Below are 56409 nucleotides of genomic sequence, written 5' to 3' on the forward strand. Positions count from 1 at the left end.
CGTCGGCGGACCTGCGCCCCATGCCGGTGGCGCAGCGGCTGCGGGCGTGGGCGGATGCCGGCGGCGTCGCCCGGCTCGACCGCTTCCACATTACCTCGCCGAAGGTGGCCATGTCGGCCACCGGGATCGTGGCGCTCGACCCCCAGGGCCGGCTCAACGGCAAGCTGGACCTCGGCTTCGCCGGGCTCAACGACGTGGTGCAGGGCCTCGACCGGGCCGGCGCGATCCCGCGCGAGGTCGCGCCCATCGTGGGCGCGCTCGCCATGGTGGGCAAGCCGGGACAGGTGGAGGGCCGCAAGGGCGCGCTGTTCGCGCTGTCCTTCGATGCCGGCACGCTCAAGCTCGCCGGCTTCCCGGTGGGGATCGTGCCGCCGCTGTTCTAGAGAGCGATTCGATCAAGTTGAGACAACTTGATCGGTGGATGGCCCTCACACTCAAGAAAGAGCGGCGCGTCAGAAGACGCGCTCGCCTTCCACCAGCACCTGCCGCACCACCGGCGTGCCCTCGAAGATGCGGAAGCGCACCACGTCTGCCCGCAGACCGGCGTCGAGCCGGCCGCGATCTTCGAGGCCCGCCATCCGCGCGGGGTTGCGGGTCACGAGGGCCATGGCCTCCGGCAGCGGCATGCCGTCCACCGTGTGAAGGCGCGTTGCCGCCTGCAGCAGGCTCGCGGGCACGTAATCCGAGGCGAGGGCGTCGATCAGCCCCTCCTGCGCCAGAGCGCCCATGGCGACCCCACCGGAATGGGAGCCGCCGCGCACCACGTTCGGCGCGCCGCCGATGGTGGCGAGATCAGCCGCGCGGGCCGCCGCAGCCGCCCCGCGAGTGGTGGGAAACTCGCTCACCGTGCAGCCGGCGGCCCGCGCCTCGGCCACATGGTCTTCGGTGGTGTCGTCGTGGCTCGCCAAAACGAGGCCAGTCGCCGCCAGCATCTCCACCAGCGGGGGCAGGTTGCGCGCCACATTGGCCCGGCCGCGGGCGGTGCGCTCGCCGATCTCGCGGTCGGCCTCGACGGCATCCTTGCCGATGCCCAGCAGGAAGTTGCGCAGCACCTCCACGTTGCGCCACTGCCGGGCGCCGGGGGTGTGGTCCATCAGCGAGGCGAAGGCGAGGCCCGGGCGCGCCAGTGTCGGCTCGACGAGCTCGAGCAGATCCGGGTCGGTCATCTCGCAGCGCAGGTGGACCTTGTGGTCCGCCCGGAACAGGGGCGCGCCCTGCTCCACCGCATCGAGCATGACGCCGAACAGGTCGCGCCGCTCTGCCTTCGCCTGGTCGAAGCCACCCGCGCAGATGGCATCGAACACGGTCGTGATGCCGCTCGCCACGGTCTGCCCGTCATGAGCCAAAGCCGCCGCCCGTGCGTCCGGCCAGAACACCCTGGGCCGCGGGACGAAATGGCCCTCCAGCGCATCCGTGTGCAGGTCGATGAGGCCGGGGGCGATGAAATCGCCGTCGCAATCGACGGCGCCCGGCGCGGTGGCGCGCCCTTCGTCGATGGCGAGGATGCGCCCATCCCGCAGCGTGATGGTTCCCGCGACGACGGCATCGTCGAGGACGAGGCGGGCGTTGGTGAGAACGGTATCCATCGGGGCTCCGGAGCAGGGTCGTCAAAAAAGATGCGCGGGCCGGCCTTCCGGCCGGGCCCGCGGATGTTCTGCGTTGCACCCTATCGTGACACCCGGGTGACGTCGCCCGGGTTGAGCGAAACCGTTCAGGAGCGCGGGGCGGGCGGTGCCGGCGGGCGCGGCACCACCTCGTAGAGCTGGAAGCGTTCTCCCTCGGCGACCAGCTTGAGGTGGTCGCTGTCGGGGTTGCGCGCGCCGCGCTCGGTGAACAGCAGATACACATAGTCGAACTTCGACGGCCACAGGTCCCAGTAGCGCGGGCCATCGGGCGTCGGGTCTTCCTCGGTGATCAGCAGCTGCTCGATCTGGGGCGGGGTCCCGTCCTCGGTGTCCACCTGCGCGTTGAACGGCTTGCGGGCACGCAGGATCTGCTTGCCCTCCACCGTGAAGGCGGTGGTGACGAGGGACGACTTCTCGATCATGGCGAGGCAGGCGGCGTGCATCAGGCCGAGATCGGTCGGATCGTTGCCGCCCTGGATGTCGGCGTAGGCGACGAGTACCCGGGAGCCCGGACGGATCTGAGCGACCGATTCGCGAAATGCCACCGTCCATTGCGAGAGGCGGTCCCAGACCACCTGGACCTCGCCCACACGCACCGCCAGCATCAGGACCAGAACCACCGCGAAACCGCGACGGGCGAGGCGGTGGCGCAGGTCGACCCGCATGGCGGCGAGCACCATGAAGGCGATGGCCACGGGCAGGCGCTGGTCCGCCATGTAGGTGGCGAACACCACGCGCGGCATGGCGAGATAGACGAGCCCCGCCACCAGCAGCAGCGGCAGCATGATGGAGTGGACGTGGAGCAGCCGATGCCGCGCCGCCCAGACGCCGGCCAGGATGAAGATCGCCGCCACGGCGACCGCCACATGGTCGACGTAGACGTTGAAGATCATCTCGATGCCGTCGATCTTCCCCTGCGGCTCCCAGTAATTCTGTCCGCTGAGGCCCCAGGTGGGGCTCGCCACCAGCAGCGGGAGTATGGGCAGGAAGGGCAGGCCTCCGCTGACGAACACGCCGATCCGCGGCCAGATCGGCCCGCGGCCGAGGCGCAGGCGGTCGAGTTCGTAGGCGAGGATGCCGATGCCGTAGATGCCCGCCGTGAACAGGTGGCAGAAGAAGAGCGCCACCACGAACGCCGCCGACACGAGGTAGCGCCACGGCCACCATCTGTCCCTGAGCGCGACCCAGGCCGTGAGCGCGAACAGCGCCAGACCGATGCCGAAATAATAGTTCATCACCCCGATGAGGAAGATGCCGTTGTAGAGCAGCGGGAACGCCAGGAGCGGCAGCGCCGACCACACCCCGAACAGCGCGCGGTTCAGCGTCATGACGCCCCCGGCGATCAGCGCGAAGCACATCAGGGTGTAGATCTCGCCGGCGGTGTAGATGTCGACCACCCTGTCGATGAGCGGGACCAGGAGGTCCATCATCAGGTTGGGCAGGATCGACCATTTCAGCGTGTAGAAGCGCGCCAGGTCCTGATCCTGTGGGATCGAGGCGATCACGTGCATCCGCGCCAGATGGTTCACATAGTCCGACAGCGGCGGGAGCGGATGGGTCAGGATGGGGATGGACACGAGCCCGAGACAGGCCACGAACAGGAGCAGGATCTGCGTGGCGCGCAAATCGTGCGGCCGGCGCTCCGGCGGGTGATGGGCGTGCGCAGCGGCGCTCGTGGAATGCGTGGCAGGCAGAATCGGGGGCGTCATGAAGGCCGGGTCTCTCTGGCGACGGCTGGAGCAGCGGCGGGTGAGGGCTGTGGCGGGCGAACGGGTGACCGGCGTTGACGCCGCCATTGTGTCGGCCGGGTCCGCTTATCATCACCTTTTCGCGAGCGAAGAAAGGCTGCCCGGAAGATTTCCGCCGCGCCGGCCGTGGCCCTCGGACGGGCGGGCCTTTCACCGCTCAAGGGAAACCGCTAGAAGGGCGCCGCCCGGTGGTCCCGCCGCCGGCCCCCGCGAGCACCACCTGCGAGCCCCCCATGACCGAGCCCCGTTCCCAGTCCGTGTCGGAAGCCCAGCACGAGGCCGAAGTGCTGGCGCGGGCGCTGCCGCACATGCAGCGCTACGACGATGCGATCGTGGTGGTGAAATACGGCGGCCACGCCATGGGCAGCGAGGACGTGGCGCGCACGTTCGCCTCCGACATCGTGCTCATGGAGCAGTCGGGCATCAATCCGGTGGTGGTGCATGGCGGCGGCCCGCAGATCGGCGCCATGCTCGCCAAGCTCGGCATCAAGTCGGAATTCGCGGCCGGCCTGCGCATCACCGATAAGGCTACCGTCGAGATCGTCGAGATGGTGCTGGCCGGTTCGATCAACAAGCAGATCGTCGGCTTCATCAACGAGGCGGGCGGCAAGGCCATCGGCCTGTGCGGCAAGGACGGCAACATGGTGCGCGCCCGCAAGGCGAGCCGTGTCGTGGTCTCTTCCGGTGACGATGCCCAGGAGGTGGACCTCGGCTTCGTCGGCGAGCCCGACACCGTGGACACCACCGTGCTCGACCAGATCCTCGGCCGGGAGCTTATTCCCGTGCTCGCCCCGGTGGCGGCGGCGGTGGACGGCGGCACCTACAACGTCAATGCCGACACCTTCGCCGGTGCCATCGCCGGTGCGCTGGGCGCCAAGCGCTTCCTGCTGCTCACCGACGTGCCGGGCGTGCTCGACAAGAACAAGCAGCTGATCCCCCGGCTCACCATCGCCGAGGCTCATGCGCTGATCGCGGACGGCACCATCTCGGGCGGCATGATCCCCAAGGTGGAGACCTGCATCTACGCGCTGGAGAAGGGCGTGGAGGGCGTCGTGATTCTCGACGGCAAGGTGCCCCACGCCGTGCTGCTGGAGCTGCTCACCGACCACGGCGCCGGCACGCTCATCACTCGCTGACCTCAGCCCTTGAGGAGGTCGGCGTCCGCGGGAATGGTGCTCGCGCCCTCGCCGAGGGCGCGCTGCATCAGGACCGTATCGATCCACCGGCCGAACTTGAGGCCGGTGGCCGGCAGGGTGCCGATGGAGCCGAAGCCGCAGGCGCGATGCAGCGCGATGGAGCCGGCATTGCCGCTGTCGCCGATCACCGCCACCATCTGGCGGAAGCCCAGCGCCTCGCATTCGGCGATCAGCGCTTCGAGCAGCCGCCGGCCGACCTTCTTTCCTCGGGCCGCCTCGTCCACGTAGATGGAATTCTCCACCGTGTAGCGATAGGCGACGCGCGGACGGAAGGCGCTGGCATAGGCATAGCCCAGTACCTTCCCATTTTCTTCCAGCACCAGATAGGGATAGCCGCCCTCGATCAGGGCGGCCTGCCGGCGCGCCATCTCCTCGGGACCCGGCGGTTCCAGCTCGAAGGAGGCGGTGCCATTGCGGACCGCCTCGTCATAGATGGCGGTGATGGCGGGAATGTCGGCGGGGGTGGTAGGACGGATCGGCATACCCTCTTTTAAGACGCCGCCGCGCGTCCGCCAAGCTTGCCGAAAGGTCAGGCCCGCGTGATCGCACCCGGTGCGACGGTGAAGCGCGCCGCCGTCTCCAGCGCGGCGAAGGCGGAGGGGTCGGCCCCGGTCATCCAGACCTGAGCCCCGAGGCGGGCCAGCGCCTCGAACAGGCCGGTGCGGCGCGCGGCATCGAGATAGGCCACCACGTCGTCGAGCAGCAGCACGGGGGAGAAGCCCTGCATGCTGCCCACCAGCCGGGCGTGGGACAAGGTGAGGCCGATCAGCAGGGATTTCTGTTCGCCGGTGGAGCAGCGCGCGGCGGGCAGGCGCTTCTCGCCGTGACTTACCGAGAGATCGGTGAGGTGCGGACCTTCAAGGGTGCGGCCGGCCGCACGGTCGCGCGGGCGGTTGTCGCGCAGCAGCGCGCGATAGCGGTCCTCCACCTCCAGCGCCGGATGCTGCGCGATGAGCCGCTCCACGGCGCCGTCGAGGAAGATCTCTGCGAAGGGAAAGGGCGAGGCCTCGTCGCGATGGGCGGCGATCTCGGCCGAGAGGCGCGCCACCGTCTCCAGCCGCGCGGCGGCCACCGCCACCGCCAGCTCGGCCACCTCGTGCTCCATCGCGTCGAGGAAGCGGGCGGAGCCGTTCTCCTCCAGCAGGCGGTTGCGGGAGCGCAGAGCGCGTTCCAGCCCGTTGACCCGTGTGCCGTGGGAGGCATCCACCGCCAGCACCAGCCGGTCGAGATAGCGGCGGCGGTCGCCGGGCGGGCCGAGGAACAGGCCGTCCATCTCCGGGGTCAGCCAGAGCACCTTGAGATGATCGAGGAAGGCGTTGGCCGAGGGCACGGCCTCGCCGTCGATGCGGCAGCGCCGCTGCCCGCCTTCCTGCGCCGGATCATAGCCGGTGCCGAGGCGCACCTCGCCCAGCGCACCCTCGATGAAGGCCGAGACTGCCCAGGGCGCGCCGTCCGCGTCCGGCGCGTGGGCACCAAGCGGGCGGTGGCCCACGTCGGCGAGCTGCGCCCGGCGCAGGCCGCGGCCGGGGGAGAGGAAGGAGAGGGCTTCGAGGATGTTGGTCTTGCCGGCGCCGTTCGGCCCGGTGAGCACGATGGCGCGCGCCTCCACCGCGACCTGAGCCGCCGGATAGGAGCGGAAACCGGTGAGCGACAGCTTCAGGATGCCGGCGTGGAGCATGGTGTCACGATCGCCGCGGCGTCAGGCACGCCCGGCCGGCTGCCGGACAGGCCCTTGTGCGCCCCACACCCGCAGTCTCAAACGCGCATGGGCATGAGGACGTAGAGCGCATCCGTCTTGGTGGAATCGCGCACCAGCGTGGGCGAGCCGGGATCGGCGAGCTTCAGCTCGGCCGTGTCGCCTTCGAGCTGGGAGGTGATGTCCAGCAAATAGCGGGAGTTGAAGCCGATATCGAGAGGCTCGGCGGTGTAGTCCACCTCCAGCTCCTCGGTGGCGCTGCCCGAATCGGGATTGGTGACGGACAGCACCATCTTGCCGTCGCCCAGCGACAGCTTCACCGCGCGGCCGCGCTCGCTGGACACGGTGGACACGCGGTCCACGGCGGCGGCGAACTCGTCCTTGTCGACGATGAGGGTCTTGTCGTTGCCCTGGGGAATCACCCGGCCATAGTCCGGGAAGGTGCCGTCGATCAGCTTGGAGGTGAGCACGATGGCACCCACCTGCACGCGGATCTTGGTGGCGGAGAGGGAGATGGTGACCTCCGCTTCCTTGTCCTCCAAGAGCTTCTGGATCTCGGCGACGGTCTTGCGCGGCACGATCACGCCCGGCAGGCCCTGCGAGCCCGCGGGGGCTTCCAGCTCCGCCTGGGCGAGGCGGTGGCCGTCGGTGGCGACAGCGCGCAGCATCGCCTTGCCGTTCGCCTCGGTCACATGCAGGTAGATGCCGTTGAGATAATAGCGCGTCTCCTCGGTGGAGATGGCGAACTGGGTCTTGTCCACGAGGCGGCGAAATTCCGCGCCCTTCACCTTGAAGGTGTGGGAGAATTCGCCCGCGGCGAGATCCGGGAAATCGGCTTCCGGCAGGGTCTGGAGCGAGAAGCGGGCGCGGGAGGCGCGCACCGTGAGGGTGCCGCGCTCGCCGCCGGCCTCAAGCTGCACCTGCGCGCCGTCGGGCAGCTTGCGCACGATGTCGTAGAGCACGTGGGCGGGGACGGTGGTGGCGCCCGCCTGGCCGGTCTCGGCCGGCACGCTCTCGACCACTTCGAGGTCGAGGTCGGTGGCCTTCAGCTCCAGCGTGCCCTTGGCCGCCTTGATGAGCACGTTGGCGAGGATCGGGATGGTGTTGCGCCGCTCGACGACGCGGTGGACGTGGCTGAGCGATTTCAGAAGCTCGGCGCGCTCGACGGTGACCTTCATCGTCCTGGCCCGTTCACTCTTCGCTTCCGAGCCGGCCTGCCGCGGGATCGCATGTCCCACCGGTGGGTCCGTCTCGACATTCTAAGGATGACGCCCGCGGAACCCCTCATCCGCCGGTGCGGGCGAGGGGCGCGTGCGCCGGTGTGGCGTGGCGCGACGGCGCAGGGCGCGCCGTCAGGCGTCCGAGGGTACGGGCGCCGGGCCGCCGACATTGCCGCCCCAAGGGGCGCAAGGCAAGGGCTCGCGGGGAGATTTTGGTTGGCGGGGATGAAGGGCCGGCTTTTCGCGCAGGAAAGGCCGGCGGCACCAGTACGGCGCCGCCCTTCCACCTCACCAACAGGCGCGTGGCTCAGCTTTCGAGGGCGAGCCGCTTCAGCACCTCGATCTCGTCGGCGAGCGCGCGGTCCGTGGCGACGAGGCCGTCGATCTTGCGGACCGCGTGGAGCACGGTGGTGTGATCGCGCCCACCGAACCGGCGGCCGATTTCCGGCAGGGAGCGCAGTGTCAGCGTCTTGGCGAGATACATGGCGATCTGGCGCGGCTTCACCACGGTCGCTGTGCGGCGCTGGGACAAGAGGTCGGCGCGCGAGACGTTGTAGTGCTTGGCCACCACGCGCAGGATGTCGTCCACCCGCACGCGCTTGGGATCGGTCGGGCGGATGAGGTCCTTGACCGCATTTTCCGCCATGTCGAGCGTCACCGGCTCGCCGGTGAGCTGGTTGAAGGCGAGCAGCTTGTTGAGCGCGCCGTCGAGGTCGCGGCCGGACTGGCCGACGCTGCGGGCGAGGAATTCCAGCACCGGCGCCGGCACGGCGAAACCCTGGTGCTGCTCGGCGAGGGTCTGGTAGCGTGATTTCAGGATCTGGAGGCGCAGGTCTTCCTCCAGCGGCGCAAGATCCACCACGAGACCGCCGGCGAGGCGCGAGCGCACGCGCTCGTCGAGGTGCTCAAGCTCGCCGGGCAGGCAGTCCGCCGCCAGCACCACCTGCCGCCCGCCATCCAGCAAGGCATTGAGGGTGTGGCAGAATTCCTGCTGGAGATTATTGCCCTTCAGGAACTGCAGGTCGTCGATCACCAGCGTGTCGATGGTGCGCAGCGTGTCCTTGAAGGCGATGGCCGAATGGGACTTCAACGCCGACACGAAGCCGTACATGAAGCGCTCGGCGGTGAGATAGGTGGTGCGCCGGCCATGGGCGGCGCCGGCGCGCGCCACCGCCTGGAGGAGGTGCGTCTTGCCGAGGCCGACGGCCGCGTGGAGATAGAGCGGATTATAGACGGGAGCGGCACCGGCAGGGGTTTCCGCCACCTTGCGCGCGGCGGCGAACGCCAGCGAATTGGACTTGCCCACCACGAACGATTCGAAAGTGAGGCGCGGGTCGAGCGGCGAGCCGGAGGCGACGTCACCGCCGGTGGCGACCATCTCGCGCACCTCGCCACGCGGCTCGGCGGCGCGCGGCGCCGGCTTCGTCTCGACGGGACGCTCGGTGCGCTCGCTCACCACTTCGCGCGGGGTCGACGCCTTCAGCGCCACCGGGCGCGCGAAGGCGCTGCGCACGGCGAGATCCACGCGGCGGCGGGCGCCGGTCTCCTCCGCCCAGATGTCGGCGATGCGCGGCAGATAATTCTCCTGGATCCAGGACTTGAGGAATCGCGTGGGCACCGACAGGCGCACCACGTCCGCGGTCAGCGCGTCGAGGTCCATGCGCGCGAACCAGCTCGTGAACTTCTCCTCGCCGATCTCCTCGCGCAGGCGCTGCAGCACCCGGTCCCACGGGGCAGAGGGCGCGCTGGACGTCGGTGCGCAATCCATCTCGGCGGCCTCCGCAAGGGTCGACTGAAAAGGAACGGTGCGCGCGGCAACCGGCGCATGAGGCTTGAGCATAAAGATCGCGACCGCGTGGAACGCGGTTCCCTGGTTGGAGACGCAAAAGCCTTCCGCGCCCTGGGGCGGGCAGCGCGGCCGCAGTCTCATGGGGAGTTTCAGAAACGGGTGCTACGGCACCCACGGCACAAGCGCAACGGGGGTCAGTCCACCGTCATGCGCTCTCCTGGCCGTTACAGGGCGGCGGGGCGCAACTGGAGCGGAACACGGTGCTCCGGAAGGCTCGAACGCAACGCGGAACCGTATTGCCCAAAGGACCTGATCCTGTGTCCGCTGCCGCGCATGTGCCCGAAGTCATAGCCGCCCCATCTCCGACGATGCGAACCATCGACGGGTGTTGGAATAAACCAGTTTTTTGTTTGGTCTTGTAGATGCTGCAGGGTGGAGCAGATGTCCGCCCTTAGCATGGCTCCAACGAATGAAGGTAACGCAGAGTACGGGTACGGCCCGAGATGAGGAGTACGTGAACGAAATCAGACACGATACATCCCCTCCTCATCCACGAAGAGCCGTGAAAACTTCATTCTATCGGTGAACCCCGAGGTCGCTCCCGGAGTGAGATTGAACATACACAGCCGGTTTGGGGGGTGCAACGCCTTTGACCCTGGCCGCGGAATAGCGGGCAAAAGCCGGTGCGCCCGCGCCACACCCCCGAATTCCCATCAGCCGGCAAACCTCTGTCGCGACAATGAGAATCGGCACGTCGGCAAAGCAAATGCGACGCCCCGTCCCGCGCGGTGAGAAGGTTTCCGGATACTCCAGAAAACGGGCCGGTTTGGTGCCTTCCGGGCTTTGGCCTCTAAGCCGTTCTCTTGGATCGGGTTTTTCTGATCGGTCGGGACGGCTCTGGCGGCAGCCTTCAAAGTCCCGCCATACAGAGAGAAATCCCCGCATTCCGCCGTCTCCCACGTCGCTGCGCCCTTGACGCGGGAAGAGAATCGGGACTCGCGCGCCACATGCGCGTCGAGAGACTTTCACGGCCAAGCCAAAGCAAAAAGGCCCGGCAGAGCCGGGCCTTCAAGATCAGTCAGTCTACTTGATTGATCTAGATCAAGCGCTGAGCTTCTTCACGCGGGCGGCAAGGCGGGAGACCTTGCGCGACGCGGTGTTCTTGTGAATGACGCCCTTGGTGACGGCGCGCATGATCTCCGGCTCGGCCGCCTTGAACGCGGCGGAAGCGGCGGTGGCGTCGCCGGTGGCGAGCGCGTCCTCAAGCTTGCGCAGGTAGGTGCGCACGCGGGAACGGCGCGAGCGGTTAACTTCGGTGCGGCGCTCGATCTTGCGCACCGCCTTTTTGGCGGAAGGCGTATTGGCCATCGGCCGTCCTTGCTGGTTCGCGCCCGGCGGCACGGCCATCTGGCCACTTCGCGTCGCGCATGAATGAGTGAACAAGCCGGCAGCCCATGCCGCCAGCTAGGTGGCGGGCTTATACGGTCGCGCGGCGTCCGCGTCAACACGTTGTGCGGAAAAGTCCTGCAAGCGTGGCGCCGTGGCGGCTTTACGGAACCCGCCGGCATCGCGTATGTGCTGCGCGCACTCTATATATGGCATGCCGGCAGGATGGCATGTCGGCAGCGCGAGGCTGAGGCCGGCGCGGCGCATCAAGGCGGGGGTTCGGCATGAGCGATGTGACGGTGACCGATCGTCCGGTGAACGACAGCCTGGTGACGGTCTTCGGCGGCTCCGGCTTTCTCGGCCGGCATGTGGTGCGGGCGCTGGCCATGCGCGGCTATCGCGTGCGCGTGGCGGTGCGTCGGCCGGAGCTGGCCGGCTTCCTCCAGCCGTTGGGCTTCGTTGGCCAGATCCAGATCTCCCAGGCCAATGTGCGCTATCCCGAGAGCGTCGCCCGCGCGGTCGATGGCGCCGAGGCGGTGGTGAACCTCGTGGGCGTGCTGGCCGAGGGCGGCCGGCAGTCCTTCGACGCGGTGCATGCCTTCGGCGCTCGCGCCGTGGCGGCGGCGACCGCGGCCCAGGGTGTGCCGCTGGTGCATCTCTCGGCCATCGGCGCCGATGCCAATTCCCCCTCCGGCTACGGCCGCAGCAAGGCAGCCGGCGAGGCTGCGGTGCGCGCCGCGGTCCCCGATGCGGTGATCTTCCGCCCCTCCGTGGTGTTCGGGCAGGAGGACGAGTTCTTCAACCGCTTCGCCGCCATGGCGCGCCTGTCCCCGGCGCTGCCGCTGATCGGCGGTGGGGTGACGAAGTTCCAGCCGGTGTTTGCCGGCGATGTGGCGGCGGCCGTGCTCGCCGCAGTCGATGGCAAGGCCAAGGCCGGCACCACCTATGAGCTGGGCGGCCCCGAGGTGCGCACTTTCCGCGAGCTGATGGAGCTGATGCTCGCTGAGATCTGCGCCAAGCGGGTTCTGGTGGACCTGCCGTTCGGCCTCGCGACGCTGATGGCCAAGCTGACCCAGTGGGCCCCCGGCGCGCCGCTCACCGTCGATCAGGTCGAGATGCTGCGCTCCGACAATGTGGTGTCGCAGGCTGCGATCGCCGAAGGCCGGACCCTCGCCGGCCTCGGCCTGACCCCCACCTCCCTCGCCGTGGTGCTGCCGACCTATCTCTGGCGGTTCCGCAAGGCGGGCCAGTTCACCCGCGTCGAGACCTGACCGGCGCGCCGGTCGCTCCCGACGCATCGCGCGGGGCCATCGCAATGGCGGCCCTCACCTCCACGGTGTGAAGGTTCACGACCGGCAGGCTTACCGCAGGTTCATCCATGGCTGGCGACGACAGGCGCTTCGAGATCAAGATCTGCGGCATCCGCACGGCGGAGGCCCTCGATGCCGCCCTTGAGGCGGGCGCCGATCTCGTCGGTTTCGTGCATTTTCCGAAAAGCCCGCGCCACCTCGCGCTGGCCGATGCACCGGCCCTCGTCGCCCGCGCCGCCGGTCGGGCGGGCAAGGTGGCGCTGCTGGTGGACCCGGACGACGCGCTGCTTCAGGACGTGATCGCCGCCGTGACGCCGGACATTCTCCAGCTGCACGGCCATGAGACGCCCGAGCGCGTCGCCGACATCCGCGCCCGCTTCGGCCTGCCGGTGATGAAAGCGCTGCCCGTGGCCCGCCGCGAGGACCTTGCCGTCCTGCCCGCCTATGCGGCGGTGGCGGACCGCATTCTGTTCGACGCCAAGCCCGATCCCGGCGCGCTTTTGCCCGGCGGCAACGGCCGGCCGTTCGACTGGGCGCTGGTCGCCGGCCTTGACGTCAACCGGCCTCTCATGCTTTCCGGAGGGCTTACCGCCGACAACGTGCCGCAGGCCCTCGGATTGGTCCGGATGGACGGCGTGGACGTATCGTCCGGCGTGGAGGACGCGCCCGGCGTGAAAAGTCCCGACAAGATCCGTGCCTTCGTCGCTGCGGCGCGGCGCGCCGCATCCTCCTCATCCTTGCAAGACCCCTTATCGAAGGCCCGCGCGTCGTGACCGTTCTCAATTCCTATCGCACCGGCCCCGATCACCGCGGCCATTTCGGCATCCATGGCGGCCGCTTCGTCGCGGAGACGCTGATGCCGCTCATCCTGGAGCTGGAGCAGGCCTACGAGGCCGCCAGGGTCGATCCCGCCTATCACGCGGAGATGGCCGGCTACCTCACCCATTACGTGGGCCGCCCCTCGCCGCTCTATTTCGCCGAGCGCCTCACCAACCATTTGCGAGAGCATGCCGCGGCCGAGGGCCGCGATGGCGGCGCCAAGATCTACCTGAAGCGCGAGGAGCTGAACCACACCGGCTCCCACAAGGTGAACAACGTGCTCGGCCAGATCCTGCTCGCCCGCCGCATGGGCAAGGAGCGGGTGATCGCCGAGACCGGCGCCGGCCAGCACGGCGTCGCCACCGCCACCATGTGCGCCCGCTTCGGCCTGAAGTGCGTGGTCTACATGGGCGCGGTGGACGTGGAGCGGCAGGCCCCCAACGTGTTCCGCATGAAGATGCTGGGTGCGGAGGTGGTGCCCGTGCAGTCCGGCTCGCGCACCCTCAAGGACGCCATGAATGAGGCGCTCCGCGACTGGGTGACCAACGTCCACGACACCTTCTACTGCATCGGCACGGTGGCCGGCCCGCACCCCTATCCGGCCATGGTGCGCGACTTCCAGTCCATCATCGGCCGCGAGACCCGCGAGCAGATGCTGGAGATGGAAGGGCGCCTGCCCGACAGCCTCTTTGCCTGCGTCGGTGGTGGGTCGAACGCGATGGGCCTGTTCCACCCCTTCCTCGATGATCCGGGCGTCGCGATCTACGGCGTCGAGGCGGCGGGTCGTGGCATCGACACGCACGAGCATGCGGCCTCCATCGCCGGCGGGCGCCCGGGCGTGCTGCACGGCAACCGCACCTACCTGCTCATGGACGGCGACGGCCAGATCACCGAAGCCCATTCCATCTCGGCCGGCCTCGACTATCCCGGCATCGGGCCGGAGCATTCCTGGCTGAACGACGTGGGCCGCGTCACCTACCTAAACTGTACCGACCAGGAGGCGCTCGACGCCTTCCAGGTGCTGACCCGGCTCGAGGGCATCATTCCCGCGCTGGAAACGGCCCATGCCATCGCCAAGGTGATCGAGCACGCGCCCAAGCTGCCGGCGGACCACCTGATGGTCGTCAACCTTTCCGGCCGTGGGGACAAGGATGTCCCCCAGGTGGCGGAAATTCTCGGAACGCGTCTGGGGGCATGACCATGAAGGGCATCTGGGGGAAAGTCGGGTCGTTCGCGATCGTCGGCGCGGCGGTCGCCGCCAGCCTCGGCGCTGCGCAGGCGGCCGGCCTCGAGCTGACGCCGGGCAAGATCTACACGGACGCGGCCGGCGCCTATGTGTCTGTGGCGGTGAAGAACACCGGCACAGACACGGTGGGCGAGGTGCAGGTCTCGTGCGAGTTCTTCGCCGGCAAGCGCTCCCTCGGCAAGGCATCCACCAAGCTCTTCTCCATTGTCGGCGGCGTCACCGGTACCGATCAGGTGCGCTTCCTTGGCGGCACCAACGCCACCCGCGCCACCTGCACGCTGGCCGGGCAGAAATAGAGCGCCGCATCTCCTCTCATCCAGGCAGGCCCATGACCACCCGCATCTCCGACCGCTTCGCCGCCCTCAAGGAAGAGGGCCGGCCGGGCCTCGTCACCTTCGTCACCGCCGGCGACCCGGACGGGGAGACCTCGCTCGCCATCCTCAAGGCGCTGCCGGGCGCGGGGGCGGACGTGATCGAGCTGGGCGTGCCCTTCACCGATCCCATGGCCGATGGCCCGGCCATCCAGGCGGCGGGGCTGCGCGCGCTCAAGGGCGGCCAGACGCTGGCCAAGACGCTGGAGATGGTCCGCGTCTTCCGCGAGGAGGACCAGAAGACGCCGGTGGTGCTGATGGGCTACTTCAACCCCATCTACGTCTATGGTGTGGATCGCTTCCTGGTGGACGCCAAGGTTGCGGGCGTCGATGGCCTGATCGTCGTCGACCTGCCGCCGGAAGAGGACGACGAGCTCTGCATTCCGGCGCTGAATGCGGGACTGGACTTCATCCGCCTCGCCACCCCGACCACCGACGACAAGCGCCTGCCCACCGTCCTCGCGAACACCGCGGGCTTCGTCTACTACGTCTCCATCACCGGCATCACCGGCGCGGCGACGCCGGACGCGAATGCGGTGGCGACCGCGGTGGCGCGCATCAAGAGCCACACCGCGCTTCCGGTGGCCGTTGGCTTCGGCGTGAAGACCCCCGAGCAGGCGGCCGCCATCGCTGCCGGCGCCGACGCCGTGGTGGTGGGCTCGGCGCTGGTCGAGGTGGTGCGCCGCACCCTCGACGAGGAGGGCAAGGCCACGTCCAACACCGTGATCGGCGTGGAAGCCCTCGTCAGCGAGCTGGCCGAGGCGGTGCGCGGCGTGCGGCGCTGAGCCGGCTTCGACCCAGCGTCAGCAAGGTGGTATGATCGCCGGGAATAGCGGCGGCTGCCGTACTTTCGCCGTGTCGGACTTGCCATTAGGGCGGAGGGGGGACTATGTGCGCCGCAGCGTGGCGCTGCGCCCCTCCGTACCGGAGATGATCCCGTGAACTGGATTTCCAACGTCGTCCGCCCGAAGATCCGCGACTTCCTGGCGCGGCGCGAGGTGCCCGAGAACCTCTGGGTGAAATGCCCCGAGACCGGGCAGATGGTGTTTCACAAGGATCTGGAAGCGAACCTCTACGTCATCCCGGCGTCCGGCTACCACATGCGCATGGATGCGGTGACGCGGCTGAAGAATACCTTCGATGACGGCGCCTACGAGGAGGTCACCCTTCCCGAGGTGGCGACAGACCCGCTCAAGTTCCGCGACGAGCGCCGCTACGTGGACCGCCTGAAGGACGCCCGCACCAAGACCGGCTACCAGGACGCGGTGAAGGTCGCGACCGGTATGCTCACCGAGCTGCCCGTCACCATCGCCGTGCAGGATTTCGGCTTCATGGGCGGCTCGCTCGGCATGGCCGCCGGCGAGGCGGTGGTGAAGGGGCTGGAGACGGCGGCCGAGCGCGGCACCCCCTTCATCATGTTCGCGGCCTCCGGCGGCGCGCGCATGCAGGAGGGTATCCTCTCCCTGATGCAGATGCCGCGCACGACCGCGGCCATCCAGGAACTGCGCGAGACGAAGAAGCCCTACATCGTCGTGCTCACCAACCCGACCACCGGCGGCGTCACAGCCTCCTACGCCATGCTGGGCGACATCCAGATCTCCGAGCCCGGCGCGCTGATCGGCTTCGCCGGCCCGCGCGTGATCGAGCAGACCATCCGCGAGAAGCTGCCGGACGGTTTCCAGCGCGCTGAATATCTGCGCGACCACGGCATGCTCGACATGGTGGTGCATCGCCACGAGATGCGCGACACGCTGGGCCGCCTGTGCCGAATGCTGACCAAGGCGCCGGCTTTGCCGCCCAAGGGCCGGCTACCGGCTCCCCAGGCGGCGGCGTGAGGGAGGCCTGAACGCGGGCCTTACGGGGCCCCCGGCTCGACGCACCATGGCACTGCCCCTGCCCGCCCGCGCCACGGACGAGATTCTCTCCCGCCTCGCCGCGCTTCACCCGAAGAAGATCGATCTGTCCCTCGCGCGGATGGAGCGTCTGCTGGAGGCGCTCGGCCATCCCGAGCGGCGCCTGCCGAAGGTGATCCACGTCGCCGGCACCAACGGCAAGGGCTCCACCATCGCCTTCATGCGGGGCATGCTGGAGGCGGCCGGGCAGAGCGTGCATGTCTACACCTCGCCCCATCTGGTGCGGTTCAACGAGCGCATCCGCCTCGGCGCCCGGGACGGCGGGCGGCTCGTCTCGGACGCGGCGCTGGCAGAGGCCCTCGACCGGGCGGAAGCCGCCAATGACGGCGCCCCCATCACCCTGTTCGAGATCACCACGGCGGCGGGATTCCTGCTGTTTGCCGAGCATCCGGCGGACGTGCTGCTGCTGGAGGTGGGCCTCGGCGGCCGGCTTGACGCCACCAACGTGGTGGACCGGCCGCTGGCCAGCGTCATCACCCCGGTCTCGATCGACCATGTGGACTTCCTCGGCACCTCGGTCGAGGCCATCGCGGGGGAGAAGGCCGGCATCATCAAGCCGCGCTGCCCGGTCGTGGTGGGCGCCCAGACGGCGGAGGCGCTCGCCGTGATCGAGCGGGCGGCGGCACGGAAACTCGCGCCCTTGTTCGTGCGCGGCCAGCAGTGGAATGTGCAGGAGGAGGGCGGCCGGCTCGTCTATGCGGACGAGGACGGCCTTCTCGACCTGCCGCGCCCGCGCCTCGTCGGGCCGCACCAGATCGACAATGCCGGGCTCGCGGTCGCGGCGCTGCGCGCGGTGAAGCTGCCCGCCGCCCCCGAGGCCGGAATCCTGAGGGCCGACTGGCCGGCGCGCCTCCAGCGCCTCGCGCCCGGCCCGCTGACCGCGCGTGCGCCGGCGGGCGTGGAGCTCTGGCTCGACGGCGGGCACAATGCTGCCGGCGGCGCCGCCCTCGCTCATGCCCTGTGCGAGCTGGAGGAGCGTTATTCGCGGCCCCTCGTGCTGATCCTCGGCATGCTCGGCACCAAGGATGTCACCGGCTTTCTCCAGCCCTTCGCCGGCCTCGTGCGCGAAGCCATCGCCGTGCCTGTTCCCGGCGAACATGCGGGCCTGAAGCCGGAGGACGTGGCGGCCGCCGCCGTGGGCCTCGGCATGAAGGCGAGCGTGGCGCGGGATGTCGCCGGCGCGCTGGATGGCATAGCGCGGGAAGCCGTGGTGCCGCCGCCGCGCGTTCTTATCGCCGGTTCGCTGTATCTGGCCGGCGCCGTACTCGCCGCCAACGGGACCGCGCTGGGCTGAGTCTGAAGCCTGCCGTCATTGCCCACCTTGTGCGGGCCATCCATGGGCCGGCCGCAAGGGTGCTTCAAACCGCGAGCAGCCGGTCGAGCGGCGGAGTGGATCCCCCGGACGAGCCGGGGGATGATGGCGCTCTGTCTCCTCAGACCCCCGCGAAGATGGACGCCCCGTTCTCCGCCTCGCCCACGGCGGCGCGGAAGGGGGCGAAGAGTTCACGGCCGACGCCCACATGGCTGGCGGAAAGATCGGCCGTAGCGCTCGGTCGTGCCGCCCATTCGCCGGGCGGGACAAGCACCTCCAGCCGGCCCGCCACCGCATCGACCCGGATCATGTCGCCATCGCGGATGCGGGCGATGGCGCCGCCGTCCAGCGCCTCCGGCGTGACGTGGATGGCCGCCGGCACCTTGCCGGATGCGCCCGAGAGGCGGCCGTCGGTGACGAGGGCCACCCTCTGCCCGCGATCCTGCAGCACGCCGAGCGGCGGCATGAGCTTGTGCAACTCCGGCATGCCGTTCGCCTTCGGCCCCTGGAAGCGCACCACGGCCACGAGATCACCCGTGAGTTCGCCCGCCTTGAACGCGGCCTGAAGCTCCTCCTGAGAATGGAAGACCTTGGCTGGCGCCTCGATCACATGCCGTTCGGGCGCCACCGCTGAGGTCTTGATGACCGCGCGCCCGAGGCTGCCGTCCAGCACCTTGAGCCCGCCCGTGCTCTGGAACGGGGCCTCGACACCGCGCAAGACCTTGTCGTCGCCGCTTGTCGCCGCGCCGTCCCGCCAGTCGAGGGAGCCGTCGGGCGCCAGCACCGGCTCGCGGGTATAGGCTGCGAGGCTGCGGCCGAGGATGGTCTCGGCATCGGCGTGCAGCAGGCCGGCGGAGAGCAGCTCGCGCACCACGAAGGGCACGCCGCCCGCTGCGTGGAAGTGGTTCACGTCCGCCGAGCCGTTGGGATAGACGCGGGCGAGCAGCGGCGTCACCTCGGCGAGTGCGGAGAAATCGTCCCAGCTCAAGGCGATGCCCGCCGCCGCCGCCATGGCGACGAGGTGAAGCGTGTGGTTGGTGGAGCCGCCGGTGGCGTGGAGGCCGACGATGCCGTTCACGAAGGCCTTCTCGTCCAGCATCCGGCCGGCGGGGATATGGTCGTTGCCGAGCGCGGTGATGGCGAGCGCGCGCTGGGCGGCGGCCTTGGTGAGGGCATCGCGCAGGGGCGTGTCCGGCGTCACGAAGGAGGCGCCCGGCAAATGCAGGCCCATGATCTCCATGAGCATCTGGTTGGTGTTGGCGGTGCCGTAGAAGGTGCAGGTGCCGGGCCCGTGGTAGGACTGGCTTTCCGCCTCCAGCAGAGCGTCGCGCCCGACCTTGCCCTCCGCGTACAGCTGGCGGATGCGGGACTTCTCGTTGTTGGGCAGGCCGCTGGTCATGGGGCCGGAGGGGATGAACACCGCCGGCAGATGGCCGAACGACAGCGCGCCGATGACGAGACCCGGCACGATCTTGTCGCAGATGCCGAGAAAGACGGCCGCATCGAACGTTTGGTGCGAAAGCGCCACGGCGGTGGAGAGGGCGATCACCTCGCGGGAGAACAGCGAAAGCTCCATCCCCGCTTCGCCCTGGGTGATGCCGTCGCACATGGCGGGCACGCCGCCCGCCACCAGCGCCGCGCCACCGGCCTCGCGCGCCGCCTCGCGCAGCAGCTCGGGATAGCGCTCATAGGGCCGGTGGGCCGAAAGCATATCGTTGTAAGCGGTGACGATGCCCAGCGAAGGGCCGTCGCCCGCGCGCAGCATCGCCTTGTCCGAGGGACCGCAGGCCGCGAAGCCGTGGGCCTGGTTGGCGCATCCCAGCGCCTGCCGCTGGGGCCTGCGCTGGGCTGCCGCCGCGATGCGATCGAGATAGCGGCGGCGGGCATCGTGGCTGCGCCTTGCGATGCGCTCGGTGATTTCCCCGACGCGGGCGTCGAGCGTGTGCTGTGCGGCCATGAGGCTCCTCCTTGCGGCGATCCTCCACCCTGAGCGACGCCCGACGCAAGGGATGGACGATCTCTAAAGAACGAGTTCGCCGTCGTCCTCGCCGTTCCACCAATGAAGGCGCTGGGCCGCGACCTTGATGAGGACGAGGCCAGGTGTATCGATGCCGGCGGGGAACCAGCGGTCGAGATCGGAGGTCCAGCGCGCCTCGAAGGCGGCTTTATCGCGGATGATCTGCGCCTTCCCCTCCACGGTGGTGAAGAAGGGGCGCTGGCCGAGAATGCCACTCGTGCCCTGGAGGGCGAGGCCCACATTGGGATCGCGGGCGATCTCGCTCACCGCGCGGGCGTCCTCCTGCGCGAAGAAGAAGCTGCTGCCGTCGTAATCCACGTCGCCATTGTTGCTCATGGGCCGACCGGCCAGCGCGCCGGCCTCGGTCTTGGTGAAGAGGGTGGTGAAATCGATGTCGCGCATCTTCTCAACCACTTCATCCAGTGTCATCTCGGCCATGGCGTCGTCGCTCCAGCTTGCATCCTGCAGTCAATGCCGGCGGGGCGATTTGGTTCAGCGTGGTCGGATGAGGATGCAAGCGGCGCTCGCATGCGCGAACGTGCCGCCGCGCGGCCGTGCGGCGGGTCTGCTTGCGGCATTGCGAAAAACGAAGATGGTGCGGGCGGTCGGACTCGAACCGACATATCCGTGAGGACGGCGGATTTTGAGTCCGCTGCGTCTACCAATTCCGCCACGCCCGCAGCCGAAGCCTCTTTATAGGCTTGCCGGCCGGGCGCCAACAGGAAAGCGGCGGGCCTGTCGCCCGTCCGCCCCGGATGTCGGTGCTTGCGGTGTCGGTCGCCGCAAACAGACTCAGGCGCCGCGCGGCACGGCGCTCGATCCCCAGCCCACAGGCAGGCGCACGATGCTGCGCATCGCGGCGCGGGGCAACGCGATGTCACGGCGTTCCGGCTGCGGGTCCGGCACCAACGCGGCCAGGAAATCCTCGGCCCAGCGGTTGATGTCGTGGGCTTCCAGCACCCGCATCATCCGGCGGTGCCGCTCGCGCCGTTCCACCAGGGGCATCTCCAACGCCCGGCGGAGGGCGACGGCAACGCCCTCCGTGTCGTGCGGGTTGACGATGAGCGCACCCGTGCCGAGTTCGCTGGCCGCCCCTGCGAACTGGGAGAGGAGCAGCACGCCGGGATCGGCCGGATCCTGGGCGGCAACGAATTCCTTGGCGACGAGATTCATCCCGTCGCGCAGCGGCGTCACCAGCGCCACATTGGCGCGGCGGTAGAAGCCGGCGAGCGCCGAGCGGGAATAGGTGCGGTTCACATAGCGCAGCGGCGTCCACGAGACGTCGCTGTAGGCGCCGTTGATCTGGCCCGCCTTGTGGGAGACGTTCCGATCCATGTCCTGGTACTCCGGCACGTCCGTCCGGCTCTTGGGCGTGATCTGCACGAAGGTCACGCGGTCGTGCCAATCCGGTTCCTTGCGCAGGAACTGCTCGTAGGCATCGAGCCGGTTGGGAATGCCCTTGGAATAGTCCAGCCGGTCCACCCCGATGATGAGCTTGCGGCCGGAGAGACTTTCGTCGAACGCCTTCACGAAGCGGGTGCGGCTCGCATGCCGCGCCCGCCGCGCGAAGGCGCCCGTCTCGATGCCCACGGGGAAGGTGCCAAGCCGAACGCGACGGCCGCCGATGTCGCATCCCGTGCCATCGGGCGTCGACTGGCCGCCGCGGGTCTCGAGGTAGCGCGCGAAGTTCTCCCGGTCGCCCTCCGTCTGGAAGCCGACGAGATCGTAATAGGCCAGCGCTCCCACGGTATCCGCATGCTGGGGCAGGGCCTGGATAATGTCGGCCGGCGGCATCGGAATATGCAGGAAGAAGCCGATCCGGTTGTTGTGGCCCCGCTCCCGCAGGTATTTCGCCAGCGGCATCATGTGGTAGTCATGAATCCACAGGATGTCGTCGGGCTTGATGATCTTTTCCAGATGATCGGCGAACATGCGGTTGACGCGGATGTAGCCGGACAGGTCGGAGCGGTAGAATTCGGACAGGTCCACCCGATAGTGCAGGACCGGCCACAGCACGCGGTTGGCGAAGCCGTTGTAATATTCCTGATAATCCTCGTTGGCCAGGTCCACCACCGCATAGGTGACGCCCCCCTGGTTCGTTGCCTGGGGTGTATCGGAGGGGTCCGGCGAGATCCGGCCGCTCCAGCCGAACCAGATGCCCCCGCGATCCTTGAGGGCGGCGTTGACGGCGACGGCGAGACCCCCGGCCGGCGCGCCGGACTTCTGGGGGAGAGCCACTCGGTTCGATACGACCACGATGCGGGACACGGAGGTCACCTCCTTCGTTGTCGCGGCTCGGCCGCGAGATGGGTGATAAGAGCGCGCACCGAGCGCGGGTTCGGAAGCAGGGCCTGGGCGCCGTCCCGGGGCACACCGACAGCGACGGCGATGCCCCCGGCGCGGTTCACCGCGCGGAAGCCGGCCTCGTCGGTCACGTCGTCGCCGATGAAGACGGGCCGGCGACCGGCGAAAGGCGTGGTGGCCATGAAACGCCCCACGGCCGCGCCTTTGTCGATTCCCTGCCGGCGCACCTCGAAAACGCAATGGCCGGGCATGATCTCGATGCCTTGCCGCCGACCAACCAATTGCGCCAGCGCGCGCTTCAGCACCGGCGCGATTTCCGGCCGGGCGCGGTAATGGATGGCCACCGCGTTTTCCTTGTCCTCGGCCAGTACGCCCTCGAACTCGGCGGCGGTGGTGCGCAGGTCGTGGCGCAGATCCTCGTCAAGGGCAGGCGCGCGCTCCGAGGGTCGCCCGGCGGAAAGGCGAATGTCCGCGCCATGAACGCCCGCGGCAGCGAACCGGCCAGCGCCGAACAGATCATCGAGTGAGGCGAGCGAACGCCCGCTCACCAGCGCCAAGGCCCCCTTCGCGCGAGCGGCCAGGGCGAAAAGGGTGTCGGGCAGGCCGCTCGGCACGACCACGGCGTCCGGCCGCGGGGCGATGTCGATCAGGGTGCCATCCACGTCGAGGAAAAAGGCGTGAGTCGCAGGATCGAGGGCCATAAAGGCTCCCGGAATTTCAGAATCCACGGCGGGAAGCGATCCTTTGGGCATACCGAGCACGAGCCAGACCTTTGGAATATCCGGTAAGATAACGCCTCTGCGGCGCCACGGTTCCCCCTCAGCTTCGACTCAATGCCGCCACAGGGAGGCGCGAACAGCTTGGCTTCGGCTTTAACTGCGGAACCGGAGCGGTTCGGCGGCGTTCGTCTCGGCGTTACGGGAGACAGCATATGCTTGGCTTGCACAGGAGTTCGACCGACGGGTTTTCCCGGCGCCTTTCGGCGTTGCGGGACGAACTCGACACCCTTCAATCGTCGTTTCACAAGCGGGAGCGCGAATGGGGGCGGCTTGCGTCGAACGTCGCGTCCGATGCGCACGACTGGGTGGCTGAGCGGGCGGAAGCGCTGCCGAGCCTGTCCTTCGACAGCCTGCGCCGGCATCTCCCGGCGCTGCCCCATCGCCCATTCCGCGCTGAGGCTTCAGCCCTGCCGGTGATCGCGGCAGCGGTGGCGGTGGGCGTCGGAGTCGGGTGCGTGCTATATGCCGTTACGTCGCGCGGCCGCCGGACCGCTCGCGGCGCGCGCACGGATGCGCGCGAGCAAGGGCCTGAGACGGTGGATAACAGCTTCTGACGCGCCTGCGTCGAGGCACATGGGATCGCCTTTCCGGCCCGGAGCCGGTCAAGGGTTAGAATGGATGTCCGGCATGCCGCCGGCAGGGCAAGGGAGAAAAAGATGAAAGCGGCTCTCATGATTGGCGTGATGGCGCTCGCGCTCGGCGGTTGCAGCGAATATTCGCGGCAGGATCGCGCGGTGGGCGGTGCTGCCATCGGCGCGGGCACCGGCGCGCTCATCGGCGCGGCTGCCACCGGCACCGGCACGGGCGCCCTTGTGGGCGGCCTCATCGGCGCCGGCACTGGCGCCATCATCGGCGCCGAGACCACCCCCCGCGCCTGCTGGGCGCGCGATGCCTATGGCAACCGCTATCGCGTGCAGTGTCCCTGATTTGAGGGGCTGCCCCGCGCTGGTTCTGGCGTGGGGCGCACCGTTAAAAACGAAAGGCGCCCCTAAGGGCGCCTTTTGCGTTTCTTCTGACCGCCATAGCGGCGCCATTAGGTCGCTCTTTACCTTAGCGGTTTATGACCGAGGCATCTCCAAGTGACTTCAGGGCGGCCCGAACCCAATCGGACCGCCCTGTTTTTTACCCCTTCGCTTTCCCCGATCAGACGGGGCCTCGTCCCCGCCGCATCAGCCCCATGACCGCGGAGATGACGAACAGAATGATCGCGACGAAGAAAATGATCTTCGCGATCTCGATCGCCGTGCCCGCGATTCCGCCGAAGCCCAGGACTGCGGCGATCAGCGCGACGACAAGAAAGGTAATCGCCCAGCTCATCATTGCCGTGTCTCCTTGCTATTTACCGGGATAATCGTGCACCGCCGGCTGAAGAGGGTGGGTGGACCAGATCATATCTCGCCGACGTGCAGTTGTTACACGGGCAAATAACTTCCAATGGCTCCGCTTGTTCCCTGTCTTCGCCGCCGATCCCCCGCAAAGAACGCATTGCCGGTGGCGCGACGTTTGGTGAACGAAGGGCGGAACAAATCCGCTCGCCCCGCGTTTTCTCGGCGATCTGGACACGCAGGAGGAGGCGGATGAGCGAATTGCGAAACGAATCCCTGCCGGTTGATTCCGCATTGCGGAACACGGGCGCGCGTCGCCATGAAGGTGCCGGCGAAGGCGCATTGGCGGGCGTGGATACCTCTCCTCACGGCTATGATCCGGTCGAGTTCGGTCCCGGCGAAAGCCGCCGCGATTTCCCCCCGCGCCGCGAGCGTGGCGCGGATGAGGAGCGTCGGCTGCTCAAGGAGATCAGCGCGGCGTTCGAGGGGCCGGACAAGCGGCACGATATGGACGATGGTCCGGGCGTGAATGCGGACGGCCCCGAAACACACCCTGACACCGCGCATCTCTCGCGCCTGTATCGCGAATGATGTCCGATGCCAGAACCTTATTGCAACGCACGCGGGCGTGGCTCATCTTGAGCTCGCCCGCGTCTGTCAGAAGACCCTCGCCATGAGATCGGCTCGCTTCCAAGGCCCCCTCGATACCCCCATGACGACGCAGCACCAGAAAGAGGCAGGCGGCATGCGAACGCCTCACCGCCGCGACATCTCCGCCCGTCAGGATCTGCTGGGCCGCGAGCTGCGCCAGTTATTCGACGATTACACGCAGGAAGACATGCCGGACGATCTGCAGGATCTTGCCGAGCGTCTTCAGGCGGCCTTCGAGGGTCGGGAGCCCGACGGTGAAGCCGGAGCCGCCGATGGCGCCGCCCAGCCGGCGGCCGAGCCGAAGAAGGACTAGGCCCGGCCCTGATCGCTGCGGGCGTTTCTGCGGCAAGGCTCTGATCCCAGTTCTGGCGGCAGCGCGATCGGCGACGATCCCTGCCGCCTGAATCATTTTCTGAAATCGTCCTGGACCCCCATTTCCTCCGCTTTGCGATTGCGTAGCGGAAGGGCATGGGGGTTATATTTTTCAATGGGCTGCGATCATTTTTGCGGTCATCGGCGGTGCGCCTTAACCCCTTTGCAAGGCCGGCTCCGCAAGGTGGGGCCATGTCGCGCGACACGCCCCGCATCTTCCTCGCCCTCCTTCTTCTGGCCGGCGCCCTCTCGGGCTGTCGCTTCGGCCTGGAGGAACGCGATTCGTGGCGCTCCCAGGCCGAGGAGCAATGCCTTGCCGCCAAGGCCGTGGTGGCATCCGCCTATATGGAGCCGGTTCCCGCCGTCCAGGGTCCGGGCGCCTGCGGCATGGACCATCCATTCCGCGTCAGCGCGCTGGCGCAGGGCAATGTGATGCTGGAGCCGGCCGGCCGGCTGGCCTGCCCCGTGATCTACCAGGTGGACATGTGGGTTCAGGAGGTGGTGCAGCCGGCGGCGCTGGCGTGGCTCGGCCAGCCGATTGTCGCCATCAGCCAGATGTCGGCCTATTCCTGCCGCGGCATGAACGGCGATCCCAATGCGAAGATTTCCGAGCATGCGTTCGGCAACGCGCTCGATATCGGCGGTTTCCGGACTGCCGACGGTCGCTGGATCACGGTGAAGAACGGCTGGAAGGGCTCGTCCGAGGAGCGCGGCTTCCTGCTTCAGGTGCAGGCGGGCGCATGTGAGCGCTTCACCACCGTGCTCGCGCCCGGCTCCAACATGTTTCATTACGACCACATCCATGTGGACCTGATGCGCCACGCCAAGGGGCGGACCATCTGCAAGCCGGCGCCGCGCCCCATGCCCGCGCCGACCATGCCCACGAAGGCCCCGCCCATGGTCTCCACAATGGAGCCCGTGGCGCCCGCACCGTCCGTGGCGGAGGCCCCGCCGGTCTACGCGCCGCCGGCGCAGCAGGTGTCCGCCCCGGCGGAGCAGCCGTCCTTCTTCTCCACGCTGTTCGGCGGACCGCGCCCGGCGCAGCAGCCGCAGCCCGAGCCGGTTGCCGCCGAGCCGCCGCCGCCCCTGCCGCCGCTGCAGAGCATGCGCCCGCCCGAGACGCAGATCATCGCCTCGCCGGCACCGGCCCCTGCCGGGTATCCGGCCCCCAGCTATCCCTCGCCCAGCTACCCACCGTCGAACTATCCGCCCGCGTCCGTCGGCCACGCGCCGCCGCCCGCCGCCGCCCGCGCCGCGCCGCCGCCATCGGCGCCGCCGTCCCAGACGAAGGGCGCGCCTCAAGGCCTGCCGCCCGGCTGGCAGGTGGGGCCGCAGGGCGTGCCTATGTCCTATTCGTCGAACAGCAATCCGGAGACCGGCTCCATCAAGCGGAAATATTACACCGCGCCCATTCCGCAGCCCTCGACCATCCCGCTGCCCAAGGCCAAGGCCGGAGAGGACTGAGCGCATGTCACGCCCAGCGCGCGCGGATCTGCCGTTCGCCGGCATCGACGGCTGCCGGGGCGGCTGGGTGATCGCGCAATGGGACGGCGGCGATCACCTCCAGCTCTTTCGCCGCACCCGCGTGGAAGAGCTGTTCGACGCGCCGGATGCGCCCGCCATCGCCTGCGTGGACATGCCCATCGGCTTGCCGGAGACCAGCGAGATCGGCGGCCGGGAGGCGGAGCGTGCGGTGCGCCCTTTGCTCGGTGGGCGGCAATCCTCCGTCTTCTCCGTCCCGGCGCGCGCGGCGGTCATGGCCGGCGTGGGACCGGGGGACGAACGGGAGCGGTTCGCCGCCGCCTGCGCCGCCGCCCTCGCCCATTCGAGCCCGCCGCGCAAGGTCTCCATCCAGTGCTTCAACCTCTTCCCCAAGATCGCGGAGCTGGACGAGCTGCTGCTGCGCCGGTTGGAACTGCGGGACCGGCTGATCGAGTGTCACCCGGAGGTGTCGTTCCGCATCATGAACGGCGCTCCGCTGGACGTGGCGAAGAAGGTGAAGAACCGGCCGCATGGCCCCGGCCTCGACCTGCGCATCGGCCTCCTCGCCCGTGCGGGCGTGCCGGTCGATCTGCTCCACGCGAAGACCGCGACTGCGCTGCGCGCAGGGCTGGATGACCTCGTGGATGCCTGCGCCTGCGCCGTCACCGCCAAAAGAGTGTTGGAAGGCAAGGCCTTGCGCTTTCCCGACCCGCCCGCGCGCGACGCCTTTGGCCTGCCGGTGGCGATCAGCGCCTGAGCGGCCTTCCCTTTAAGTCGAATTCCGGTGGTCCCGCGCGCCTCGCTATGCGCAAGGGATTGTCCTCTCGACGGAATTGCCGACATGCCCGAGACCCGCATCCGCCTCTCGTCTTTGCGTGACAGGATTGTCCCGGCCGAGGAGGCCGCTGCGCTCATCGGCGACGGCATGATCGTGGGCATGAGCGGCTTCACCCGCGCCGGCGAGGCGAAGGCCGTGCCCATGGCGCTGGCCGCCCGCGCCAATGCAGCCCATGCGCGCGGCGAGCCGCTGCGCATCACCCTCATCACCGGCGCCTCGCTGGGCAACGACCTCGACAAGCAGATGGCGGAAGCGCACCTGCTCTCCCGCCGCATCCCGTTCCAGTCGGACCCCGCGCTGCGCAAGGCGATCAACGCCGGCGAAGTGATGTTCGTGGACCAGCACCTGTCCGAGACGGTGGAGCATCTGCGCACCAACCAGCTCGGCCCGATCGATGTGGCGGTGATCGAGGCGGTGGGCATCACCGCGTCCGGCGGAATCATTCCCACCACCTCGGTGGGGAATTCCGCCACCTTCGCCATTCTCGCGAAGAAAGTGATCGTCGAGATCAACCTCACCCAGCCGGCGGAGCTGGAGGGCCTGCACGACATCTACATCCCCACCCGCCGCCCGTTCCGCGAGCCGATCCCGGTGGTGACGCCGGAAAGCCGGGTGGGCCTGCCCTTCATTCCCATCGACCCGGAGAAGATCGCCGCCATCGTGGTGACGCGGAAGCTCGATTCCGCCTCCAACGTGCTACCGCCGGACGCCGAGACCGCCGCCATCGCCGGCCATCTCATGGAGTTCCTGAAGCACGAGGTGAAGATCGGCCGCCTCACCAACCGGCTCCAGCCGCTGCAGGCCGGCATCGGCACCATCGCCAACGCGGTGATGCACGGCTTCATCGAGAGCCCGTTCGGCGACCTCACCATGTATTCCGAGGTGCTGCAGGATTCGACCTTCGACCTGTTCGACGCCGGCAAGCTGAATTTCGCGTCGGGCTCGTCCATCACCCTGTCCAAGGCGAAGTACGACCAGGTGATGCCGCGCATCACCGACTACAAGTCGCGCCTGATCCTGCGGCCGCAGGAGATTTCCAACCATCCCGAGATCATCCGCCGCCTCGGCCTCATCGGCATCAATACGGCGCTGGAGTTCGATATCTACGGCAACGTGAATTCCACCCATGTGGGCGGCACCCACATGATGAACGGCATCGGCGGCTCCGGCGACTTCGCCCGCAACGCCTATCTCTCGGTGTTCGTCACCAAGTCCATCGCCAAGGGCGGCGCGCTCTCCTCCGTGGTGCCCATGGTGAGCCATGTGGACCACACCGAGCATGACGTGGACATCCTCGTCACCGAGGTCGGCCTCGCGGACCTGCGGGAGCTGGCCCCGCGCGAGCGGGCGCGCACCATCATCGCCAATTGCGTGCATCCGCTCTATCGCGATGCGCTGTCCGACTATTTCGATCGCGCCACGGCGCGCGGCGGGCACACGCCGCACATCATCGAGGAGGCGCTCTCCTGGCATGTGCGGGCGCGGGAGGAGGGCAGCATGCTCCCGGAAAAGACACGGAAGATCGCGTGAGCGCCACGGCGGCGTCACCGTGCCGCCGCGGCGCGGGGAACTAATCCCAAGCGCAGCCGTTCGTTCGGTCACGAATCCGTGCTATCTCGCGACCGCGAAATTACGTGCTGCGAAGGAATGGTGCCCATGTTCCCGACGCCGAAGCCGGTCCTGACGCCCAACACCTACGCCTACGAATCCGAGCCCATGGTGAAGCCGACCGGCTTCCGGGAGTATGACGCCCGCTGGTTGTTCCAGAAGGAAATCAACCTGATGGGGGTGCAGGCTCTGGGCATGGGCCTCGGCACGCTGATGCACGAGATGGGCGTGAAGCCGGAGATCGTCACCGGACACGACTTCCGCTCCTATTCCTCCTCCATCAAGCTGGCGCTGGTGTCCGGCCTCATGGCGGCGGGCATCAAGGTGCATGACATCGGCCTTGCCATGTCGCCCATGGCCTATTTCGCCCAGTTTGCCCTCGACGTGCCGGCGGTGGCGATGGTCACCGCCTCGCACAACGACAATGGCTGGACCGGCGTGAAGATGGGCGTCAACCGTCCCCTCACCTTCGGCCCGGACGAGATGACCCGGCTCAAGGAAATCGTGCTCGGCGCGAAGTTCGACCTCAAGGGCGGCGGCGCCTACGTGTTCGTCGAGAACTTCCCCGAGGTCTACATCAAGGACCTCACCGACCGGCCGAAGCTGAAGCACCCCATCAAGGCGGTGGTCGCCTGCGGCAACGGCACGGCCGGCGCCTTCGCTCCGAAGATCCTGGAGGCGCTGGGCGTCGAGGTGGTGCCGCTCGATACCGAGCTGGACCACACCTTCCCCAAGTACAATCCCAATCCCGAGGACATGGAGATGCTCCATGCCATGCGGGACGCGGTGCTGGAGCACAAGGCGGATGTGGCCCTCGGCTTCGACGGCGACGGCGACCGCTGCGGCGTGGTGGACAACACCGGCGAGGAGATCTTCGCCGACAAGGTGGGCGTGCTGCTTGCCCGCGACCTCGCCAAGATCTACCCCAACTCCACCTTCGTGGTGGACGTGAAGTCCACCGGCCTGTTCGCCACCGACCCAGAGCTGATCAAGCTCGGCGTGAAGGCGGACTATTGGAAGACCGGCCATTCCTACATGAAGCGCCGGGTGAACGAGACCGGCGCGCTGGTGGGCTTCGAGAAGTCCGGCCACTACTTCTTCAACAAGCCGGTGGGCCGCGGCTATGACGACGGCCTCGTCTCCGCCATCGCCGTGCTCGACATGCTGGACCGCAACCCCGGCAAAAAGCTCTCTGAATTGCGCGAGGCACTGCCCAAGACGTGGTCCTCGCCCACCATGTCCCCCCACTGCGCGGACGAGGTCAAGTACGGGGTCGTCGCCAAGGTGGTGGAGCATTACGAGAAGCTGGCCGCCGAAGGTGCCACCGTCACCGGCCAGAAGATCCGCGACCTCGTGACGGTGAACGGCGTGCGCGTCACCTGCGAGGACGGCTCCTGGGGCCTGCTGCGCGCCTCCTCCAACAAGCCCGAGCTGGTGGTGGTGGTGGAAAGCCCGGTCTCCGAGGCCCGCATGCGGGAGATGTTCAAGGAGATCGACGGCGTGCTGCGCCAGCACCCCGGCATCGGCGAATACAACCAGACGATCTGAGGCGGTATCGCGTGCCGTGGATCAGGCGGCCGGAGCCAATGGCTTCGCCCGCTCGATCCGCGCGCGCTCCTCGGGCGAGTTCAGCGTCTGCCAGAGATCCGTCCGGCGCTGGACGTTCAGCCAGAAATCCGGGCTGTTGCCGAACACCCGCGCCAGAATGAGCGCCGTCGCGGCCGTGACGGAGCGACGGTCGTTGCACAGTTCGTGACGTGCTTCCTCGGAACGCCCATCGCCTCGGCCAGCGCCGCCTGGGTGAGGCCGAGCGGCTCCATGAACTCCTCCACGAGGATTTCGCCGACCCCTGCCGGCTTGCGCTTGGTCCTGTTTGCCATCCCCTCAATGCGCCGTGGCGCCCTCCTGGGTGGCGCGGGGGATGATGGCGCCGCGGTGCATGATGACTTCGGCGGCGAGGCGGTGGCCGGCCTGGGCGGCGGCTTCGGGCGTCGCGCCGGCGATGCGGGCGGCGAGATAGCCGGCATTGAAGCTGTCGCCGGCCCCCGTGGTGTCGAGGGGGGAGACCGCGCGCTCCACCGGCACCTCCACGGTGCGCCCCTCGGCATGGACCAGCGCGCCGCCGGCCCCGTTCTTCACCACCACCTCGCTCACCCCGTAGGTGGTGATGCGCTCGATGGTGGCGGCGGGCGAGGCATCGCCCCAAAGGGCCGCCTCGTCCTCGAAGGTGGGCAGCGCCATGGAGGACCGCTTCAGCGCCTCGGCGAACACGGTGCGGGCGCGGGCGAGATCACCGCCCCAGCCGCGCGGGCGGAAATTGCCATCGAATACCCGCCAGGCCGGCGGTCCGCTGCGGCTGTCACCGGTCCCGCCCGCCATCTCCAGCGCGGCGAGGAAGCGGCCGAGCCCCTGGTTGGAATAAAGCGAGAGGGTGATGCCGGAGTAATAGACGGCACCCGCGCCCACCAGCGCCGCCGCCACGTCCTGCCAGCCATCCGCCTCGAAGAGGGAGCGGGCGGGGGAGGTGTCGCGCCAGTAATGGAAGCTGCGCTCGCCGGCGTCGTCCGTGGTGATGAGATAGAGGCCGGGCACCTTGCCCTTGGCGCGCGGCACCAGGCTCATGTCCACGCCTTCCGCCGCGCCGAGGGCGAGGATGTCGCCGGAGAAGGCGTCGTCACCCAGCGCCGTGGCATAGGCCACGTCCGCGCCGGCGCGGGCGAGATAGACCGCCGTGTTGAAGGTGTCGCCGCCGAAGGCGAGGCCGAAGCGCCCGTCGGAACCGCGGGCGAGTTCCACCATTACCTCGCCCACACAGACCACTTTCGCCACGGCTGCCTCCGTTCATCGCGCCCTGCGCCTGGCGCCGGACCCTATCACAGGGCGAGGCTCATTCCATCGGCGGCGGCACCGCGTGGGTCCAGGTGCCCGCGCGGGGCGCCGGACCGCTCGGGCCGGAGACGCCCGGGCCGGCCTTGGCACCGTCGGAGGTGGCCTGCGGCGCGCCATAGCGGGCCTTGAGGTCGGCGGCGCGGGCACGGTTGGCGGCGATGAGGCAGAGGGAGCGCTGCTCGAAATTGCCGATGCCGCGCGGCCCCTCGAATGGCGCGACGCCCTGGCAATCGAGATTGCGGAACAGCAGGAATCGCGACTGCGCCTCGTCGAGCTGCGTCTTCCAGCGGGCGCGCTGGGTGCCTTGCAGGTCGGTCCGCGCCTCGATCACGGTGAAGGCGTTGGCCAGCTCCGCCTCAAGCGCCTGCTCGGAGGTGCGGGTGACATCATAAAGGCAGCGATTGTACTGCCCGCCGGAGACCTTTTCGCGCGGGCAAGCGACGACCACCTTCGCGCGCTCCGGCATCGCCGCATCGCCGCCGGTTCGGACGGCGGGCGCGGTCAGCTGCGAAGTGGCTCCGGGCTGCGGGTCGGTGTCGGCGGAATGGCCCGGCGCCGGTTCGGGCTCCGGCAATGCTGGCGCCACCATGGGGGCGGGACCGTTCGGCGGCGGGCGGGTCAGCACCAGCAGCACGGGAGAAAAGGCCAGCAGCACGAGGGCAAGGGCGAGAAGCGCCCGCCGCCCTGGTCGCCGCCGCGCCATCCCCACGCCTCAGGCCACCTTGCGGTTGGCGGCGAGGAAATCGCCCATGCGGCCGAGCGCGGCGGTGATGTTCTCCCGCGAGGTGGCGTAGGACAGGCGCAGATAGCCCTCGCCATGGATGCCGAAATCCGGCCCGCCGATCACCGCGACGCCCGCCTCCTCCAGCAGCGCGGAAGCGAGCTTCTTGGCCGAGGTCCAGCCGGTGCCGGTGATGTTGGGGAAGGCGTAGAAGGCGCCCTTGGGCGTCGCGCAGGTGACGCCGGGCAGCGCGTTCAGCCCCTCCACGACGATGCGGCGACGGGCGTCGAACTCGGCGGTCATGGCGAACACCGCATCCTGTGGACCTTCGAGGGCGGCGATACCGGCATACTGCGTCGCGGCGTTGACGCACGACCAGCAGTTCACCGCCAGCTTGCGCACCTGATCGTAGAGGCTCTTCGGCCAGATCGAATAGCCGAGGCGCCAGCCGGTCATGGCATAGGTCTTCGACCATCCGTTGAGCAGAATGAGCCGGTCGCGGATCTCCGGATAGGCGAGGAGCGTGCGGTGCTCTTCTCCGTCGAAGAGGAAGCGGTCGTAGATCTCGTCCGACATGAGCGCGACATGGGGATGGGCGGCAAGGCCCTTCACCAGCTTGTCGATCTCCGCGGCCGGGGTGACGCCGCCGGTGGGGTTGGCCGGCGAATTGATGATGAGCAGCCGCGTCTTCGGCGTGATGAGCGCCAGCGTCTCCTCGGCCGAGAAGGCGAAGCCGTTCTCCTCGCGGATCGGCACGGGGATGGGCGTCGCGCCGGTGTGCTCGATCATGGAGCGGTAGATGGGAAAGCCGGGATCGGGATAGAGAATTTCCGCGCCGGGCTCGCCGAACAGGCGGATGGCCGCATACATGGTGACCTTGCCGCCGGGCACGATCATCACGAGGTTCGGGTCCACCTCCACGCCGTAGCGGCGGTTGAGATCGCCCGCCACCGCCTCGCGCAGCGGCAGGATGCCCACCGAGGGCGTGTAGCCGTGCTGGCCATCGCGCAGCGCCTTCACCGCCGCCTCGACGATGTGGGCGGGCGTCTGGAAGTCGGGCTGGCCGATGCCGAGGTTGAGAATGGAGCGCCCCTCCGCCTGAAGCGCCGTGGCGCGGGCCAGAACGGCGAAGGCATTCTCCTCGCCGATGCGGTCGAAGGCGGGATTGGTGGTGAGCATGGCCGGCAGATCCTCGGGCGCGCGGCGTCTCGTGCGCCGCTTTCAAAAAGGACGCCTTGGATAGCACCGAAGGCCACAGGTGGGGAGTGGGCGAAAATCTGCTGCGACGCGTAAAGCGTGGCCATGGTCAGCATGTTACGAGGGGCCGCGTGCCGAATCGCGAGGAGCCCTCATGCCAGCACCGACCCCCCGCCCGCCGTTCCAGGACACCGAGATCGCGATCGTCGGTGCGGGCATCGTCGGGCTTTCGGTGGCCCATGTGCTGACGCGCCTTGGCATTTCCGTGTGCTGCTTCGATGCCGGAGCGGCCGGCGGCGCGCAGTCGGCGGGCGGCTCGCGCATCATGCGCGCGGCCTATAACGACCCGAAGATGCTCTGGCTCGCGCGGAAGGCGAGCATGGGCTGGGCACGGTGGGAGGAGGAGGCCGGCCGCCCCCTCATCGAGCGCACCGGCTCCTTCCTCATCGTCTCCGAGGCCGAGGCGGAGCTGAAGCGCCTCGCCGGGCTCGACCTCAAGGTCCGCTTCGTCTCGCCCGCCGAGCAGGAAGAATTGCTGCCGGTGCACCGCCCGTGGGACCGGCCGGTGATCCTGGAAGAAGAGGCCGGCACCATCCGCGCCCGCGACAGCATCCAATGGCTTGCCGCGACGCTGGGCGATGCGCTCCACGAGCATACGCCGGTGCTGGGCCTCACCCAGCGCGCCGGGCATGTGCTGGTTTCCACCCGCAGCGCCATCTACCGGGCGCGGCGTGTGCTGGTGGCGGCGGGGATGCAGACGCCGATGCTCTCCGGCGCCATGGGCGTGAAGGTGCCGCAGGTCTACAGCGTCCACCAGCGCCTGCTCTTCCCCATGACCGGCGATCTCGCCGCACGGCCCATGGTCTCCTTCCGTGACAAGAGCGACCACCGCCACGGCGTGCTCTACACCTACGGCCTGCCGGCGCTGCATGACGGCCTGTTCGCCGTTGGGCTGGAGCCGAGCGACACCGACCGCAGCGGCGGCGGCCATCCCGACCAGGTGATCGAGCACACGCTGGCGCTGGCGGCGCAGACGCTGCCCGGCCTCGACACCGCGCGCTTCACCATCGAGAGCTGCGTCTCCACCTCGCTGGAGCATCCCGACGACGGCGCGCCGTGGGAATCCGAACGGCTGGAAGTGGTGCGGCGTGGCGCGGTGGACTTCTTCGCCGGCGGCCACCTCTTCAAGTTCGCCCCGGCTTTGGGCGAGATGCTCGCCGGCATGGTGCTGGGCGAGGAGGTACCGGATATGCTGCGGCCGGAGTGAGGCTTTGCCCGAATAAGAATCCCCGAGGAAACCCCATGCACCTGCCCGAGAACCCGTTCAAGCGCGCGCTCCATGCCGGCACCCAGCAGATCGGCCTGTGGTGCGCCGTGCCGTCCAATTATGTCTCGGAGATCCTCGCCGGCGCGGGCTTCGACTGGCTGGTGCTGGACACCGAGCACGCGCCCAACGAGCTGCCCAACGTCTTCAACCAGCTCCAGTCCATGGTGGGCTATGCCACCCAGCCGGTGGTTCGGGTGCCGTGGAACGATGCGGTGACCCTGAAGCGCTTCCTCGACATCGGCACCCAGAGCTTCCTCATCCCCATGGTGCAGGACGCCGAGGAGGCGCGCGCGGCGGTGGCGGCGACGCGCTATCCGCCGGACGGCATCCGCGGCTATGCGGTGGCCTCCCGCGCCACCCGCTTCGGCCGGATCGGCGATTACTTCACCCGCTATGCCGACGAGATGTGCGTGCTGGTGCAGGTGGAGACCATGGAGGCGCTGGAGAAGGTGGAGGAGATCGCCGCCGTGCCGGGCGTGGACGGCATCTTCATCGGCCCCGGCGATCTTTCCGCCTCCATGGGCCTCCTGCACCAGCCCACCCACCCGAAGGTGGTGGAGGCCATCGAGGACGGGCTCAAGCGCATCACGGCCGCCGGAAATCGCGGCGGCGTGCTGGTGGTGGGAGACGAGGCGCTGGCCCGCCGTTACATGGCGGCCGGCTCGGTCTTCACCGCCGTGGGCGTGGATGCGGCCCTGTTCGCCCGCAGCGCCGATGCGCTGGCGAAGCAATACAAAGTCTGACGGCCTTTACTCGCGCAGCATGCGGCGGATGACCTTGCCGGTGGTGGTCAGCGGTAGCTCGTCCACGAATGCGATCTCGCGGGGATATTCGTAGGACGCGAGGCGCGTGCGCACGAAGTCGCGGATCTCGGCTTCCAGCTCCGGCGTCGGCTCCACACCGGGCATGGGCACGATGACCGCCTTGACGATCTCCGTGCGCAGCGGGTCCTTCTTGCCCACTGCGGCGGCCATGGCGACGGCGGGGTGCTTCAAGAGCACGTCCTCGATCTCCGCCGGGCCAATGCGGTAACCGGCCGAGGTGATCACGTCGTCGTCGCGGCCGAGGAAGTGGAAATAGCCCTCCTCGTCCCGCGTCGCGAGATCGCCGGTGAGGAGCCAGCCGTCCTTCACCTTGTCCGCGGTGGCCTCGGGGCGGTTCCAATAATTCAGGAACATCACCGGGTCGGGCGTGCGCACGGCGATCTGGCCCATCTGGCCCGGCGGCAGAATACGCCCGTCCTCGCCCAGCACCGCCACCTCATGGCCCGGCACCGCCTTGCCGGTGGCGCCCGCCTTGGCGACGCCCAGCGCTGCCGAGGAGCCGATGACGTAATTGCATTCGGTCTGGCCGTAGAACTCGTTCACCGGCACGCCGAGGGCCTCGCGGCCCCACTCGAACGTCTCCGCCCCGAGCGCCTCACCGGCCGAGCCCACCGTGCGCAGGTCGAATCCGAACTTTGCGCGCGGGTTCCGCACCTGCCGCATCATGCGCAGCGCGGTGGGCGGGATGAAGACGTTGCGCACCTCGGCGCGATTCATCAAGGCGAATGCGGCTTCGGGATCGAACTTGCCGCGCGGCTGCGCCACGACAGGCACGCCCAGCGCCAGCGCGGGCAGCACGGTGTTCAGGAGGCCGCCGGCCCAGGCCCAGTCCGAGGGCGTCCACATGCGGTCGCCCGGCTGTCCGATGCCGTCATGGGTGAAGGTGACGCCGCTGACATGGGCCAGCAGCACCCGGTGGCCGTGTAGCGCGCCCTTGGGCTGTCCCGTGGTGCCGGAGGTATAGATCATCAGCGCCGGATCATCCGGGCCGGAGGCGATGGGAAGCGGGCGGTCCGAGGCGGCCTCCACCAGATCGGAAAAGCCGACGGCACCGTCCCGTGGCCCGTCCACATTGATCACGAGGTCCAGCGTTTCGGGTCGTGCGAGCAGCTTGGCGAGGCCGGCATCGTCGGTGACGAGGGCGCGGGCGCCGGAATCCAGCAGGCGATAGGCGATGGCATCCACGCCGAACGCGCCGGCGAGCGGCACCGCGATGGCGCCCATCTTGTAGACGGCGAGATGGGTGACGAGCACGTCCAGCGACTGGGGGAGGAGAATGGCCACCCGGTCGCCTGGCTTGATGCCGGAGGCGACGAGCGCATGGGCCAGACGGTTCGAAAGCCGCGCCAGCGCACCGTAGGAGACGGGCGCGAAGCCGTTGCCCGAGGGCAGGAAGAGCGCCGGACGGTTCGGATGCTGCGTCGCGATGGCGTCGCAGGCGTGCACCGCCATGTTGTAGCGCTCCGGAACCATCCAGAGGAAAGCCCGGCGCCGGCGCTCATATGCGCTGGTTTCTGCGTCCGATCCCGGAGCGCCCGTGCTGTGCGCCAGCATCCCGACCCGTGCCTTTCCGCCCCAATCCTTATGTTGCGGCGCACGCTACAGGCTCGGGGGCGGAAGGTCCACCCGGCGGTTAGCCGGGCACCTTGAAGCGGAAAAGGCGATCGGATCAGGCAAGCGGATCAGGCGATCGGATCAGCGCCGGACGCCTTCTTCCTGCATCAGAGCCTCGGTGGCGGCGATGGCGCCTTCCAGCTCGGAAATCTTGCGCAGCATACCGTCGGAGGGGAGGGTGGAGCCCCTGGCTGCGGTGAGGATCAGCTCGCGCTGCGCCGCCTTGAGGCGATCGAGAAGGCTTGCGAGGTTGGCCTCGGCCTGTTGCGCCATGTTCGTGTTCAACTCCGGGAACGTCCGCGGCCGCGCCTGCGGAAGCGGCAGAAATGGAAACGGTGCCGCGCTTTCGCCCGGCACCGCTGGTTGCATCGCGCCTCGCCACCGCCCGGACGAGCCGGCCGGCGGCGAAGGAATATGCGAAATCAGTCGGCGAGCTCGATGCCGCGAGCTTCCGGACCCTTGGGGCCCTGACCCACCTGCACCACAACGCGCTGGCCCTCGGCGAGGTCGCTGAGGCCGGAACGGGAGATGACGGTGACGTGCACGAACACGTCCTTGCCGCCGCCTTCCACCGCGATGAAGCCGAAGCCCTTCTCGGGGTTGTACCACTTCACCGTGCCCACGCGCTCCTCGGTGGGACCGGTCGCAGCACGGGGGCCGCCGCCGGCGCGGGGGGCGCCGCCGAAGCCGCCGCCACCACCGCCGAAGCCACCACCACCGGGACGGTCGCCGAAGCTGCGGCGGGCCGGGGCGGCCTCCGCGGTCGAGGTGTCGACTTCGAGCACTTCAGTGACCTGACGGCCCTTCTGGCCCTGGCCGACGCGCACCGACAGCTTGGAGCCGGGGGGCACGCTTTCCTGGCCGGCGGCCTCGAGGGCACGGGCATGGAGGAAGACGTCGCCCGAGCCGTCCGACAGCTCGACGAAGCCGAAACCCTTCTCAGGGTTGAACCACTTCACGGTGGCGTCGATCGTCGGGCCGGAAGGGGCGGGGGCGCTGAAGCTGCTGCTGGGCGAGGAAAAAGGACGGTCCCCTCCGAAGCCGCGGTCACGCGGCGGCGCAAAGTCGTCGTCAAAGCCACGGCGGCGCGGCTCTCGGAAGTCTCGGTTACGGCTCATGTGTATTTCCGTTGAGGTCAGTCGCCAATTTTGGCTTAGGGCCATCCACCACTGCTGGACAATGATGCGTTTCTACGTGCCACACTTTAACTTGCACGTTTCGGGCGTCTTGAAATCCGCCTTCGCACAACGCCTGTTCCAGCCACCCGCGTCTCGCCTCGCAGCCTATATGACAGGTCGGAAAACATGCCCACGCACTCGGGCGCACGGCTCCGACCAACATGCAGACTAACACATCTCTCCCGCTTTGGTACATGAATGTTGAACGACGGCGCTGCTTGATGATGATGCCGCGCCGCAACGGCCGTTCTGTCCTGCCGGGCCTCGCCGGCGGAGGCGGTGGTCGGGCCGGCCGCAGGGCGATGGGAAGACTTCTAGTTTGATTGTACCTCGTTCTATTTTGCGGCGGCGCATCTATTCATGAGCCCGCCCGCGCCCCCGTCACAGGAAGCCAGCATGGCCGAACCCGCCGCATCCGAATCCGCCCTTGGCGAGGCCGTGCCGCGCCCGCACGCCCATGGTACGGCACCGGCCTACGCGGCACCGCTGGCGGATGTTCCGGTTTCGGCGGAGACCCTGGAACTGCTGGAGACACGCCGCTCCCTCCCGCTCCGCGCGCTGCTCGCGCCCGGCCCGACTCCGCAGGAACTGGACCGGATGCTTGCCATCGCTGCGCGGGTGCCGGACCACGGCCGGCTGGTGCCCTGGCGCTTCATCGTCATCGAGGGGGCGGCGCGGGAGGCGGCCGGCGTGCGGCTCGATGCCCTCTATGCGGAGCAGAACCCCGGCCTTGCACCGGACAAGGCGCGCATGTGGCGGGACTACCTGATGCGGGCACCGCTCACCGTCGTGGTCGTGAGCCGTGCGGACCCGGCGTCGAAAATTCCGGAGCTTAACCAGATTCTCTCGGCCGGAGCCGCCGCGATGAATCTGGTGGTGGCGGCGACGGCGCTGGGCTTTTCCGCGCTGTGGCTGCTGAAATGGCCGGGGCGCGATCCCGCCGCGGCCGCGCTGCTCGGGGTCGAAGCGAGTGAGAAAGTGGCCGGCTTCATCCATATCGGCCGGCCGGCGGCACGGGTGGAGGATCGTCCGCGACCGTTGCTGGCCGATGTGGTGACGCGATGGACCGCCTGACGCAGCTCAGCCCAGCGACATTTCCACCGCATAGGCGCGGCGGAAGTACTTCACCGAAATGTACAGGGCGGCGAGGCTGAACAGGGCCATCAGGGCATATTCGCCGATGTCGCCGAGATGCATCAGGCCGGCCAGTGCCCAGCCCGCGGCGATGGCGGTGGCGACGGCCTGGGTCGCAACCAGCGTCGTGGCGCTCACCACGGTAAACAGGCTGCCGCCCCCCGTCTTGCCCACACCCGAACCCGCCATTCCAGTCTCCTGTACCGCTCGGCGCGATTCCCGCCGAACCGCGCGGCGGGCGTCGGACGCTGGAGTCTTTCGCCGGCCGCTGCTCTATATAGGGCGGAAACTGCGCTGGGCGCGGCGCCGGGTCAAGTCCGGCCGGCCCGGTCCCCTCCCGCTTTGCCCCGAGGACCCTCATGCTGGCCGCCGAAGAGTATGAAAGCACCCACGCCGCCCGTGGCATCGTCGCCGCGCCGCATCACCTCGCCGCCACGGCCGGGCAGGAGGTGCTGGCGGAAGGCGGCAACGCCGTCGAGGCGATGATCGCGGCGGCGGCGGCCATCGCCGTGGTGTATCCGCACATGAATCATGTGGGCGGCGACGGCTTCTGGCTCATCCGCGAGCCGTCCGGGCGGGTGCGCTACATCGAGGCGTGCGGTTTCGCGGGCAGCCTCGCCACCATCGCCCGCTACCATGACCTCGGCTTCGAGACGATCCCCACCCGCGGCCCGAACGCCGCCGTCACCGTGCCCGGCGCGGTGGGCGGCTGGGCTCTGGCGCTCGATGCGGCGCGCAGCCATGGCGGGCGGATGACCCTGCGCCGGCTGCTGGAGCCGGCCATTCGTTTCGCACGGGAAGGCGTGGCGGTGACGCGCTCCCAGACGCGGCTCACCCGCGAGAAGCGCGCGGAGCTGGAGAGCGCGCCCGGCTTCGCCGAGGTGTTCCTGCCGGGCGGAGAAGTGCCGGAGGAGGGATCGCTGCAGCGCCAGCCGCGCCTTGCCGATACGCTGGACCACCTCGCTTCCGCCGGCCTCGCGGACTTCTACCGGGGCGACGTGGCGCGCGAGATGGCGGCGGACCTGGAGCGCATCGGCAGCCCGGTGACGCGCGCCGATCTCGAGCGCTATACCGCCCGCGAGCGGCCGCCGCTGGAGATGAAGATTGGCCGCGCCCGTCTGTTCAACGCCCCGCCGCCGACGCAGGGCCTCGCCTCCCTCCTCATCCTCGGCCTGTTCGACCAGCTCAAGGTGGCGCGGGCGGAGACCTTCGAGCACATCCACGGCCTCGTGGAGGCTACCAAGCGCGCGTTTCTGGTGCGCCAGCAGGTGGTGTGCGATCCCGAACACCTGCCGCACGATCCCGCCTCCTTCCTCGATCCCAAGTCGCTGGCGCAGCGGGCGGCGAAGATCGACATGAAGCGGGCGCTGCCGTGGCCGCACGAGGCGAAGCCGGGCGACACCATCTGGATGGGCGCCGCAGACGCCTCGGGGCTGGCGGTATCCTACATCCAGTCGATCTATTTCGAGTTCGGCTCGGGCTGTGTGCTGCCGTCCACCGGCGTGCTCATGCAGAACCGAGGCTCCAGCTTCGTGCTGGACCCGAAGTCGCTCAACCCGCTGCTGCCGGGCCGGCGCCCGTTCCACACCCTCAACCCCGCGCTCGCGGAACTCGCGGATGGGCGCATCCTCGCCTATGGCACCATGGGCGGGGAGGGCCAGCCGCAGACGCAGGCGGCGGTTTTCACCCGCCATGCCCTGTTCGGCGTGCCGCTGGGCGAGGCCATCGCCCGGCCGCGCTGGCTCCTGGGCCGCACCTGGGGCGACCAGGAGACCAACCTCAAGCTTGAAGCGCGCTTCGACGGCAATATCGTCGATCGTTTGCTGTCGGTTGGGCACGAACTCGTGGTTCTGCCGGAAGATTACTCCGACACCATGGGGCATGCCGGTGGCGTGGTCATCCACCCGAGCGGCCAGCTGGAAGGGGCCCACGATCCGCGCGCGGACGGCGGGGCGGCGGGCGTCTGACGGCTTGAGCTTGACGCCCGACGCGCTGCACGCCGACCATGTCCGCCAATAAAGACAATCGGGAGCGGCGCCCATGGTGGGGAGGGACGGGATCGCACGGGAAATAATCGGGCGACGGTCGGTGATGAAGGGCATGGCTGGCCTCGGCCTCGCGGCGCTGGCCGCCGGCCGGGCCCATGCGGCGGGCGAGCAGACGCTCTCCGGCGAGCCGCCCACCCATGGGCCGGTGCAGCTCACGTCCGAGCGCGTGCTGGGGCAGAGTGCCATCCCCGTCTATCGCTACCGCGTGGTGAAGGTGCATCCGCACGACACCTCCTCCTACACGGAGGGCTTCGTGCTGGAGGGCGGCACCATCTATGAGGGGACCGGCCTCTACGGCCGCTCGCGGCTGATCGAGTGGGAGCTGGCGACCGGGCGGGTGCTGCGGGAGCGGGCGCTGGGCCCCAACGTCTTCGGCGAGGGCGTGACGGTGATGGGCGAGCGCATTTACCAGCTCACCTATCTGGACAACCACGCCTACGTCTACGACCGCAGGACGTTCGAGCGGATCGGTGCCTTCCGCTACACCGAGCAGGGGTGGGGGATGACCCATGACGGCACCCACCTCATCACCAGCAACGGCTCGTCCTCCATCGTCTTCCGCGATCCCGCCACCTTCGAGCGGGTGCGCACCATCTTCATATCCGATGCGGTGGCGCCGGTGGGCTTCCTCAACGAGCTGGAATATGCGGACGGCAAGCTCTACGCCAACGTCTGGCAGAGCCATTTCATCGCCATCATCGATCCGGCGGATGGGAAAATGCTCGGCTGGATCGACCTGTCCGGCCTCAATCCGGACCCGGCCAAGCTGGTCTATCCCTACGTGCTCAACGGCATCGCCTTCGACAAGGCCACCGGCCATCTGCTGGTCACCGGCAAGTGCTGGCCGCATGTGTGGGAGATCGCGCTGGAATTGCGCTGAGTCCAGGAGGGGCCGGGGAGGGGCCGGGAGAAGGTCGGCCTTTCGGGCCTGACATGAATCCGGCTGCCGTCCGGGGAAGACGACAGCCGGGGAGCTTCGGCTGCGCCGGTGGGCAGGGCCCGCGGCGCCGCACGGGTCACAGCCCGACGCAGATCGCGCCGCTGCTAGGTCTTGACGTCAACTTGACCTCCTTGCTCGGTGCCACGCACGCAGCCCGGCCTTCGCGCCCGCAGGTGCTGGCGCGCCGGACCCCGGCGGGGCTTTCTTGATCTTGCTTGGGATGTTGCCGATCGCGGGCTTTGGGGAGCGGACTTTGGGGGAGCATGAGACGTCTCCATGCCGGCGCCCCCGCCTGCTCAGCACTGTCATCATAGCGTGCCGGGAGGCGGCGTACACCCCGCCCAGGCTGCCGCGCGAAAACTTGATCTGGACAGGCGCCGGGGTGGGCGTCCGCACAAAAAAGCCGGCCGAAGCCGGGTGCGTCATCTTAGAAAAAAGAACCCGGCCGAAGCCGGGTTCCTGTCGCTCGCCGTGTAAAACTGGCAGTCGTGGACGCTCAGGCGGCCTCTTCGGCTTCCATGTCCTGGTCGAGGTCGGCCTCGTCCGCCACCTTGGCGGCGCCGCGGCGCGGACCCTTGAGGAGGTTCTGCTCGATGAGCTTTACCGACTCGGTCTCGGTGATGTTCTGCACCGCCGAAAGCTCGCGGGCCATGCGATCGAGGGCGGCCTCGTAGAGCTGGCGCTCGGAATAGGACTGCTCGGGCTGGGCCTCGGACCGGTAAAGGTCGCGCACCACTTCGGAGATGGCGACGAGGTCGCCGGAATTGATCTTGGCTTCGTATTCCTGCGCGCGGCGGCTCCACATGGTGCGCTTGACGCGGGCGCGACCCTGCAGGGTCTCGAGCGACTTCTCGACGATGTTGGTCTCGGAGAGCTTGCGCATGCCGACGCTGGCGATCTTGGCGAGGGGCACCCGCAGCGTCATCTTGTCCTTTTCAAACGAGATCACGAAGAGTTCGAGCTTGAAACCGGCGACTTCCTGTTCCTCGATGGCCATGATCCGGCCAACACCATGGGACGGGTAAACAATGTGCTCGCCCGTCTTGAAGCCGAGACGGGCCTGCGCGTTCTTCTTTGCCGACATGCTCTTGACACTCCTGATCCGGCCCGCGAAAAACGGGGCCGAACCTGTTGGTGCGCCGGCCGGCCGGTCCGGTCCCGGTACGGCGCGCACCTTCAGCTGCGGATATGGGTTGCGGCCGGAACGCCCGCTACCCCGCTCTGCCAGACGATGCAAAGACAGCCATGTCGCCGCGCCGCATGAAGACGGCCGGCACAATATTCTCGCCCCTTTGTTCCCGAGAATGCGCCCTAGAACATGCGCGAACACATTGCGGGCGCGATGTGGCTGGTAGTGGAAGCAATCGACTGTAAAGTCACGTATATCACAATTTTTGTCGGAATCAAAGCGCGCATGTCGCCAACCTTACCTACGCGGGCGAGGGGCGGGGACTTGCGCGACGACTGGTCCTTCACTGCGTGCTGACTTGCGGCGCACGAGGGAGCATTCCGCAGCGTCGCGCCGTCGTCCGGGTCGACTCCCTCATATAAGCATTTCTTTATATCCTTATTGCCCCCATTCCCGTGCCATGCTAAATGGCGCGCCATGACCGGCGGCTTCACGCCCGCCGCCCGAGACGATCTCAAGCGGAGCGATCCATGAGCAACGATTATGTGGTGAAGGACATCAACCTCGCGGACTGGGGCCGCAAGGAACTGGACATCGCCGAAATCGAAATGCCCGGCCTCATGGCCACCCGCGCCGAATACGGCCCGAGCCAGCCGCTCAAGGGCGCGCGCATCGCCGGCTCGCTGCACATGACGATCCAGACCGGCGTGCTCATCGAGACGCTGAAGGCGCTCGGTGCCGACGTGCGCTGGGCCTCGTGCAACATCTACTCGACCCAGGACCACGCCGCGGCCGCCATCGCCGCCGCCGGCACCCCCGTCTTCGCCGTCAAGGGCGAGACGCTGGAGGAATACTGGGAGTACACCCACCGCATCTTCGAGTGGGCCGACGGCGGCGCCCCGAACATGATCCTGGACGACGGCGGCGACGCCACCCTGCTCGTCCACCTCGGCAAGCGCGCGGAAGAGGGCGACACCGCCTTCCTCGAAGGTGCCACCAACGAGGAGGAGGAAGTCCTCTTCGCCGCCATCAAGCGCCGCCTGAAGCACAAGCCCGGCTGGTATTCCATGCTCGCCAAGTCCATCCAGGGCGTGACGGAAGAGACCACCACGGGCGTGCATCGCCTGTATGAGATGCAGAAGAAGGGCACGCTCCTGTGGCCCGCCATCAACGTCAACGACAGCGTCACCAAGTCGAAGTTCGACAATCTCTACGGCTGCCGTGAATCGCTGGTGGACGGCATCCGCCGCGGTACCGACGTGATGATGGCCGGCAAGGTGGCCATGGTCGCGGGCTTCGGCGACGTGGGCAAGGGCTCGGCCGCCTCGCTGCGCAACGCCGGCTGCCGCGTGATGGTCTCCGAGATCGATCCCATCTGCGCCCTCCAGGCGGCGATGGAAGGCTATGAGGTCACCACGATGGAGGACGCGGCCCCCCGCGCCGACATCTTCGTGACCGCCACCGGCAATCTCGACGTGATCACCGTGGAGCACATGCGCGCCATGAAGGATCGCGCCATCGTGTGCAACATCGGCCACTTCGACAGCGAGATTCAGGTCGCCGGCCTGAAGAACTTCAAGTGGCACAATGTGAAGCCGCAGGTGGACGAGGTCGAGTTCGCGGACGGCAAGCGCATCATCCTGCTTTCCGAGGGGCGCCTCGTGAACCTCGGCAACGCCACCGGCCATCCCAGCTTCGTGATGTCGGCCTCCTTCACCAACCAGACGCTGGCGCAGATCGAGCTGTTCACCAAGCCCGGCCAGTACGAGAAGAAGGTCTACACCCTGCCGAAGTCCCTCGACGAGAAGGTGGCGGCGCTGCATCTCGACAAGATCGGCGTGAAGCTCACCAAGCTCTCGGACGTGCAGTCGGCCTATATCGGCGTGGCGCAGCAGGGCCCCTTCAAGCCCGAGCATTACCGCTACTGATCGCCGCGTCCCGCGTCGGTCCCCGGTTCTCGCGAACGCCGGCCCTCGGGCCGGCGTTCTGCGTTGGAGGCCGGGTGGTCACGCCGCGTGCGGCACCGCATTGTGTTCACCTGCGAACGGAGATAGGTGTTGGGGGCCCGCGACGCGCGGGAAGCGGTTCCACGGTCGCCATGCGGCGTGTCGTCGGGACGTTCGATCCGGGGCATGCCGCGTTCCGGAGCGAAGGCTTCCTGCAAGGACCGGGGCGGGTTCAGGCCTCAGGATGCTCGAGGCGGAGATCTGCAGCGGGGCGTGTTGAGGGGACTAGTTGCGGGGGCTTGGCCTTGAACGGTTACGTGCGACTCTCGCGAGACTCCTTTCTGCGCGATGCATCTCTTTGCGATGCCCATCCTACCGCTGGCCGGTGCTCCGGCTGCGTTTCGCCGCGCGCACCCCTGACGCTCGCGCCCGGCTGAGAGGCAGCCGCCCTCCATGTCCACCAGCTTTTCCCGCGATCGTTCGCGCACCCTGCCGTTCGCTGCGGAGATCGGCGCCCTCGGCGTCGTCTTCGGCGATATCGGCACGAGCCCGCTCTACGCCCTCAAGCAGGGCGTCCTGGCCGTGGGCGGAACCAATTTCATCGGCGCCGACGTGCTCGGCCTGCTGTCCCTCATCACCTGGAGCATCATCCTCTCGGTGACGGTGAAGTACGTCTTCCTCGTGCTCCGGGCCGACAACGACGGCGAAGGCGGCATCCTCGCGCTCGTCACGCTGCTCGATCTCCACCGCAGCGCCATTGGGCTGAGGTGGTACCTGCTTGCGGCGGGCCTGCTCGGTGCCGCCATGCTCATCGGCGACGGCGTGCTCACACCGGCCATCTCCGTGCTCTCGGCCATCGAAGGCCTGCAGGTCATCTCGCCGGAGCTGGAGCATTGGGTGGTGGCGCTCACCTGCCTGGTCTTGCTCGCCATCTTTTTCTCCCAGCGGCTCGGCACCGAGCGCATCGCCTCCTTCTTCGGTCCCGTGATGCTGCTGTGGTTCGGATCGCTGGCGGCGCTCGGCGTCTACGGCATCGTCCAGGCGCCGCAAGTGATCGCCGGCCTCGATCCGCGCCACGGCATCATGCTGATGGTCGAGCATCCCGGGCTCGCCGGCGTCATCCTTGGCGCCTGCTTCCTGGCGGTGACGGGCGGCGAGGCGCTCTATGCGGACCTCGGCCATTTCGGCCGGCCGGTCATCGCGCGGGCCTGGCTGTTCGTGGCCATGCCGGCGCTGCTACTCAATTATTTCGGGCAGGGCGCGATCCTGCTGGTGGACCCGAGCGCGGTCCGCAATCCCTTCTACGACCTCTGCCCCGACATGTTCGACGTGCCGCTCTTGTTCCTCGCGACGGCGGCCACGGTGATCGCGTCCCAGTCGATCATCACCGGCGTGTTCTCGCTGGCGAAGCAGGCCATCGAGCTGGGCTACCTGCCGCCCATGCGTATCCGCTACACCTCCGAGCACAACGAGCAGCACATCTATGTGGGCCGGCTGAACTGGCTGCTGATGATCGCCTGCATCGCGGTGGTGCTGGGCTTCGAGGCCTCCGAGCGGCTGGCCTCGGCCTACGGCATCGCGGTGGCGTTCGCGATGGTGACGACCTCCATCCTGTTCATCGCCCAGGTCAAGCGGGCGTGGGGCTGGCCCTCCTTCGCGGTGTGGGCCATGGCGGCCGGCCTGTTGACGGTGGACCTCGCCTTCGCCTCGGCCAACATGACGAAGATCCACGACGGTGGCTGGCTGCCGCTCTCCATCGCGGCCGTCATCATCTTCGTGATGGTCAGCTGGCGGCGCGGCCTGGAAGCTGTGGTGGCCCAGCAGGTGCGCTTCACCGAACCTCTCGACAATTTCGTCGCCCGCAAGGACCGGGTGAACGATGTCGAGGCGCCGCGCACTGCCATCTTTCTGTCTCGTGCGGGTGCGATGACGCCCGTGGCCCTTTCCCGAATGGCGGACCTGCTCAAGGTCCGGTTCGAGAAGGCGGTCATCGTCTCGGTCTGGATCGCCGCCCGTCCGCGGGTGTCGGTGGAGGACAGGGTCAAGGTGACCACCCTCAACGAGGGGTTCGTGCGGGTCGATCTGCGGTTCGGCTACATGCAGCAGATCGACGTGCCGTCGGTGCTGGGTCCGGCGCTGAGCGCGCGGGGCATCGATCCGGACGCGGCGATCTATGTGATCGGCCACGAGCGGATCATCCCGCCCGATGAGGTCATCAAGCTGAGGGACGTGGTCGCCCACGTCTTCGCGTTCCTCGCGCGCAATGCCGAGCGCTCGGTCGACCGTTTCGGCCTGCCGCGCGCCCGGACGGTGGAGATCGGCTATCCGGTGAAGCTCTGAGCGTCCGCTCCGGCACCGGCGGCTCGTCCGATCCCAGCCTCAGGCAGGGCTTATAGTGTTTCACGAACCGAAAGACGGCCTGACCGCGATCGACGCGCCTCAAAAAAAGGCTCCCCATAGGGCAGGGGACCAAACTACAACAGGGGCGTCCGACGTCGTCGCGGGCGGGGGGAACGGTGACGATATGGCTGCGCGCACTCTGGCGGTGAGAGTATCGACGTTCTTCAAGGAGCGCGTGGGCCTGCATGGCCTTGGCTTCATCCTGAGCCTGATCGTGATCGCCTTCGCGGCGGTCGTGCTCTACCGGATGTTGCACAACCTCAAATGGTCGGATGTGCTGGATGCCCTGCGCGAGAAGAACCCGCGCGACGTGGCCATCGCCTTCTTCCTGGTGGCCGGCGCCTATCTGACGCTCACCTTCTATGACTGGTTCGCTTTGCGCACCATCGGCAAGGGCCATGTGCCCTATCGCACGGCGGCGCTGGCCGGCTTCTGCTCCTATTCGGTGGGCCACAACGTGGGCTTCACCGTCTTCACCGGCGGCTCGGTGCGCTACCGCATCTATTCCGCCTGGGGCCTCGGCGCCATCGACGTGGCGAAGATCTGCTTCGTGGCCGGCCTCACCTTCTGGCTCGGCAACATCGCCGTGCTCGGCCTCGGCATCACGCTGCACCCCGAGGCGGCCACCGCCGTGGACCAGCTGCCGCCCTTCGTGAACCGGCTCATCGGCGTCGGCGCCTTGTGCGCGCTGGTGGCCTACATCACCTGGGTGTCGCTGGCGCCACGCACCATCGGCCGCTCGAGCTGGTTCGTCACGCTGCCGCGCGGCCCCACCACGCTGCTGCAGGTGGGCATCGGCATCCTCGACCTCAGCCTGTGCGCGGCCGCCATGTACATGCTGATGCCGGCCTCGCCCTATATCGACCCCATCAGCCTGTCGGTCATCTTCGTCACCGCCACCCTGCTCGGCTTCGCGAGCCACGCGCCGGGCGGTCTCGGGGTGTTCGACGCGGCGCTGCTGGTGGCCCTGCCGCAGTTCGACAAGGCGGAACTGCTCGGCGCGCTGCTGGTGTTCCGGCTGTTCTATTACATCGTGCCGTTCGCCTTCGCCCTGACCCTGCTCGGCGCGCGCGAACTTAGCCTGCGCCTGGCCGGCAAGGAGCAGGCCGCCGCCGCGGAGGCCGAGGCGGAAGCAAGGGCTGCCGCGTCCAAGACGCCGGCGGAGTAGGCAAGTTCAACGTCCGATTTGCCGGTGTTAACCGGCGGCATGGCCGCCGGAGCCGTTGCCAACGCCGTGCATCCGATATAAAAAGCGAGCGCTCGCTCGTTTTTCTGATCGCACCTGAGGGCGCATCCATGGACTTCACCATCTCGCCGGCCCTGGAAGACCTCCGTAGCCGCATCGCCGGCTTTGTCTCGCAGGAGATCATCCCGCTTGAGAGCGACCCGTCGGCCTATGACGCGCACGAGAACATCGCCGCCGCGCCACTGGAGCGCCTGCGTGCCAAGGCGCGGGCGGAAGGGCTCTGGTGCCTCCAGCTGAAGCCGGAGAATGGCGGCCTCGGTGTCGGCCGCATGGGCATGGCCGTGTGCTACACTGAGATGAACCGCTCCATCTTCGGCCCGGTGGTGTTCAATTCCGCCGCCCCCGACGACGGCAACATGATGGTGCTGGAGCAGGTCGGCACCGCCGACCAGAAGGCCCGCTGGCTCGCCCCCATCGCCCGCGGCGAGGTGCGCTCCGCCTTCGTCATGACCGAGCCCCATCCCGGCGGCGGCTCCGACCCGTCCATGATGCTCACCCGGGCGGAGAAGCAGCCGGACGGCTCCTACCGCATCTACGGCCGCAAATGGTTCATCACCGGCGCGGAGGAGGCGGCGCATTTCATCATCGTCGCCCGCACCTCGGACGATGCGCGCAAGGGCCTGACCGCCTTCGCCTTCCATCGCGACGCGCCGGGCTGGCGCATCGTGCGGCGCATTCCCATCATGGGGCCCGAAGAGCATGGCGGGCATTGCGAGCTGGAGTTCGACGGCCTCACCATCCCGCCCGAGGACGTGCTGATGAAGGAGGGCGATGGCCTCAAGGTCACCCAGATTCGCCTCGGCCCGGCGCGGCTCACCCACTGCATGCGCTGGCTCGGCCTCGCCATGCGCTCGGTGGCCATCGCCCGCGATTATGCGGCGGTGCGCGAGGGCTTCGGCATCCGGCTCGCCGATCGCGAAAGCGTGCAGACCATGCTTGGACGCATTGCCATGGAGATCGAGATCGGTCGCCTGCTGGTCATGAAGGCGGCCTTCGAGCTGGACCGCGGCGGGCTCGCCCGCAAGGAAATCTCCATGGCCAAGATCAAGGCCGCCAACACCCTGCATCTCGCCGCCGACACCGCCATCCAGATCAACGGCGCGCGCGGCTATTCCAAGGACACGGTGCTGGAGTGGATCTACCGCTACGCCCGGCAGGCCCGCATCGTGGACGGGGCGGATGCGGTGCACGAGATGGTGCTCAACCGCTTCCTGGACAAGGAAGGCGATGATTTCTGGAACTGGCCGGTGGCGGGAGAAACCGCGTGAGCGCGCCTGCCTCCTCCCCCGGCTTCGATTCCGCCGCGCTGGATGCGTGGCTCAAGGCCCGCGTGCCCGGCCTCTCCGGCGCGCCGCGCTTCGAGGCCATTTCGGGCGGGCAATCCAACCCCACCTTCTTCGTCACCTATGACGATCGCGCCCTCGTGCTGCGCAAGCAGCCACCGGGCGAGCTTCTGCCGTCCGCCCATGCGGTGGATCGCGAATACCGCATCATGCACGCTCTGGCCGGAACCGGCGTGCCGGTGCCGCCCGTGCTCGCTTTGTGCGAGGACAGGTCCGTCATCGGCACCCTCTTCTACGTGATGGAGAAGGTGGACGGCCGCGTCTTTCACGACTGCACCCTGCCGGGCGTGTCGCCGCAGGAGCGTCGGGCCATGTACGCGGCCATGGCGCAGACGCTGGCAGCGTTGCACAATGTGGACCCTGCTGCCGTGGGGCTGTCCGACTTCGGCCGCCCCGGCAATTATTTCAGCCGCCAGATCGCCCGCTGGACCCGCCAGTGGGACCTCTCCAAGACCCGCGAGGACGCCAACATCGACCGCCTCGTGGCCTGGCTGCCGGAGCATGTGCCGGCGGACGAGACCAGTCGCATCGCCCATGGCGACTACCGCATCGGCAACCTCATGTTCCATCCCACCCGGCCCGAGGTCGTGGCGGTGCTGGACTGGGAATTGTCGACGCTCGGCCATCCCCTCGCGGACCTCGCCCATTGCGCCATGGCCTGGGTGTCGCGGCCGGAGGAATATGGCGGCATCGACGGGCTCGACCTCGATGCGCTGGGCATTCCCGCCCGTGCCGATTTCGTCGAGGCCTATCAGGCCGCCGCGACCCACGGGGCGCAGCTGACCGCCTTCCACATGGCGTTCGCCTTATTCCGTTGGGCGGTGATCTTCGAAGGCATCGCAGCGCGGGCCAGGGCCGGCAATGCGGCGGCCGAGGGCGCGGCAGATACCGGCCGCCTCGCCGAAGCCTTCGCCGCGCGGGCGGCGGCCTTCACCTGAGCGTCAGGCCAGCGCCTTCAGCACGAAGGCGTTGACCTTTTCCGCATAGGCCGGAGCCTCGATGCCGCGCTCACGGTATTTGCTGCGCTTCACATACCAGTCCTGCAGCAGCGGCTTGATGAGCGTCGCCGCAAACAGCGGATCGCCCGCGGCGAACGTGCCCTGTCCCATGCCTTCCGCGATGGCGTCGGCGAGGATGCGCTCGGTGGTGCGCTCGCTCTCCACCGCGCGCTTGCGGGCTTCGGGCGGGAAGGCCTTCGCCTCCATGTAGGCGAAGACGAACCAGGGGTGCATGGCCTCGGTCAGGAGGATGTGCCGCTCGACGAGCCAGGCGAGGTGCCGGGCCGGGTCCGCGCGCACCGCCTGCGGCGCTCCGGCGAGGGCGCCTTCCGCCGCCTCTGCCACCTCCTCCAGAATCATGAGGAGCAGCGTGTCCTTGCTGTCGAGGTAGGAATAGAGCCCGCCCATGCTGAGGCCGGATTCCTCCGCCAGTTGGCGCAGCGTCATGGCGTGGAAGCCGTGGCGGTTGGCGAGCGTCAGCGCCGCGCCGAGGATGCGGGCGAGATTGGCTACCGCAAGATGCGGCTTGCGCACCTTGATGGTGTCGCGATGGCGGGCAAGGATGCGCGCGGCGCTGGCCTCGAGGGAATGATCCGGCGCCGGGGATGCCAATGGGGATGCCGCGATCCGCGCGTCCGTCGCCTGTTCCTCGCCCAATCGAGACCCCCGCCAAAGCTGTCCGCAGACTGCGGGCGGCCCGCCGAATGTCAAGCGAGGCGCTGCCTGCCCGGGCGCGGCACGGGTGCATTTGTCCCATCCCCTTGCAACATGGCCCCGCCTTCGCTTTTGTGGCGCAAAGGGACCGGAGCCCGTCCGCATGAGCCTTCTGCGCGTCTATGCCCGCACCATCAGCCTCCTCGGACCGGAGGCCCGGCTGGGGGCGCTGCTGGCTGGCTCGAACCTCGCCCTGGCGGTGTCCCAGTTCGCCGAGCCCATCCTGTTCGGCCGCATCATCGATGCGCTGGCCACCGCCCAGGCCGCCCAGCGGTTGCCGCACACCGACGACCTCGTGCCGCTGCTCGCGGCCTGGGTGTGCTTCGGCCTGTTCAACATCGGCGCCGGGGTGCTGATCTCGCTCCACGCCGACCGCCTCTCCCACCGGCGCCGGCTGGGCGTGCTGACGCAATATTTCGAGCATGTGCTGCAACTGCCGCTGAGCTTCCACGGGGAAACCCATTCCGGCCGCCTGCTGAAGGTGATGCTGGAAGGCGTCGACGCCCTGTGGGGGCTCTGGCTGTCCTTCTTCCGGGAGGATTGCGCGGCGATCCTCTCCCTCATCATCCTCGTTCCGGTGGGCATCTACCTCAACTGGCGGCTGGGGCTGGTGCTGATCGTGCTGATGGCGGTGTTCGGCGCCGTTACCGCTTATGTCATCCGCCGCACCGAGGCCATGCAGCGGCAGGTGGAGGAATACAATTCCGACCTCGCCGAGCAGACCTCCGACGCGCTGGGCAACGTGGCGGTGATCCAGAGCTACACCCGCACCGAGGCCGAGGTCTCGGGCCTCCGCGACACGGTGAACCGGGTGCTGGCGGTGCAGATTCCGGTGCTGTCGTGGTGGGCCATGGTGTCCATGGCCACCAAGGCGGCGACCACCCTCACCATCCTCGCCATCCTGCTCATCGGCACGTGGCTCTACATGCAGGGCCTCGCCAACATCGGCGACATCGTCACCTATGTCGCCTTCGCCAACATGCTCATCGGCCGCCTCGACCACACCGTGTCCTTCTTCAACCGGCTGATGATGTCGGCGCCGCAGCTCGCCCAGTTCTTCGATGTGCTGGACACGGTGGGCGCGGTGCGCGACCGGCCGGGGGCCAAGCCGCTGCCGCCGGTGAAGGGCGACGTGACATTCGACGACGTGTCCTTCTCCTATGACGGCAAGCGCACGGCGGTGGCGGACGTGTCGTTCCACGCCGAGCCCGGCCAGACCTTCGCTTTCGTCGGCACGACCGGCGCGGGCAAGTCCACCGCCCTCGCCTTGCTGCACCGGGTGTTCGACCCCCAATCGGGCGCCATCCGCATCGACGGCGAGGACATCCGGGACGTCACGCTCTCCTCCCTGCGCCACGCCATCGGCGTGGTGTTCCAGGAGCCGCTGCTGTTCAACCGCTCCATCGCCGACAACCTCAGGGTGGGCAAGCCCGACGCCACCGAGGCGGAGATGCGCGAGGCGCTGGCCCGCGCGCAGGCGCTGGAGCTGGTGGAGCGCAACCCGCTCGGCCTCCAGGCGGTGGTGGGTGAGCGCGGCCGCGCGCTTTCCGGCGGCGAGCGCCAGCGCCTGTCCATCGCCCGCGCGCTGCTCAAGAACCCGCCCATCCTGATCCTCGACGAGGCGACCAGCGCGCTGGACGCGGCCACCGAAGTGAAGGTGCAGGCGGCGCTGGACGAGGTGATGAAGGGCCGCACCACCTTCGTCATCGCCCACCGCCTCGCCACCGTGCGCAATGCCGACCGCATCCTGGTGTTCGAGCATGGGCAGGTGGTGGAGGCCGGCACGTTCGAGGAGCTGGTGCGCCTTGGTGGACGCTTCGCGGCGCTCGCCCGCGCACAGTTCATGGCAGGCGCGGAAGAGACCGAGCGGCCGGCGTCGGCGGCGATCGCCGAAACCTGAACGGGTGCGGCGGCTCGGGGTTGCGTACCGTCAAGGACAAGCTGAAGTCTTCGTCGTAAAGGTTTCGCGCATTAAAGGAGTAGGGCAGAATTGTGGCAGACTAGGCGAGGCTTCGACCTGTGCCGCATCGGCCGTGCGCCCCATTGCGCCTTTTCCGCGCAAGCGAAACCGGTTATGGAAGGGCAGTTCCTGCGCGCGATTTCTCAACAGGGAGCGGATCGGTTGGCGCCCACGACATCACGTTTCGCCCTCCGAGCCTCGTTTATCGGCTGCCTGCTGGCCGTTTTCGGGCTCGCGCTCGCCGCCGCCGCGCCGGCCCGTGCCAATCCGATCCTGCTGGTTGAGGCCGATACCGGCCGGGTGATCGAGCAGAAGGAGGCCGGGCGCCCCTGGCATCCCGCTTCCGTCACCAAGCTGATGACGGTCTATGTGGCGCTCAACGCCGTGCGCAACGGCCGGCTGAAGTTCGATACGCCCATCCCCGTCTCGCCGGCGGCGGCGTCGCAGCAGCCGTCCAAGATGGGCTTCAAGGTGGGCACCGTCGTCACCCTCGACAACGCCCTGAAGATGGTTCTGGTGAAGTCGGCCAACGACATGGCCTGGCTGGTGGGCGAGGGGGTCGCCGGCTCCATGCCTGCCTTCGTCGCCGAGATGAATGCCACCGCCGCCCACCTCGGCATGACCGGCACCCATTTCGAGAACCCCAACGGCCTGCCGGACCCCGACCAGGTGACCACGGCCCGCGATCTCGCCATCCTGGCGCGCGCCATCATCTATCATTTCCCGGAGCAGGAGGCCCTGTTCCGCATCCCCGCCATCAAGATCGGCAAGGTGGTTCTGCGCAACTACAACCGCCTGATCGACCGCTATCCCGGCGCTGACGGCATGAAGACCGGCTTCGTCTGCGGCTCCGGCTACAATCTCGTCGCCACCGCGACGCGCGGCAACAAGCGCCTCATCGCCGTCATCCTCGGCGCCCGCTCCGGCACCGCCCGCACCGAGCAGGCTGCGCTGCTGTTCGAGAAGGGCTTCCAGTCGTCGTGGTCGGTGTTCGGCGCGGCCGCCCCGCTCCTGTCCGCCATCCCCAACAGCAGCGGGCCGATCTATGACATGCGGGCCGAGGTGTGCGGCGGCAAGCGCGCCGTGACCGCGTCCGAGGCGGACGACGAGCCCGATCCGCAGGCGAGCTCCAGCTTCTCCTTCGCGACGCCCGCGCTGCCCAAGTCCGGCGCCGAGCTGCTGCAGACCCTGCCGCCCTCCATGCCGCCCGTTCCGGTCTATGTGGGCACGCGCAACGCGGTGGAGGACTACGCCACCGCCTACGAGCCCGATCCGCCGAAGAAGCCCAAGGCGGCTGCCGGATCGAAGCCCGACAGCAAGTCCGCCGCCACCTCCGACAAGCCCAAGGCCAGCGGGGACAAGCCCAGCGGGGATGCGAAGAAGCCGGCCTCCGCCGAAAAGAAGCAGGTGCAGCCGCAGGGCGCCGTCGCTGCCGGAAGCACGGCCACGCCGAAGCCCAAGCCAAAGCCGGCCCCCGCGCCCGCCAAACCCGAGGCAACCGCACCGGCCCCCAAACCGGCGACGTAGATCGCCGGCTAACCCTGGCGTTTCGGAGACGCTGGTCGCCGGTTCCTCGCAGAACATCGGCGACATAAGGCGGCAGGTCTTCGCCTGCTGCCAACCGCACTCTTGACCCCGCAGATCGTCTCGTAGAGGCAGGGAGGCAATCCATCCCTCCTGCCGGGAAACGTCCCATGCCGGGCTCCTCCGACGCCTTCCCACAGCAAGGCGCTTCCGAACCAGAAGCCGCCACGCCGCGCCGCGGCCCGCCCGCGCCCATCGCCGTCACCGTGC

The 56409-nt window shown here is 68.4% G+C and carries 51 protein-coding genes, 1 tRNA gene and 1 pseudogene (2 of these 53 running past the window's edge); 30 read left to right on the forward strand and 23 right to left on the reverse strand.

From position 1 onward, the window contains the following. Positions 1 to 383 carry the 3' portion of a DUF2125 domain-containing protein gene (locus V5F63_RS01030; protein ID WP_394101311.1) on the forward strand. Its footprint begins 712 nt before the window's first position, so only the last 383 of its 1095 coding nucleotides appear in the window; the start codon falls outside the window, past its left edge; it ends in the stop codon at positions 381 to 383. A gap of 69 nt (positions 384 to 452) precedes the next feature. On the opposite strand, the gene V5F63_RS01035 is transcribed toward V5F63_RS01030, so the two are convergent. Together V5F63_RS01035 and V5F63_RS01040 are read right to left on the reverse strand one after the other, a co-directional pair. After that, on the reverse strand, positions 453 to 1586 hold the full coding sequence (locus V5F63_RS01035) for an alpha-D-ribose 1-methylphosphonate 5-triphosphate diphosphatase (RefSeq protein WP_394101312.1): 1134 nt from the start codon (positions 1584 to 1586) through the stop codon (positions 453 to 455). A 125-nt stretch (positions 1587 to 1711) separates the two neighbouring features. Then, positions 1712 to 3334: a hypothetical protein gene (locus V5F63_RS01040; RefSeq protein WP_394101313.1), complete on the reverse strand. Its 1623-nt coding sequence runs from the start codon at positions 3332 to 3334 to the stop codon at positions 1712 to 1714. 272 nt (positions 3335 to 3606) lie between these two features. Between V5F63_RS01040 and argB the strand changes: the two genes are divergently transcribed. After that, on the forward strand, positions 3607 to 4509 hold the full coding sequence (gene argB, locus V5F63_RS01045) for an acetylglutamate kinase (RefSeq protein ID WP_209487279.1): 903 nt from the start codon (positions 3607 to 3609) through the stop codon (positions 4507 to 4509). 2 nt (positions 4510 to 4511) lie between these two features. Here argB and V5F63_RS01050 read toward each other — a convergent pair whose 3' ends face one another. From V5F63_RS01050 to rpsT, 5 genes are all read right to left on the reverse strand, one after another. Beyond that, positions 4512 to 5051, reverse strand: a complete 540-nt coding sequence (locus V5F63_RS01050) for a GNAT family N-acetyltransferase (RefSeq protein WP_209487280.1) — start codon at positions 5049 to 5051, stop codon at positions 4512 to 4514. Positions 5052 to 5098: 47 nt separating this feature from the next. Further along, entirely contained in the window at positions 5099 to 6247 is a 1149-nt protein-coding gene (gene recF, locus V5F63_RS01055; protein WP_394101314.1) for a DNA replication/repair protein RecF, read from the reverse strand. 77 nt (positions 6248 to 6324) lie between these two features. Further along, positions 6325 to 7443 (reverse strand): DNA polymerase III subunit beta, encoded by a 1119-nt coding sequence (dnaN, locus tag V5F63_RS01060; protein WP_209487284.1) that lies wholly within the window; start codon positions 7441 to 7443, stop codon positions 6325 to 6327. A 349-nt stretch (positions 7444 to 7792) separates the two neighbouring features. Continuing rightward, a complete protein-coding gene (dnaA, locus tag V5F63_RS01065; RefSeq protein ID WP_209487286.1) occupies positions 7793 to 9253 on the reverse strand; it encodes a chromosomal replication initiator protein DnaA in 1461 nt (486 codons plus the stop codon). 1122 nt (positions 9254 to 10375) lie between these two features. Further along, the gene (gene rpsT, locus V5F63_RS01070; protein WP_024276666.1) at positions 10376 to 10642 is read right to left on the reverse strand and encodes a 30S ribosomal protein S20; all 267 of its coding nucleotides are present in this window, start codon (positions 10640 to 10642) and stop codon (positions 10376 to 10378) included. 302 nt (positions 10643 to 10944) lie between these two features. On the opposite strand from rpsT, the gene V5F63_RS01075 reads away from it, so the two are divergent. The 7 genes from V5F63_RS01075 to V5F63_RS01105 all read left to right on the forward strand — a co-directional run bounded on the left by V5F63_RS01075 (position 10945) and on the right by V5F63_RS01105 (position 17613). Next, a complete protein-coding gene (locus tag V5F63_RS01075) occupies positions 10945 to 11931 on the forward strand; it encodes a complex I NDUFA9 subunit family protein (RefSeq protein ID WP_209487288.1) in 987 nt (328 codons plus the stop codon). 107 nt (positions 11932 to 12038) lie between these two features. Then, the gene (locus tag V5F63_RS01080; RefSeq protein WP_394101315.1) at positions 12039 to 12743 is read left to right on the forward strand and encodes a phosphoribosylanthranilate isomerase; all 705 of its coding nucleotides are present in this window, start codon (positions 12039 to 12041) and stop codon (positions 12741 to 12743) included. Further along, positions 12740 to 13987 (forward strand): tryptophan synthase subunit beta, encoded by a 1248-nt coding sequence (gene trpB, locus V5F63_RS01085; RefSeq protein WP_394101316.1) that lies wholly within the window; start codon positions 12740 to 12742, stop codon positions 13985 to 13987. Before V5F63_RS01080 ends, trpB begins: the two co-directional genes overlap by 4 nt. Continuing rightward, entirely contained in the window at positions 13984 to 14331 is a 348-nt protein-coding gene (locus V5F63_RS01090; RefSeq protein WP_394101317.1) for a hypothetical protein, read from the forward strand. The genes trpB and V5F63_RS01090 overlap by 4 nt, the downstream gene beginning before the upstream one ends. 32 nt (positions 14332 to 14363) lie before the next feature. Continuing rightward, positions 14364 to 15191 (forward strand): tryptophan synthase subunit alpha, encoded by an 828-nt coding sequence (gene trpA, locus V5F63_RS01095; protein WP_209487296.1) that lies wholly within the window; start codon positions 14364 to 14366, stop codon positions 15189 to 15191. A 153-nt stretch (positions 15192 to 15344) separates the two neighbouring features. Continuing rightward, positions 15345 to 16241: an acetyl-CoA carboxylase, carboxyltransferase subunit beta gene (gene accD, locus V5F63_RS01100; protein WP_209487298.1), complete on the forward strand. Its 897-nt coding sequence runs from the start codon at positions 15345 to 15347 to the stop codon at positions 16239 to 16241. Positions 16242 to 16287: 46 nt separating this feature from the next. Further along, positions 16288 to 17613 (forward strand): bifunctional folylpolyglutamate synthase/dihydrofolate synthase, encoded by a 1326-nt coding sequence (locus tag V5F63_RS01105; RefSeq protein WP_394101318.1) that lies wholly within the window; start codon positions 16288 to 16290, stop codon positions 17611 to 17613. Between the two features lie 139 nt (positions 17614 to 17752). On the opposite strand, the gene edd is transcribed toward V5F63_RS01105, so the two are convergent. The 5 genes from edd to otsB form a co-directional block, all read right to left on the reverse strand. Next, positions 17753 to 19588 (reverse strand): phosphogluconate dehydratase, encoded by a 1836-nt coding sequence (gene edd / locus V5F63_RS01110; RefSeq protein WP_394101319.1) that lies wholly within the window; start codon positions 19586 to 19588, stop codon positions 17753 to 17755. Positions 19589 to 19651: 63 nt separating this feature from the next. Further along, positions 19652 to 20086 carry a pyridoxamine 5'-phosphate oxidase family protein gene (locus V5F63_RS01115; protein ID WP_209487303.1) on the reverse strand — a complete coding sequence of 145 codons (435 nt, stop codon included), beginning with the start codon at positions 20084 to 20086 and terminating at the stop codon, positions 19652 to 19654. 155 nt (positions 20087 to 20241) lie between these two features. Beyond that, a tRNA-Leu gene (locus V5F63_RS01120) sits at positions 20242 to 20328 on the reverse strand. Positions 20329 to 20440: 112 nt separating this feature from the next. Further along, complete coding sequence (gene otsA / locus V5F63_RS01125; RefSeq protein WP_209487313.1) at positions 20441 to 21916, reverse strand: alpha,alpha-trehalose-phosphate synthase (UDP-forming); 1476 nt, start codon at positions 21914 to 21916, stop codon at positions 20441 to 20443. A gap of 5 nt (positions 21917 to 21921) precedes the next feature. After that, a complete protein-coding gene (gene otsB / locus V5F63_RS01130) occupies positions 21922 to 22704 on the reverse strand; it encodes a trehalose-phosphatase (protein WP_245327893.1) in 783 nt (260 codons plus the stop codon). 179 nt (positions 22705 to 22883) lie between these two features. Between otsB and V5F63_RS01135 the strand changes: the two genes are divergently transcribed. After that, complete coding sequence (locus V5F63_RS01135; RefSeq protein WP_394101320.1) at positions 22884 to 23285, forward strand: hypothetical protein; 402 nt, start codon at positions 22884 to 22886, stop codon at positions 23283 to 23285. 102 nt (positions 23286 to 23387) lie between these two features. Then, the gene (locus V5F63_RS01140) at positions 23388 to 23657 is read left to right on the forward strand and encodes a YMGG-like glycine zipper-containing protein (RefSeq protein WP_024276680.1); all 270 of its coding nucleotides are present in this window, start codon (positions 23388 to 23390) and stop codon (positions 23655 to 23657) included. A 217-nt stretch (positions 23658 to 23874) separates the two neighbouring features. Here V5F63_RS01140 and V5F63_RS01145 read toward each other — a convergent pair whose 3' ends face one another. Continuing rightward, positions 23875 to 24051, reverse strand: a complete 177-nt coding sequence (locus tag V5F63_RS01145) for a DUF1328 domain-containing protein (RefSeq protein ID WP_209487323.1) — start codon at positions 24049 to 24051, stop codon at positions 23875 to 23877. 257 nt (positions 24052 to 24308) lie between these two features. Between V5F63_RS01145 and V5F63_RS01150 the strand changes: the two genes are divergently transcribed. The 6 genes from V5F63_RS01150 to V5F63_RS01175 all read left to right on the forward strand — a co-directional run bounded on the left by V5F63_RS01150 (position 24309) and on the right by V5F63_RS01175 (position 30555). Beyond that, a complete protein-coding gene (locus V5F63_RS01150) occupies positions 24309 to 24647 on the forward strand; it encodes a hypothetical protein (protein WP_394101321.1) in 339 nt (112 codons plus the stop codon). 121 nt (positions 24648 to 24768) lie between these two features. Then, complete coding sequence (locus V5F63_RS01155; protein ID WP_209487332.1) at positions 24769 to 25020, forward strand: hypothetical protein; 252 nt, start codon at positions 24769 to 24771, stop codon at positions 25018 to 25020. 251 nt (positions 25021 to 25271) lie between these two features. Next, positions 25272 to 26543, forward strand: a complete 1272-nt coding sequence (locus V5F63_RS01160; RefSeq protein WP_394101322.1) for an extensin-like domain-containing protein — start codon at positions 25272 to 25274, stop codon at positions 26541 to 26543. A 4-nt stretch (positions 26544 to 26547) separates the two neighbouring features. Next, the gene (locus V5F63_RS01165; RefSeq protein ID WP_394101323.1) at positions 26548 to 27318 is read left to right on the forward strand and encodes a DUF429 domain-containing protein; all 771 of its coding nucleotides are present in this window, start codon (positions 26548 to 26550) and stop codon (positions 27316 to 27318) included. Positions 27319 to 27402: 84 nt separating this feature from the next. After that, entirely contained in the window at positions 27403 to 28929 is a 1527-nt protein-coding gene (scpC, locus tag V5F63_RS01170; protein WP_394101324.1) for a succinyl-CoA:acetate CoA-transferase ScpC, read from the forward strand. A gap of 126 nt (positions 28930 to 29055) precedes the next feature. After that, positions 29056 to 30555, forward strand: a complete 1500-nt coding sequence (locus V5F63_RS01175; RefSeq protein ID WP_394101325.1) for a phosphomannomutase/phosphoglucomutase — start codon at positions 29056 to 29058, stop codon at positions 30553 to 30555. Positions 30556 to 30576: 21 nt separating this feature from the next. Here the strand turns inward: V5F63_RS01175 and V5F63_RS01180 are convergent. From V5F63_RS01180 to V5F63_RS01195, 4 genes and pseudogenes are all read right to left on the reverse strand, one after another. Then, a pseudogene (locus V5F63_RS01180) lies at positions 30577 to 30887 on the reverse strand (HigA family addiction module antitoxin). A 4-nt stretch (positions 30888 to 30891) separates the two neighbouring features. Continuing rightward, positions 30892 to 31836 (reverse strand): sugar kinase, encoded by a 945-nt coding sequence (locus V5F63_RS01185; protein ID WP_394101326.1) that lies wholly within the window; start codon positions 31834 to 31836, stop codon positions 30892 to 30894. A 58-nt stretch (positions 31837 to 31894) separates the two neighbouring features. Continuing rightward, positions 31895 to 32599, reverse strand: coding sequence for a lysozyme inhibitor LprI family protein (locus V5F63_RS01190; protein WP_394101327.1), 705 nt, complete (start codon positions 32597 to 32599; stop codon positions 31895 to 31897). Between the two features lie 9 nt (positions 32600 to 32608). Then, positions 32609 to 33796, reverse strand: coding sequence for a pyridoxal phosphate-dependent aminotransferase (locus tag V5F63_RS01195; protein ID WP_394101328.1), 1188 nt, complete (start codon positions 33794 to 33796; stop codon positions 32609 to 32611). Positions 33797 to 33968: 172 nt separating this feature from the next. Here V5F63_RS01195 and V5F63_RS01200 point away from each other — a divergent pair, with 172 nt between their 5' ends. Then, positions 33969 to 35081, forward strand: coding sequence for an NAD(P)/FAD-dependent oxidoreductase (locus V5F63_RS01200; protein ID WP_394101329.1), 1113 nt, complete (start codon positions 33969 to 33971; stop codon positions 35079 to 35081). A 35-nt stretch (positions 35082 to 35116) separates the two neighbouring features. Then, a complete protein-coding gene (locus V5F63_RS01205) occupies positions 35117 to 35884 on the forward strand; it encodes an aldolase/citrate lyase family protein (RefSeq protein ID WP_394101330.1) in 768 nt (255 codons plus the stop codon). A 6-nt stretch (positions 35885 to 35890) separates the two neighbouring features. Here the strand turns inward: V5F63_RS01205 and V5F63_RS01210 are convergent, their stop codons facing one another. The 3 genes from V5F63_RS01210 to V5F63_RS01220 all read right to left on the reverse strand — a co-directional run bounded on the left by V5F63_RS01210 (position 35891) and on the right by V5F63_RS01220 (position 38538). Continuing rightward, on the reverse strand, positions 35891 to 37519 hold the full coding sequence (locus V5F63_RS01210) for an AMP-binding protein (protein ID WP_394101331.1): 1629 nt from the start codon (positions 37517 to 37519) through the stop codon (positions 35891 to 35893). 141 nt (positions 37520 to 37660) lie between these two features. Next, entirely contained in the window at positions 37661 to 37852 is a 192-nt protein-coding gene (locus tag V5F63_RS01215; protein ID WP_209487352.1) for a hypothetical protein, read from the reverse strand. A gap of 149 nt (positions 37853 to 38001) precedes the next feature. Next, a complete protein-coding gene (locus tag V5F63_RS01220; RefSeq protein ID WP_348634296.1) occupies positions 38002 to 38538 on the reverse strand; it encodes a cold-shock protein in 537 nt (178 codons plus the stop codon). A 615-nt stretch (positions 38539 to 39153) separates the two neighbouring features. Between V5F63_RS01220 and V5F63_RS01225 the strand changes: the two genes are divergently transcribed. Continuing rightward, on the forward strand, positions 39154 to 39831 hold the full coding sequence (locus V5F63_RS01225) for a nitroreductase family protein (protein ID WP_394101332.1): 678 nt from the start codon (positions 39154 to 39156) through the stop codon (positions 39829 to 39831). 6 nt (positions 39832 to 39837) lie between these two features. On the opposite strand, the gene V5F63_RS01230 is transcribed toward V5F63_RS01225, so the two are convergent. After that, positions 39838 to 40080: a hypothetical protein gene (locus V5F63_RS01230; protein WP_209487355.1), complete on the reverse strand. Its 243-nt coding sequence runs from the start codon at positions 40078 to 40080 to the stop codon at positions 39838 to 39840. 170 nt (positions 40081 to 40250) lie between these two features. Here V5F63_RS01230 and V5F63_RS01235 point away from each other — a divergent pair, with 170 nt between their 5' ends. Then, positions 40251 to 41858 (forward strand): gamma-glutamyltransferase family protein, encoded by a 1608-nt coding sequence (locus tag V5F63_RS01235; protein WP_394101333.1) that lies wholly within the window; start codon positions 40251 to 40253, stop codon positions 41856 to 41858. 124 nt (positions 41859 to 41982) lie between these two features. Then, positions 41983 to 42819 carry a glutaminyl-peptide cyclotransferase gene (locus tag V5F63_RS01240; protein WP_394101334.1) on the forward strand — a complete coding sequence of 279 codons (837 nt, stop codon included), beginning with the start codon at positions 41983 to 41985 and terminating at the stop codon, positions 42817 to 42819. Positions 42820 to 43375: 556 nt separating this feature from the next. Here V5F63_RS01240 and V5F63_RS01245 read toward each other — a convergent pair. Beyond that, the gene (locus V5F63_RS01245) at positions 43376 to 43963 is read right to left on the reverse strand and encodes a CarD family transcriptional regulator (protein ID WP_209487358.1); all 588 of its coding nucleotides are present in this window, start codon (positions 43961 to 43963) and stop codon (positions 43376 to 43378) included. A gap of 575 nt (positions 43964 to 44538) precedes the next feature. Between V5F63_RS01245 and ahcY the strand changes: the two genes are divergently transcribed. The 5 genes from ahcY (at position 44539) to V5F63_RS01270 (ending at position 51881) form a co-directional block, all read left to right on the forward strand. After that, positions 44539 to 45936, forward strand: a complete 1398-nt coding sequence (ahcY, locus tag V5F63_RS01250) for an adenosylhomocysteinase (protein ID WP_209487359.1) — start codon at positions 44539 to 44541, stop codon at positions 45934 to 45936. 471 nt (positions 45937 to 46407) lie between these two features. Then, positions 46408 to 48294 (forward strand): potassium transporter Kup, encoded by a 1887-nt coding sequence (locus tag V5F63_RS01255; RefSeq protein ID WP_209487360.1) that lies wholly within the window; start codon positions 46408 to 46410, stop codon positions 48292 to 48294. Positions 48295 to 48478: 184 nt separating this feature from the next. After that, positions 48479 to 49522 (forward strand): lysylphosphatidylglycerol synthase domain-containing protein, encoded by a 1044-nt coding sequence (locus V5F63_RS01260; protein ID WP_394101335.1) that lies wholly within the window; start codon positions 48479 to 48481, stop codon positions 49520 to 49522. Positions 49523 to 49650: 128 nt separating this feature from the next. Next, the gene (locus V5F63_RS01265) at positions 49651 to 50868 is read left to right on the forward strand and encodes an acyl-CoA dehydrogenase family protein (protein WP_394101336.1); all 1218 of its coding nucleotides are present in this window, start codon (positions 49651 to 49653) and stop codon (positions 50866 to 50868) included. Continuing rightward, the gene (locus V5F63_RS01270) at positions 50865 to 51881 is read left to right on the forward strand and encodes a phosphotransferase family protein (protein WP_394028333.1); all 1017 of its coding nucleotides are present in this window, start codon (positions 50865 to 50867) and stop codon (positions 51879 to 51881) included. Before V5F63_RS01265 ends, V5F63_RS01270 begins: the two co-directional genes overlap by 4 nt. Positions 51882 to 51884: 3 nt before the next feature. Here the strand turns inward: V5F63_RS01270 and V5F63_RS01275 are convergent, their stop codons facing one another. Beyond that, positions 51885 to 52598 carry a TetR/AcrR family transcriptional regulator gene (locus tag V5F63_RS01275; RefSeq protein ID WP_394101337.1) on the reverse strand — a complete coding sequence of 238 codons (714 nt, stop codon included), beginning with the start codon at positions 52596 to 52598 and terminating at the stop codon, positions 51885 to 51887. A 160-nt stretch (positions 52599 to 52758) separates the two neighbouring features. Here V5F63_RS01275 and V5F63_RS01280 point away from each other — a divergent pair, with 160 nt between their 5' ends. The 3 genes from V5F63_RS01280 to V5F63_RS01290 all read left to right on the forward strand — a co-directional run. Then, entirely contained in the window at positions 52759 to 54555 is a 1797-nt protein-coding gene (locus V5F63_RS01280) for a glucan ABC transporter ATP-binding protein/ permease (protein WP_394101338.1), read from the forward strand. Positions 54556 to 54777: 222 nt separating this feature from the next. After that, a complete protein-coding gene (locus tag V5F63_RS01285) occupies positions 54778 to 56142 on the forward strand; it encodes a D-alanyl-D-alanine carboxypeptidase family protein (RefSeq protein ID WP_394101339.1) in 1365 nt (454 codons plus the stop codon). A gap of 167 nt (positions 56143 to 56309) precedes the next feature. Continuing rightward, positions 56310 to 56409, forward strand: the beginning of a protein-coding gene (locus V5F63_RS01290; protein WP_394101340.1) for a CobW family GTP-binding protein. Its footprint extends 1070 nt past the window's final position; 100 of the gene's 1170 nt are visible here — the first part of the coding sequence; it begins with the start codon at positions 56310 to 56312; its stop codon lies beyond the right edge, outside the window.

The sequence above is a fragment of the Xanthobacter wiegelii genome, assembly GCF_043193855.2.
Classification (GTDB): domain Bacteria; phylum Pseudomonadota; class Alphaproteobacteria; order Rhizobiales; family Xanthobacteraceae; genus Xanthobacter; species Xanthobacter flavus_A.

Excerpts from the sequence above, each read along its gene's own strand:
- otsB (WP_245327893.1), bottom strand. The coding sequence starts at position 22,704 with ATGCCCAAAGGATCGCTTCCCGCCGTGGATTCTGAAATTCCGGGAGCC.
- V5F63_RS01080 (WP_394101315.1), top strand. The coding sequence starts at position 12,039 with ATGGCTGGCGACGACAGGCGCTTCGAGATCAAGATCTGCGGCATCCGC.
- V5F63_RS01195 (WP_394101328.1), bottom strand. The coding sequence starts at position 33,796 with ATGCTCACCACCAATCCCGCCTTCGACCGCATCGGCGAGGAGAATGCC.
- V5F63_RS01135 (WP_394101320.1), top strand. The coding sequence starts at position 22,884 with ATGCTTGGCTTGCACAGGAGTTCGACCGACGGGTTTTCCCGGCGCCTT.
- V5F63_RS01115 (WP_209487303.1), bottom strand. The coding sequence starts at position 20,086 with ATGGCCGAGATGACACTGGATGAAGTGGTTGAGAAGATGCGCGACATC.
- V5F63_RS01230 (WP_209487355.1), bottom strand. The coding sequence starts at position 40,080 with ATGGCGGGTTCGGGTGTGGGCAAGACGGGGGGCGGCAGCCTGTTTACC.
- V5F63_RS01265 (WP_394101336.1), top strand. The coding sequence starts at position 49,651 with ATGGACTTCACCATCTCGCCGGCCCTGGAAGACCTCCGTAGCCGCATC.
- dnaA (WP_209487286.1), bottom strand. The coding sequence starts at position 9,253 with ATGGATTGCGCACCGACGTCCAGCGCGCCCTCTGCCCCGTGGGACCGG.
- V5F63_RS01240 (WP_394101334.1), top strand. The coding sequence starts at position 41,983 with ATGAAGGGCATGGCTGGCCTCGGCCTCGCGGCGCTGGCCGCCGGCCGG.
- V5F63_RS01050 (WP_209487280.1), bottom strand. The coding sequence starts at position 5,051 with ATGCCGATCCGTCCTACCACCCCCGCCGACATTCCCGCCATCACCGCC.
- V5F63_RS01155 (WP_209487332.1), top strand. The coding sequence starts at position 24,769 with ATGACGACGCAGCACCAGAAAGAGGCAGGCGGCATGCGAACGCCTCAC.
- V5F63_RS01280 (WP_394101338.1), top strand. The coding sequence starts at position 52,759 with ATGAGCCTTCTGCGCGTCTATGCCCGCACCATCAGCCTCCTCGGACCG.
- trpA (WP_209487296.1), top strand. The coding sequence starts at position 14,364 with ATGACCACCCGCATCTCCGACCGCTTCGCCGCCCTCAAGGAAGAGGGC.
- V5F63_RS01160 (WP_394101322.1), top strand. The coding sequence starts at position 25,272 with ATGTCGCGCGACACGCCCCGCATCTTCCTCGCCCTCCTTCTTCTGGCC.
- V5F63_RS01225 (WP_394101332.1), top strand. The coding sequence starts at position 39,154 with ATGGCCGAACCCGCCGCATCCGAATCCGCCCTTGGCGAGGCCGTGCCG.
- V5F63_RS01140 (WP_024276680.1), top strand. The coding sequence starts at position 23,388 with ATGAAAGCGGCTCTCATGATTGGCGTGATGGCGCTCGCGCTCGGCGGT.
- V5F63_RS01175 (WP_394101325.1), top strand. The coding sequence starts at position 29,056 with ATGTTCCCGACGCCGAAGCCGGTCCTGACGCCCAACACCTACGCCTAC.
- rpsT (WP_024276666.1), bottom strand. The coding sequence starts at position 10,642 with ATGGCCAATACGCCTTCCGCCAAAAAGGCGGTGCGCAAGATCGAGCGC.
- V5F63_RS01150 (WP_394101321.1), top strand. The coding sequence starts at position 24,309 with ATGAGCGAATTGCGAAACGAATCCCTGCCGGTTGATTCCGCATTGCGG.
- scpC (WP_394101324.1), top strand. The coding sequence starts at position 27,403 with ATGCCCGAGACCCGCATCCGCCTCTCGTCTTTGCGTGACAGGATTGTC.
- V5F63_RS01165 (WP_394101323.1), top strand. The coding sequence starts at position 26,548 with ATGTCACGCCCAGCGCGCGCGGATCTGCCGTTCGCCGGCATCGACGGC.
- V5F63_RS01075 (WP_209487288.1), top strand. The coding sequence starts at position 10,945 with ATGAGCGATGTGACGGTGACCGATCGTCCGGTGAACGACAGCCTGGTG.
- V5F63_RS01035 (WP_394101312.1), bottom strand. The coding sequence starts at position 1,586 with ATGGATACCGTTCTCACCAACGCCCGCCTCGTCCTCGACGATGCCGTC.
- V5F63_RS01245 (WP_209487358.1), bottom strand. The coding sequence starts at position 43,963 with ATGTCGGCAAAGAAGAACGCGCAGGCCCGTCTCGGCTTCAAGACGGGC.
- V5F63_RS01040 (WP_394101313.1), bottom strand. The coding sequence starts at position 3,334 with ATGACGCCCCCGATTCTGCCTGCCACGCATTCCACGAGCGCCGCTGCG.
- V5F63_RS01210 (WP_394101331.1), bottom strand. The coding sequence starts at position 37,519 with ATGCTGGCGCACAGCACGGGCGCTCCGGGATCGGACGCAGAAACCAGC.
- ahcY (WP_209487359.1), top strand. The coding sequence starts at position 44,539 with ATGAGCAACGATTATGTGGTGAAGGACATCAACCTCGCGGACTGGGGC.
- V5F63_RS01190 (WP_394101327.1), bottom strand. The coding sequence starts at position 32,599 with ATGGCGCGGCGGCGACCAGGGCGGCGGGCGCTTCTCGCCCTTGCCCTC.
- argB (WP_209487279.1), top strand. The coding sequence starts at position 3,607 with ATGACCGAGCCCCGTTCCCAGTCCGTGTCGGAAGCCCAGCACGAGGCC.
- edd (WP_394101319.1), bottom strand. The coding sequence starts at position 19,588 with ATGGCCGCACAGCACACGCTCGACGCCCGCGTCGGGGAAATCACCGAG.
- V5F63_RS01200 (WP_394101329.1), top strand. The coding sequence starts at position 33,969 with ATGCCAGCACCGACCCCCCGCCCGCCGTTCCAGGACACCGAGATCGCG.
- V5F63_RS01255 (WP_209487360.1), top strand. The coding sequence starts at position 46,408 with ATGTCCACCAGCTTTTCCCGCGATCGTTCGCGCACCCTGCCGTTCGCT.
- V5F63_RS01235 (WP_394101333.1), top strand. The coding sequence starts at position 40,251 with ATGCTGGCCGCCGAAGAGTATGAAAGCACCCACGCCGCCCGTGGCATC.
- V5F63_RS01205 (WP_394101330.1), top strand. The coding sequence starts at position 35,117 with ATGCACCTGCCCGAGAACCCGTTCAAGCGCGCGCTCCATGCCGGCACC.
- V5F63_RS01105 (WP_394101318.1), top strand. The coding sequence starts at position 16,288 with ATGGCACTGCCCCTGCCCGCCCGCGCCACGGACGAGATTCTCTCCCGC.
- V5F63_RS01145 (WP_209487323.1), bottom strand. The coding sequence starts at position 24,051 with ATGATGAGCTGGGCGATTACCTTTCTTGTCGTCGCGCTGATCGCCGCA.
- V5F63_RS01260 (WP_394101335.1), top strand. The coding sequence starts at position 48,479 with ATGGCTGCGCGCACTCTGGCGGTGAGAGTATCGACGTTCTTCAAGGAG.
- V5F63_RS01090 (WP_394101317.1), top strand. The coding sequence starts at position 13,984 with ATGACCATGAAGGGCATCTGGGGGAAAGTCGGGTCGTTCGCGATCGTC.
- recF (WP_394101314.1), bottom strand. The coding sequence starts at position 6,247 with ATGCTCCACGCCGGCATCCTGAAGCTGTCGCTCACCGGTTTCCGCTCC.
- dnaN (WP_209487284.1), bottom strand. The coding sequence starts at position 7,443 with ATGAAGGTCACCGTCGAGCGCGCCGAGCTTCTGAAATCGCTCAGCCAC.
- V5F63_RS01215 (WP_209487352.1), bottom strand. The coding sequence starts at position 37,852 with ATGGCGCAACAGGCCGAGGCCAACCTCGCAAGCCTTCTCGATCGCCTC.